The sequence below is a fragment of the Mycobacterium montefiorense genome, assembly GCF_003112775.1.
Taxonomy (GTDB): Bacteria; Actinomycetota; Actinomycetes; order Mycobacteriales; family Mycobacteriaceae; genus Mycobacterium; species Mycobacterium montefiorense.
This window is the reverse complement of sequence record NZ_BFCH01000007.1, coordinates 62571-109302: the sequence shown is the minus strand read 5'-3', so window position 1 is coordinate 109302 and position 46732 is coordinate 62571. Positions and strand designations below refer to the sequence as shown.

Sequence of the window (46732 nt, the reverse complement as noted above, 5' to 3'; positions counted from 1 at the left end):
AGCTGATCGCGGACAAGCTGGGCGCACGACCGTCCGAGGTGATTTTCACCGCGGGTGGCACCGAGAGCGACAACCTGGCCGTCAAGGGGATCTACCGCGCCCGGCGCGACGCCGATCCGCGCCACCGCCGCATCATCACCAGTCAGGTGGAACACCACGCGGTGCTGGACTCGGTGGACTGGCTCGTCGAGCACGAGGGCGCCCAGGTGACCTGGCTGCCCACCGCCGCCGACGGATCGGTGTTGGCCGCCGGGCTGCGCGAGGCGCTGCAGAGCCAGGACGACGTCGCACTCGTGTCGGTGATGTGGGCCAACAACGAGGTCGGCACCGTCATGCCCATCGCTGAACTCGCCGCCATCGCCCTCGAATTCGGCGTCCCGATGCATAGCGACGCCGTTCAGGCGGTCGGGCAGCTGCCCGTCGACTTCGCCGCCAGCGGGCTGTCCGCGATGAGCGTCGCGGCGCACAAGTTCGGCGGCCCTCCGGCGGTGGGTGCCCTGCTGCTGCGCCGTGACGTGACCTGTGTTCCGCTGCTGCACGGCGGCGGCCAGGAGCGCGATATCCGTTCCGGCACTCCCGATGTCGCGGGCGCGGTCGCAATGGCCGCGGCGCTTCGGCTCGCCGTGGACGGGCTGGAGGTCAACGGCGCACGGCTGCGTGCATTGCGCGATCGTCTGGTCGAGGGCGTGTTGGCCGGGGTCGACGACGTCCGATTCAACGGGTCTGCTGAATCGCGGCTTCCGGGCAATGCCCACTTCACTTTTCGCGGCTGCGAAGGCGACGCGCTGTTGATGCTGCTGGATGCCAACGGAATCGAATGCTCGACCGGGTCGGCGTGCACCGCCGGTGTCCCGCAGGCCTCGCACGTGCTTATCGCGATGGGCGACGATGCCGCCACCGCCCGCGGGTCGCTGCGGCTGTCGCTGGGGCACACCAGTGTTGACGCCGACATCGACGAGGTGCTGCGGGTGCTTCCCGCGGCGGTGGACCGGGCCAGGCGAGCGGCTCTGGCCGCGGCGGGGGCGTCCGGGTGAAAGTTCTTGCCGCAATGAGCGGCGGCGTCGATTCGTCGGTCGCCGCCGCTCGGATGGTCGATGCCGGCCACGATGTGGTCGGCGTGCATCTGGCGCTGTCGTCGGCACCCGGCACGCTGCGCACCGGTTCGCGGGGGTGTTGTTCGAAAGAAGATGCCTCTGACGCGCGACGCGTTGCCGATGTGCTCGGAATACCGTTCTACATTTGGGATTTCGCGGAGAAGTTCGCCGAAGATGTGATCGACGATTTCGTGTCGTCGTATGCACGCGGCGAAACACCGAATCCGTGCGTGCGCTGCAATCAGCGCATCAAGTTCGCGGCGCTGTCCACGCGTGCCGTGGCACTGGGTTTCGACACGGTGGTCACCGGCCACTATGCCCGGCTGTCGCAGGGGCGGCTGCGCCGCGCCGTCGACCGCGACAAGGATCAGTCCTACGTGCTGGCGGTGCTGACCGCAGAGCAGTTGCGCCACGCCGCTTTTCCGGTCGGGGACACTCCCAAGCCGCAAATTCGTGCGGAGGCGGCTCGTCGCGGCCTGGCCGTCGCAGACAAGCCCGACAGCTATGACATCTGCTTCATTCCATCGGGGGATACCCGGGCATTTCTGGGGGAGCGCATCGCCGTTCGCCAGAGCAACGTGGTCAACGACGACGGCGCGGTGTTGGCCACCCACGACGGCGTGCACGGTTTCACGATCGGTCAGCGCAAGGGTCTGGGCATCGCCGGTCCCGGACCGGACGGTAGCCCGCGGTACGTGACGGCCATCGATGCTGATACGGCGACGGTGCACGTGGGCAGCGCCGCGGACCTCGAAGTGCGTTCGCTGACGGGACGGGAGCCGGTGTTCACCGCCGGCGCCGCGCCGGAAGGCCCAATTGAGTGCGTTGTTCAGGTGCGAGCCCACGGTGAAACCGAGAGTGCGGTGGTCGAATTGATCGGCGACCAGCTTTGCGTGCGATTGCGTGCCCCGCTGCGCGGTGTGGCCTGCGGCCAGACAGTCGTGCTGTATCGCCCGGATTCGGCCGGCGACGAAGTGCTCGGCAGCGCCACCATCGCCAATACGTCGCGCTAGTTTTCCCAGCTCGGCGCCGATCGCCGTCGCATTCCAAGAATTTTCCAAGCGTTCTCGGAGACTATTCGTGTCGACAGTCGGGTGGTCCCAGAGTGAGAAGGAACGAAAGACGATGAGCGAAAACCAGGTCGCGGCACCGGCAATGCAGACCAACGGCCTTGCCGTTGCGGCATTCGTGCTGAGCATCATGGGCATGTACGCCAGCCCGATCCTGAGCAGCGTTCTCGCGCTGGCCGGAATGCGGCAGGTCAAACAGCGTGGCCAGCAAGGCTTCGCGTTTGCGGTCGCCGCCCTGGCGGTCTCCGCGGCCGTCACCGGCCTGCATATCGCGATGTGGATCCAATGCGGCCACCCGAACTTCGAGTTGATGACCACAGCGCACTGGTGACGACGATAGCGGTTGTGCCACAAACACTTCCGTGAGCGCCGCTATCGCGGGATGTTGGCGGTGATATTCGTCATCACGATGTCGGACACCGACTGCGGGAAGCCGCAGAAGGTGACTTCCACCAAGGCCACCGACAGCACCCGGTAGTCGCGGCCGCAGCCGCCGGGTCCCAGGTGCAGCGAATTGGCATCGGCCTTCCAGTCACCGACGATCAGCTGGCCGGCCGAGCCGTCGGCGCAGTCGGTAACGGTCGAGACCAGAGCGGCGAACGCGTGCTGCGCGGTCACGACATCGCGATAGGCCGCGGCGCCCTCGGAGATCAGCGCGCCGTCGGGCGGATCCTGAAACGTGGTCTTGTGGAACTCTTCGATGTCGGGCCCGAATGTCGCGGTCTCGGCAAAGATGAATCGGCATGCCCGCGGCGTGGTGTTGGCGAGCGTTTCGATGTCGACCGGAGCGCTGCCGTCCATCGACGGGACGATCGTCAGATGCTCGCCGGCGCCGGTGATCGCGCGCATCCGCGGCTGATCCAGCAGGATCGTGTCGACGTTGACCCCGTTGATGCCCCGGGCGCCGCCGGTGAAACCCGGCAGTGCCGTACCGTCCACCACCCGGGTGCATGCGGCAGTCAGCACCACCGCGCCACACATCAGCAGCGGCCACGCGAATCTTGCCTTGCGCCACACCGTTTTGCACCCCTCCAAACCTTCGAGAGTAGTCGCGCCGACCGGCGGCAAAACACCCCTGGCCACCGGGGCGCAATTTGACGTCGAATACGGTTGCCCGGTGAGTGTTTTCGCGACCGGCAGCGGCGTGGGTTCGTGGCCCGGCACCGCGGCACGGCCGTCGGCGGAGGTTGTCGTCGGCGAGTTGGCAGCAGCGCTGGCACACCTCGTCGAGCTGCCCGCCAGGGGAGTGGGCGCCGACCTACTGGGGCGGGCCGGCGCGCTGCTGATCGACGTGCCGATCGACACCGTGCCGCGCGGATACCGCATCGCCGCTCGTCCCGGCGCCGTGACCCGGCGGGCCGTCAGCTTCCTCGACGAGGATATGGACGCCCTCGAGGAAGCCTGGGAGACGGCGGGCCTGCGCGGCGGCGGACGGGTGGTCAAGGTCCAGGCTCCCGGCCCGATCACGCTTGCCGCCGGGCTCGAGCTGGCCAACGGCCATCGGGCGATCACTGACCCCGGGGCGGTGCGCGATCTGACGGCGTCGCTGGCTGAAGGTGTTGCCACCCACCGCGCGGCGCTGTCCCGCCGGCTCGACACCCCGGTGGTGGTGCAGTTCGACGAGCCGTCGTTGCCGGCGGCGCTGGGTGGGCGGCTGAGCGGGGTCACCTCGCTGAGTCCGGTTGCGGCGCTCGACGAGTCGGTGGCCGGGTCGCTGCTCGACACTTGCGCCGAGACGGCAGGCGCCGAGGTGGTGCTGCACAGTTGTGCCGCTGAATTGCCGTGGGACCTGTTGGTACGCAGCGCAATTAGTGCCATATCGGTCGACACGGGCACGCTCAAGGCAGCGGACCTGGACGGTATCGCGGCGTTCATCGAATCGGGTCGCGCGGTTATGCTGGGCGTCGTCGCCGCGACTGCGCCGGACAAGAGGCCCGTCGCGGAGCAGGTGGCCGCCGCGGTCGTCGCGGTGACCGATCGGCTCGGATTCGGCCGCTCGGCGCTGCGCGAGCGTATCGGCGTCACCCCGGCATGTGGTCTGGCCGCGGCGACGCCGCAGTGGGCCCGCACCGCGATCGAGCTGGCCCGTAAGGCTGCCGAGGCGTTCGCTTCGGACCCCGACGCCATCTAGGTGTCGTCGGGGTCCTTCGATAGCCTGCCAAGGTGAGTTCGCCAGAAGTCGACCCCGTCGCTCCCGAGGTTCGGCGTCTTTGGCGTGAACTCGCCGACGAGGTGCGCGAACACCAGTTCCGCTACTACGTGCGCGACGCGCCGATCGTCTCCGACGCGGATTTCGACGATCTGCTGCGGCGGCTGGGCGCGCTCGAGCAGCAGCATCCCGAGCTGCGCACCCCCGATTCGCCGACTCAGCTGGTCGGCGGTGCCGGCTTTGCCACCGACTTCACCTCGGCCGAACACCTGGAACGGATGCTGTCGCTGGACAACGTGTTCAGCGGCGAGGAATTCGACGGGTGGGCCGCACGTATCCATGCCGAGGTCGGCCCCCCTGGTTCTCAAGACGTGCCGTTTCTGTGTGAGCTCAAGATCGACGGCGTCGCGCTGGCGCTGGTCTACCGTGACGGCCGGCTGGTGCGTGCCGCGACGCGGGGGGACGGCCGCACCGGCGAGGACGTCACGCTGAACGCGCGCACGATCGACGACGTGCCCGAACGGCTGACGGCCAGTGACGGCTATCCGATCCCCAAAGTCCTCGAGGTACGCGGCGAGGTGTTCTTCCGGCTCGCCGACTTCGAAGCACTCAACGCCGCGCTTGTCGAGGACGGCAAGACGCCGTTCGCCAATCCGCGCAACAGCGCCGCGGGTTCGCTTCGGCAGAAGGATCCCGCGGTGACGGCTCGCCGCAAGCTGCGGATGATCTGCCACGGTGTGGGACACACGGAGGGATTTCGGCCGGCCTCGCTGCACGACGCCTACCTGGCGCTGGGCGCCTGGGGTCTGCCGGTTTCCGAACACACCACCCGCGTGGCCAACGCCGCCGGCGCGCTGGAGCGGATCGCCTATTGGGGCGAGCACCGCCACGACGTCGATCACGAAATCGACGGTGTCGTCGTCAAAATCGACGATGTATCGCTGCAGCGCAGGCTGGGGTCGACCTCTCGGGCGCCGCGCTGGGCGATCGCCTACAAGTACCCGCCTCAAGAGGTGCAGACCAAGCTGCTCGACATCAACGTCAACGTCGGCCGGACCGGACGCGTCACGCCGTTCGCGGTCATGACCCCGGTCAAGGTGACCGGGTCGACAGTCGAAATGGCGACCTTGCACAACGCCGCCGAGGTCAAGCGCAAGGGCGTGCTGATCGGTGACACCGTGGTGATCCGCAAGGCCGGCGACGTGATTCCCGAAGTACTGGGTCCGGTGGCCGATCTGCGTGACGGCACCGAACGCGAATTCGTCATGCCCACCCACTGTCCCGAGTGCGGCACCCGGCTGGCTCCGGCCAAGGAGGGCGACGCCGACATCCGTTGCCCAAACTCCCGGTCGTGCCCAGCGCAGTTGCGGGAGAGGGTGTTTCACGTCGCCGGCCGCGGCGCGTTCGACATCGAAGGTCTGGGCTACGAGGCCGCCACCGCACTGCTGGCGGCCGCGGTGATCACCGACGAGGGAGACCTGTTCACCCCCACCGAAGACGACCTGCTGCGCACCGAGCTGTTCACCACCAAGGCCGGGACCCTGTCGGCCAACGGTAAACGGTTGCTGGCCAACCTGGATAAGGCCAAGGCGCAGCCGCTGTGGCGGGTGCTGGTCGCGCTGTCGATCCGGCACGTCGGGCCGACGGCCGCGCGTGCCCTGGCAACCGAGTTCGGCAGTCTCGACGCGATCACGTCGGCGTCGACCGAGGAGCTGGCCGCGGTCGAGGGCGTCGGGCCCACCATCGCCGCGGCGGTCACCGAATGGTTCACCGTCGACTGGCACCGCGCGATCGTCGACAAGTGGCAAGCGGCCGGCGTGCGGATGGCCGACGAGCGGGACGCCAGCGTGCCGCGCACACTGGCCGGGCTCAGCATTGTCGTCACCGGTTCGCTGACCGTGTTTTCCCGCGACGACGCCAAGGAAGCCATCGTGTCCCGCGGCGGCAAGGCCGCCGGTTCGGTGTCGAAGAACACCGCCTACGTTGTCGCCGGTGATTCGCCGGGTTCCAAGTACGACAAAGCGGTGGAACTGGGCGTGCCGATCCTCGACGAGGACGGGTTTCGCAAGCTGCTCGACGAGGGGCCTGCCACCGACACCACAGCCGATTAACAGCGCAGTACTGGTCCGTACTGCCGTTGCGGCTCTATCGTGGGCGCTATGACCCAGACGGCAGATCAGTGCATCCCGGCATCGCCGTGGTCTGCGCGTGAAGCCGAACTGCTGGCGGTCACCCTGCGGTTGCTGCAAGTACACGGCTACGACCAGTTGACGGTGGACGCGGTCGCCAGTGCCGCCCACGCCAGCAAGGCCACGGTGTACCGGCGCTGGCCCTCCAAAGCCGAACTGGTGCTGGCTGCCTTCATCGAAGGCGTTCGCCTGGTCGCGGTCGCGCCCAACACCGGCACGCTACGCGGCGATTTGATCAGTCTCGGCGAAGTCTGCGGCGAACACGGACGCCAGCACGCCAGCACCATCCGCGCGGTGATGGTCGAGGTGTCCCGGCATCCCGCTCTCAATGACGCCCTGCAGGAGCAATTCCTCAAGCAACGCAAAGCCTTGATTCAGCACGTCCTGCAACAGGCCGTCGACCGTGGCGAGATCAGCCAAGATGCCCTCGCCGACGAACTTTGGGACCTGCTACCCGGTTACCTGATCTTCCGGTCCATCATCCCCGACCGGCCGCCCACTCGTCACACCGTGCAGCTTCTCGTCGACCAATTCCTGATCCCGGGCCTGACCCGATCCGGCAACTAAAGCCAAAGCCCGCGCCACGACAAATGTGTACGGTCGCGTCTCTTGTACAGTACGGTCCAGTACCGTACTGTGAAGTCTGTCGAGCGCGCTGGCGTGAGACAACCGCGATAGTCATAGAGTGATCGAAACCGCCCAACCATCGAAAGGCCGACGGGTGAAGGCGATTTCAATGTCCACCGTGCTGAGACAAGGGTGGATGGTGTTGGTCGCGGTACTCGTCGTCGCCGTCGCGGGGTTCGGTATCTACCGGTTGCACGGAATTTTCGGCTCGCACGACACCACCAGGGCCAATAGCGGTCTGGCGGCAGAAATCGTGCCGTTCAACCCCAAGCAGGTAGTGCTCGAGGTCTTCGGCGCACCGGGCGCGACGGCCACCATCAACTACCTGGACGTCAACGCACAGCCGCAGCAAGTCAAAGACGCGCCGCTGTCCTGGTCGTTCACGATCACCACCACCGAGCCCGCGGTCGTCGCCAATGTCGTGGCCCAAGGCAACGGGGACACCCTCGGGTGCCGCATCACCATCAACGGCGAGGTCAAAGACCAACGCACCGTCAACAAAGTCGACGCCTACACCTTCTGTCTGGATAAGTCGGGATGAGCAACCAAACCAACGAACAGCAGACGCGGCCCTTTGTGCCGCGGAACATCCGCCGGCTCGCACTGCCGATCCTGCTCTTCTGGGTGGCGCTGGCCGCCGTTACCAACATTGCGGTGCCGCAGCTCGAGGAGGTAGGCAAGACCCACAACGTGGCGCTGAACTCGCCAGATGCGCCGTCGCTCAAGGCGATCAAGCGCATCGGCCAAGCGTTTCACGAGTTCGACACCGACAGTTCGGCGATGATCGTGCTGGAAGGCGACAAGCCGCTCGGCGCGGACGCGCACCGCTTCTACGACGAGATGATCCGCAAGCTCGAGCAGGACAAGAAGCACGTCGAACACGTCCAGGACTACTGGGGCGACACCCTGACCGCGGCGGGATCGCAAAGCAGCGACGGCAAGGCCGCCTATGTTCAGGTCAACCTGACCGGTAATCAAGGCTCGGCGTTGGCCAACGAGGGTGTCGGCGCAATCCGCGACATCATCGAGCGGATGAAGCCGCCACCGGGTGTCAAGGCCTACGTGACCGGTGCGGCGCCGCTGATCTCCGACCAGTTCGACGTCGGCAGCAAGGGCACCGCGAAGGTCACCGCGATCACCATCGGGATGATCGCGTTGATGCTCTTTTTCGTTTACCGCTCGGTGCTCACCACACTGCTGGTGCTGGCCACTGTCCTCATCGAAATGTCGGCCGCCCGAGGTCTTGTCGCCGTTCTCGGAAACGCCGGTATCATCGGGCTGTCGACCTACGCGACGAACATCCTGACGCTGTTGGTGATCGCCGCCGGAACGGACTACGCGATATTTTTCGTCGGCCGCTATCAAGAAGCGCGCGGCACCGGTGAGAGCCGCGAAAAAGCCTTCTACACCATGTATCACGGCACCACTCATATCGTGTTGGGTTCGGGTCTCACGGTGGCGGGCGCGGTGGCCTGTCTGAGCTTCACCCGATTGCCTTACTTCCAAAGTCTCGGCATTCCAGCCGCTTTGGGCGTCCTGATCGCACTGTTCGCCGCACTGACGCTGGGGCCCGCGATCCTCACCCTGGGCGCCAAGGCGGGCATCTTCGACCCCAAACGGGCGTTGAGAACCCGCGGCTGGCGGCGGATCGGCACCGCCATCGTCCGTTGGCCCGGCGCCGTTCTCGCGGCCGCGTGCGCGCTGGCGCTGGTCGGCATCATCGCCTTGCCCGGCTACCGGACCAGTTACGACACTCGCCCCTACATGCCCGCCAGCGCGCCGGCCAATATCGGCTACACCGAAGCCGAAAAGCACTTCTCCCGGGCCCGGCTGGAGCCCGAATTGCTGATGGTCGAAACCGATCACGACATGCGTAACCCCGAAAGCATGCTCATCCTGGACAAGGTAGCCAAGGCGGTATTCCACGTTCCCGGGGTCGCGCAGGTACAGACCATCACTCGGCCGTTGGGAACCCCGCTGGTCCACAGCTCGCTTGCGTTCGTGGTCAGCAATCAGGCCGCGGCGCAGCAGCAAAACCTGACCTATCAACGAGATCGGGCCGACGATGCCCTCAAGCAGGCCAATGAACTGAACAAGACCATCAACATCTTGAAGCAGCAGTATGTATTGCAGCAGCAGCTTGCCGGCACCACCCACGACGAGACCGAAAGCTTTCACGACACGCTCGCCACGATCCAGGATCTGCGCGACAAGATCGCGAATTTCGACGATTTCTTCCGGCCGGTTCGCAGCTATTTCTATTGGGAGAAGCATTGTTACGACATTCCCGCCTGCTTCGCGTTCAGGTCGCTCTTCGACGCGCTCGACGGCATTGACCAGCTAACCGAGAAATTCGAAAACCTGACGGCTTCGCTGGACAAGCTTGACGCGCTGCAGCCGAAACTGGTTGCGCTGATCCCGCCGCAGATCGACAGTCAGCAGACCAATCACGATCTGACTTTGGCGAATTACGCGACGCTGTCCGGTATTTATGCGCAGACCGCGGCCGCGATCGACAACGCCACGGCGTTGGGGCGGGCCTTCGACGCGGCCAAAAACGACGACACGTTCTACCTGCCGCCCGAGGTTTTCGACAACCCTGACTTCAAACGCGGGCTGAAACTGTTCCTCTCGCCGGATGGCAAGGCCGCTCGCATGATCGTCACGCATGAGGGCGATCCCGCTACCACAGAGGGTATTTCGCATATCGATCCGATCGCCAAGGCCGCGCACGAGGCGTTGAAAGGCACGCCGATGGCGGCCGCGGGGATCTATCTCGGCGGCACGGCCGCGACGTACAAGGACATCCAGGACGGCGCCAAGTACGACCTGATGATCGTGGCATTCGCGGCGCTGAGCCTCATCCTGCTGATCATGATGATCATCACCCGCAGCCTGATCGCCGCGCTCGTCATCGTGGGCACGGTGGCCCTCTCGCTGGGTGCTTCGTTCGGGCTGTCAGTTCTGGTGTGGCAGTATATGTTCGGCATTCAGCTGTACTGGGTGGTGCTGGCGCTGGCCGTGATCCTGCTGCTGGCGGTCGGATCCGACTACAACCTGCTGTTGATCTCCAGATTCAAGGAAGAAATCCATGCCGGGTTGAATACCGGCATCATCCGGGCGATGGCCGGCTCCGGCTCGGTCGTCACGTCGGCCGGCATCGTTTTCGCCGTCACCATGTGCGCGTTTGTTTTCAGCGGTTTTCAGGTTCTCGGTCAGATCGGGACGACGATCGGCCTTGGGCTGTTGTTCGACACGCTGATTGTGCGCTCATTCATGACGCCTTCTATCGCAAGGCTTCTCGGGCGCTGGTTCTGGTGGCCGCAACGGGTGCGTCCGCGTCCGGCCAGCACCATGCTTCGGCCGTATGGCCCGCGTCCGGCGGTGCGTCAACTGCTGCTGTGGGATGACGACGACGCGGTGCTGGCCGGATCGAAGTCCGGGTCGCACTAGGCGTGGCGGGTCAGCGCAGCATCGTGGCCACGATCCCGGCCAGGTAACCCAGGCGGGCCACCTCCGACGGCCGGAATTCGGGACCGGGACGGCCCAGCACCACCGCGGTGTGCGGGTCACCCAGCGGGGCGGCGACCAGCGTGATGTCCATGTCGCGCCAGGCTTCCGGCACCCACTCGGCGGCGCCGTCCAGCGTCGCGGCCTCCCGGATCGGCAGCCACGGCGCCGAGACCGCGCGGGTCTCCGGTGCACCCGTGCTGGCGGCCAGGCGGTGCAGTTCACCGTCCGAACCGTGCAACACCGTGCACCAGCTCACCCGCAGCACTCGGGGCGCTTCGTCGGCCAGCACCTGCAGCCGCGCCGCTTTGTTTTTGGCGGCGGCAACGTGGTCGAGAAGTTCGAGCTCGCGGTGCGCTTCCAGCAGGCCGGTGTGCGGGCGCACGCTGTCTACTCGTACGCCGTTGAGCGACTCGGCCGCGGTGATCAGCGTGTCGGGCATCGCACCGGCCGGCAGCTCGATCACCAGGTCGTCGGTCGCGTACCCGGAGATGCGCTCGACGACGTCGAGCGACAGGATGTCGGCGCCCACCGAACCGAGCGCCACCGCCAGCGCGCCCAGGCTTCCTGGGCGGTCGACGAGCTCGATGCGCAACAGATAGGACGGCACGCGCCCACTGTTGCACAGAGCGGAGCACGCGGCATTTCCGCAGGGCGGGGCGTCGGCAACCGCCCGAGGGCTGTCGCGTTAGGCTTTTCGCTCGTGTCCCAGATCTCCCGCGACGAGGTAGCGCACCTGGCCAAGCTGGCCAGGCTGGCGTTGACCGATACCGAGTTGGATGGCTTCGCCGGCCAACTCGACGCCATCCTGACCCACGTCAGCCAGATCCAGGCGGTCGATGTCACCGGCGTCGAGCCGACCGACAACCCGCTCAAGGACGTCAACGTCACCCGCCCGGACGAGACCAGGCCGTGTCTGACGCAGCAGGAGGCGCTGGCCGGGGCGCCGGAAGTCGTTGACGGCCGCTTCGCCGTGCCGCAGATCCTCGGGGACAGCGAGTGAACGAGATCATCCGATCCGACGCGGCGACGCTGGCCGCCAAGGTCGCCGCCAAAGAGCTGTCATCGGTCGAGATCACCCAGGCCTGCCTGGATCAGATCGCGGCGACCGACGACCGGTACGGCGCGTTTCTGCACGTCGCAGCCGACGAGGCGCTGGCGGCGGCGGCCGCTGTCGACGCGGCGGTGGCCGCCGGAGAGCAGCTGCCCTCGGCCCTGGCCGGTGTTCCGTTGGCGCTCAAAGACGTGTTCACGACCGTCGACATGCCCACCACCTGCGGATCCAAAATCCTGCAGGGCTGGCGTTCGCCGTACGACGCCACCGTCACTGCCCGGCTGCGCGCCGCCGGCATCCCGATCCTGGGCAAGACCAACATGGACGAGTTCGCGATGGGCAGCTCGACAGAGAACTCGGCCTACGGCCCCACCCGTAACCCGTGGGACCTCGAGCGGGTGCCCGGCGGCTCGGGCGGTGGCAGCGCTGCGGCGCTGGCCTCCTTCCAGGCCCCGCTGGCCATCGGCACCGACACCGGGGGCTCGATTCGCCAGCCCGCGGCGCTGACCGCGACCGTCGGGGTCAAACCCACCTACGGCACGGTCTCCCGCTACGGCCTGGTGGCCTGCGCATCGTCGCTGGATCAGGGCGGCCCGTGCGCGCGCAGCGTGCTGGACACCGCGCTGCTGCATCAAGTGATCGCCGGGCACGACCCAGTGGACTCCACCTCCATCGATGCCGCGGTGCCCGACGTGCTGGGCGCCGCCAGGGCGGGCGCGCAAGGCGATCTGAGCGGCGTGCGGATCGGTGTGGTCTCCCAGCTGCGGGGCGAGGGCTACCAGCCCGGGGTGCTGGCGTCGTTCGAGGCCGCGGTGGAGCAGTTGACCGCGCTGGGTGCCGAGGTGAGCGAAGTCGACTGCCCGCACTTCGATTACGCGCTGCCGGCCTACTACCTGATCCTGCCGTCGGAGGTGTCCAGCAACCTGGCGCGTTTCGATGCGATGCGCTACGGGCTGCGGGTCGGTGACGACGGCAGCCACAGCGCCGAGGAAGTGATGGCGCTGACGCGGGCCGCGGGCTTCGGGCCGGAAGTCAAGCGCCGCATCATGATTGGCGCCTACGCGCTCTCCGCGGGCTACTACGATGCCTATTACAACCAAGCGCAGAAAGTGCGCACCCTGATCGCCCGGGATCTGGACCGGGCCTACCAATCCGTCGACGTTCTGGTGTCGCCGGCGACCCCGACCACCGCGTTCCGGCTGGGGGAGAAGGTCGACGATCCGCTGGCCATGTACCTGTTCGACCTGTGCACGCTGCCGCTGAACCTGGCCGGGCATTGCGGGATGTCGGTGCCGTCGGGGCTGTCTCCGGACGACCAGCTGCCGGTGGGGCTGCAGATCATGGCGCCCGCGCTGGCCGACGACCGTCTTTATCGCGTCGGTGCCGCCTACGAGGCCGCGCGCGGACCGCTGCCGGTGGCGCCGACCGTCTAGCCGCGCGGTGCCCCAGCTTGCCCTGCCGCCGGTCGGCACGGGCAAGATAAGGGAATGCGGATCGGAATTCTCACTGGAGGCGGCGACTGTCCGGGGCTCAACGCTGTTATCCGGGCGGTGGTACGCACCTGCGACGCCCGCTACGGCTCGTCGGTGGTCGGCTTCGAAGACGGGTGGCGCGGGTTGCTGGAAAACCGGCGCATCCAGCTGCAGAACGACGACCGCAATGACCGGCTGCTGGCCAAGGGTGGAACGGTGCTGGGCACCGCCCGCGTACACCCCGACAAGCTGCGGGCCGGGCTGGATCAGATCAAGCAGACCCTGGACGACAACGGCATCGATGTGCTGATCCCGATCGGCGGTGAAGGCACGCTGACGGCCGCGCACTGGTTGTCGGACGAGAACGTTCCCGTTGTCGGCGTGCCGAAGACGATCGACAACGACATCGACTGCACCGATGTGACTTTCGGTCACGACACGGCTCTGACCGTCGCGACCGACGCGATCGACCGCTTACACAGCACCGCGGAGTCCCACCAGCGGGTGATGCTGGTGGAGGTGATGGGCCGCCACGCGGGCTGGATCGCGCTGAACGCGGGGCTGGCTTCCGGTGCGCACATGACGCTGATCCCCGAACAGCCCTTCGACATCGAGGATGTGTGCCGGCTGGTCAAACGCCGCTTCCAGCGCGGTGATTCGCACTTCATCTGCGTGGTGGCCGAGGGGGCCAAGCCGATCCCCGGCTCGATCCCGTTGCGCGAGGGCGGGATTGACGAGTTCGGCCACGAGAAGTTCACCGGCGTGGCACAGCAGTTGGGTATCGCGGTGGAGAGGCGGATCAACAAGGAGGTCCGGGTGACCGTGTTGGGCCACGTCCAGCGCGGCGGTATCCCGACGGCGTACGACCGGGTGCTGGCCACCCGGTTCGGGGTCAACGCGGCCGACGCCGCGCATGCGGGCGAGTACGGCCAGATGGTGTCGCTGCGCGGACAAGACATCGGCCGCGTTCCACTGGCCGACGCCGTGCGCCAGCTCAAGCTGGTGCCCGACGCCCGCCACGACGAGGCCGCCGCCTTCTTCGGCTGACACCGCAGCGGTGCGCAGACAGCCGGTGCCACGAGCCTGACGACCATCCGCATTTGCCGCCCGACCGGGGCCGCGCCCATTTTCCTGGTTTAACCACCAGGTCAAAACGGCTACACCAGCGGGTATGAGTAACCGCGAGGGGGTTCGCGGAGTCAATGCCCTATCTGCTGCTCCGGTGCATCCGTCGAATTCGGCGAAACCAGCACCTTTGGTGCCACGCTGGCGCGCCGACGCCGACCCGAGCGCGGCCACGGTGCCGGAGCCGCGCTACCCACCGCCAGGTCGTCCGTCGCGGCTGGCCGGCCCGCCGACCCCGTCCCGGCTGATCCGGGCACGGCGGGCCGCAGCGCCGTATCGCCGCGATCTGACCCTGGGCGGGACGGCTCTCGACGGACTGAGCCACCGGGAAAACGCGGAGTCGGGCCGGCGCGGCTGGCGAGAGGTGCTGCACCGGGTGACCGGGATCGATCTCGGTCCGGGCAAGTCCGCCGCATACGAACAGGCACTGCGCGAACGGATCGGCACCGGCATCGGCGGCACATTCCCGATCGCCGTGCTCAACTTCAAGGGCGGCGTCGGCAAGACCGCGGTTGTCGAGGCGCTCGGCTCGACCCTCGCCGAGGCACGCGGCGACCGGGTCATCGCCGTCGACATCGACGCCGGCGACCTGGCGCATCGACACGGCCGCCGCAACCCGCTGAGCCTGGCCGACCTGCTCGCACGCGACTCGGTCACTCACTATGCCGAGATCCGGGCGCACACCCACATGAACAGCTTCGGCCTGGAAGTGCTTGGGCTGCCCGACTACGGCCGCACCGACTGGCGGTTGGAGCGCCCGGACATCGCCAAGGCATTCTCGATTCTGCGCAAACACTATTCGGTGGTGCTGGTGGATTGCGTCAAGGCGATCAACTCTCATGTGATGGACGCGGTCTTGCCCGAGGCGCGAGCCCTGGTGGTGGTCAGCGGCACCTCCATCGATGCGGTACGAAAGACCAGAACAACGCTGGAGTGGTTGTCCAACAACGGGTATCGGCGACTGATGGCATCGACGGTACTGGCCATGAACTACACCGAACCGGCCAAGCTGGACGGCGTGGTCAGCAAGGAATTCGAGGAGCTGTCGGCTCGCGTCGGCGCCACTGTGGTCTTGCCGTTCGATCGCCACGTGCACGAGGGCAAGGAACTCGGGCTGGACCGGTTGAGTAAGGAGAGCCGGCGCGGCTATCTCGAGATCGCGGCGGCGCTGGGCGACATCGCTGCCGGCCGGGCCGTAGGCCACGATGCCCCGCTGGGGTCCTGGCGGGAACCCCGGTTGTCCTGATCGCCGGCTGTTGTGCCGGGCCCCGCGGACCGCTGCGCCACCACTAGGATCGATCCCATGACTGTGACTTCCGGGGCGGCTGAGCTGCTGGATTACGACGACGTCCTGGCGCGTTTCGACCCGGTGCTCGGGCTGGAAGTACACGTCGAGCTGTCGACCGCGACCAAGATGTTCTGCGGCTGCTCCACCACATTCGGTGCCGAACCCAACACCCAGGTGTGCCCGGTGTGCCTGGGGTTGCCGGGCTCACTGCCGGTGCTCAACCGAACCGCCGTCGAGTCGGCGATCCGCATCGGGCTGGCCCTGAATTGCGAGATCGTGCCGTGGTGCCGCTTCGCCCGGAAGAACTACTTCTACCCGGACATGCCGAAGAACTACCAGATTTCGCAGTACGACGAGCCGATAGCGATCAACGGTTACCTGGAAGCGCCGCTGGAAGACAGCACCACCTGGCGGGTCGAGATCGAGCGTGCTCACATGGAAGAGGACACCGGCAAGCTCACTCACCTGGGTAGCGAGACGGGCCGCATTCACGGCGCGACGACGTCGCTGATCGACTACAACCGTGCCGGCGTGCCCCTGATCGAAATCGTCACCAAGCCCATCGAGGGAGCCGGAGCCCGGGCGCCGCAGATCGCTCGCGCTTACGTGACGGCACTGCGAGACCTGCTGCGCGCGTTGGAAGTATCCGACGTACGCATGGACCAAGGTTCGATGCGTTGTGATTCCAACGTGTCACTGAAGCCGACCGGTGCCACCGAGTTCGGCACCCGCACCGAGACCAAGAACGTCAACTCGCTGAAAAGCGTTGAAGTCGCGGTGCGTTACGAAATGCAGCGCCAGGCTGCCGTTCTGGTGTCCGGCGGTTCAATTCGGCAGGAAACCAGGCATTTTCAGGAGGCGGGTGGTACCACCAGCGCGGGCCGCGCGAAGGAAACTGCGCAGGATTACCGCTATTTTCCCGAGCCCGACCTGGAACCCGTCGCACCCAGCCGCGAGCAGGTCGAGCAATTGCGCCAGACTATTCCAGAGCTTCCGTGGTTGAGCCGCAAGCGGATTCAGGACGAGTGGGGTGTTTCCGACGAGGTGATGCGTGACCTTGTCAACGCCGGCGCGGTCGAATTGGTCACCGCGACAATCAAGCACGGCGCCTCCAGCAAGGACGCGCGTTCCTGGTGGGGAAATTTCCTGGTGCAGAAGGCCAACGAGGCGAACATCGAGTTGGACGAGCTGGCCATCACGCCCGCCCAGGTCGCCGCGGTGATCGCACTGGTCGACGAGGGCAAGCTGTCCAACAAGCTGGCCCGCCAGGTCGTCGAAGGTGTGCTGGCCGGAGAGGGTGAACCCGAGCAGGTGATGACCGCCCGTGGTCTGGTGCTGGTCCGTGACGACTCGGTCACCCAAGCCGCGGTCGACGAGGCCCTGGCCGCCAATCCCGATGTGGCGGAAAAGATCCGTGGCGGCAAGGTGGCCGCGGCCGGCGCGATCGTGGGTGCGGTCATGAAGGCCACCCGCGGGCAAGCCGACGCGGCTCGGGTGCGTGAGTTGGTGCTGGCCGCCTGCGGGCAGGCCTAGCGCAAGTCGGCGCGCGAGGCGCGGGCCGGCCTCAGGCCTTGTCGTCGTTGTTGCGCGGGAAGCCGCCACCCTGTGGGAACAACGGGAAGACCACGTCGTCAAGCTTTTCGGCGTCACCGGCGGTCTTGTTGATGGTGGCGCCCCAGACGTTTCCGTCCGGCGACATCCGCAGCGCCCACGCGTGGGCGTGGGTGTCTTTGCGGACCACGTCGGGTTCACCGGTGACCGCGCCCGTTTTCGGCGCAAGTCGCACGGCCACCGTCGATTTGGTGTTGACCAGGTTGACCATTACGGTCCCGTCCATCGCCGCGCATCCGGCAACGCCCGGCTTGTCCGGCCACGTCCACACCGTCGAAACCTCAGACGCCTTGGTGATGCGCTGCAACCGATCCGCGGTCGGGGTGCGATCGGCGACATACAGTGAGCCGTCGACCGGATCGACGCACAGGCCGCCGCCCGAGCCGACGCCGGACAGCGCCGTCGTCGGCGGTGCCTGGCCGACGGTGGTCGGCTGCTCGATGCGCAGCACCTTGCCCGCCAACGATTTAGGGTCGGCGGCCATCGCCGGGTTACCCGCATCGCCGGTCAGCACCAGCAGCGTGGTCGGGCTGGTGAACAGCAGCGCTCCGGTGTTTCCCATGGCGCCCTTGGGAATACCGATCAGGATGTCCTTGGGGATATCGCCGTCGGCGATGCGGATGACCCGGTTATCGGTGGGCGTGCTGATATAGGCGTACATCAGGCGGTCCTGCGAGTAGGTCGGCGACAGCACGATATCCATCAAGCCGCCATCCCCGGACGGGTCGACCGGGATGACCAGTTTCACCTTCGGCTCGGCGCTTACCGAGATGTCCTTGACCGCTCCGGTGGTGCGTTCGGCTACCAACGCGGTTTTGCTGTCGGGGCCCATGATCAGGCCGCTGGTGCTCTCCAGGCATCCCTGCATCACGCCGGGAGCGGGGCAGGCCTTCGGGAAAGGCGTGGGAGGCAGCGGCGGCGGCGGGGGAGGCGTCGAGCTGGGCTGCGGCTTGAGTTCCGGGGCGGTGGTGAAGGGCGCGGACGCGGCGTCGTTGAACCGCGCGCAGCCCGTCGCGACCAGCATGGCCGCGCAGAGCGCAGCGAGCCCGCATCGAACCGGCCACCCCAGACGCATGACCGACAGGCTACGGATAGTGCGACCACCGGCGCCACAGGCGTCCCTGTGTGCGCGCCCGAAGCCGGTGCTGCCGGTCGGGACGGCGGGCGGACGGTTTTCGCCATCCGTTCACCGTTTCGGAACGACGAAAAGCGCAACTGGCGCCAATCCAGACCGGTTTAGCGGTCTAGGCATCGATTGCCTGGCGAAAGCGCCGCTCAAATCCCCGATTCACGCCTAAATGCCCTTACCCTGACACCCGTGACCGGTCAATCGAATGACGCACCATGGCAGCGGCCCGGCGAAGCGCCGGAGCCCGGCCCGGCCCGTCCCGCCGCAGCGCGCTTGGTCGACCCCGAAGATGACCTGACCCCCGTGGGGTATCCGGGCGACTTCGGACCTACCTCCGTCATCCCGTACCAAGACCCCAACCAGGTGGCCAGCCCGGCCCCACCGCCGTACAACGTCCTCGACCAGCACGAGCCGCTGCCGTACGTGCAGCCGCAGCAGCCGCAGCAGGCGCCGCGGCATTTAGCGGCCGAGCCCGCCGAGATCGACGCGAGCGAGGACTTCGAACGGGAACGCGCCATCGGCCGGCGCGGCACCCAGAATCTCGGTTTGCTGGTCTTGCGGGTCGGCCTCGGGGTGGTGCTCGGTGCGCACGGCCTGCAGAAGCTTTTCGGCTGGTGGGGCGGTCAGGGCATCGGCAGCTTCAAGAACTCGCTGTCCGATGTCGGCTACCAGCACGCCGACATCCTGTCCTACGTGAGCGCGGGCGGTGAGATCGTCTCGGGCGCGCTGCTGGTCCTGGGGTTGTTCACCCCGGTGGCCGCGGCAGGTGCGCTGGCGTTCCTGATCAACGGTCTGCTGGCCAGCATCTCGGCGCGGCCGCACACCTTCGCGTTTTTCCTGCCACAGGGGCACGAATACCAGATCATGCTGATCGTGATTGCTGTCGCGGTCGTCCTGGCCGGACCCGGCCGTTATGGTCTGGACGCCAACAGGGGATGGGCGCATCGGCCCTTCATCGGGTCGTTCGTGGGGCTGCTCGCCGGCATCGCCGCCGGTATCGCCGTGTGGGTGCTGCTCAACGGCGTTAATCCGGTCGCCTGAACTGCCTGCGCTGGGCCGGCCGTCAGCGGTAGGGATTGGGTACGCGCCCGGAACTGACCGCCGTCAGCTGCGGGAGGGTCGCGAAAGTCACCGCCGGCAAACGCAGCTCCGCTCCGCTTTTCAGCTTGGCCCGCCCCCACGAACCCCGGTGGAAGCGCAGTCCGTCGATGTCGTCCCAGCCCGCCGTCTGGCTCCCCAGCAGGTTTCGCACCGTCACACCCTTGTCGTCGGCAACCGTGCGCAGCCGGATGATCAAAGCCGACAACAGCACCGGGAGTGCGAGCAGCGGCGTCGATAACGGCCACGCCAGCACGGGAATCAGCAAGCCAAGAGCCAAAAATCCCACGGCGAGGTGCGCGATCGGTGAGATCTTGATCACTACGGGCGCGGGTGTCGGTGCGGTAGAACCAGAAGCCACCCGAGCATCATTTCACCCTGGTTTGCATCACGATTACGCGCCGAGGCCGGTGCGGAGGATATTGGTCAACGCCGCAGCGGATTTGACGGTTGAGCAGTGCGAAGGCTACCGTCGAACGTTATGAATACCACCGGAAAGCCCGGGATGCTCGTAGTAATTAGTCGGCGCGTTGGCGGCTGACTAGCTCCTTGCAGCATGTGAAGCTATCCGGCACCGACGCGCAACCCTCGATCAGCGGCAGCTGACGGGGGTTTTTTCTTGCGTATCAACGAAACTTCCACAGCCAGATCAGGACTAAGAGGACAATCACCAGAGTGAGCGCACCCACCAGGTCACAGACACCCGAGTCGCAGAATGGCGACGACTGGGCGCCGGACGCCGCCGAAGCCGCCGCAAAAGTTCCGGCCAAGCAATCCAGACACGTTGCACCGCATCAACTTACCGGCGCTCAGTCGGTAATCCGATCGTTGGAGGAACTCGACGTCGAGGTCATCTTCGGGATCCCGGGCGGCGCGGTGCTGCCGGTCTACGACCCGCTGTTCGACTCGAAAAAGCTGCGGCACGTGCTGGTTCGCCACGAACAGGGCGCAGGCCACGCGGCCAGCGGCTACGCGCACGTCACCGGCAAGGTCGGCGTCATGATGGCTACCTCGGGTCCCGGAGCCACCAATCTGGTGACCCCACTGGCAGATGCGCAGATGGACTCGATACCCGTGGTCGCCGTCACCGGCCAGGTGGGGCGGTCGCTGATCGGGACCGATGCCTTCCAAGAGGCCGACATCTCGGGCATCACCATGCCGATCACCAAGCACAACTTCCTCGTTCGCAACGGCGACGACATTCCCCGGGTGCTGGCCGAGGCTTTCCACATCGCCTCGTCGGGGCGTCCCGGCGCGGTGCTGGTCGACATCCCCAAGGATGTGCTGCAGGGCCAGTGCACGTTCAGCTGGCCGCCGGGGATGGACCTGCCCGGCTACAAGCCGAACCTCAAGCCGCACAACCGGCAGATCCGCGAGGCCGCCAAGCTGATTGCGCGTGCGCGCAAACCAGTGCTCTACGTCGGTGGCGGCGTCATCCGTGGCGAGGCGACCGAGCAGCTGCGGGATTTGGCTGAGCTGACCGGGATCCCGGTGGTCACCACGCTGATGGCACGGGGCGCGTTCCCGGACAGCCACCGGCAGAACCTGGGCATGCCGGGCATGCACGGCACCGTTGCCGCGGTGGCGGCGCTGCAGCGCAGTGATCTGCTGATCGCGCTGGGCACCCGTTTCGACGACCGGGTGACCGGACAGCTCGATTCCTTTGCGCCCGAAGCCAAGGTCATCCACGCCGATATCGACCCGGCCGAGATCGGCAAGAACCGGGTGGCCGATGTGCCGATCGTCGGCGACGTCAAAGCCGTCATCACCGACCTCATCGCGATGCTGCGCCAGTACGAAACACCGGGCAAGATCGACACGACGGCCTGGTGGACATATCTGGACGAGGTTCAGTCGACCTATCCGCTGAGCTACGGCCCGCAGAGCGACGGCAGCCTGAGCCCGGAGTATGTGATCGAGCAGCTCGGCAAGATCGCTGGGCCCGATGCCGTCTACGTCGCCGGCGTGGGTCAGCACCAGATGTGGGCTGCACAGTTCATCTCGTACGAGAATCCACGCACCTGGCTTAACTCCGGCGGGCTGGGCACCATGGGGTTCGCCATCCCGGCGGCCATGGGCGCCAAGGTCGCTCGCCCCGATGCGGAGGTCTGGGCGATCGATGGCGATGGCTGCTTCCAGATGACCAACCAGGAGTTGGCCACCTGCGCGATCGAGGGTGTGCCGATCAAGGTGGCGCTGATCAACAACGGCAACTTGGGCATGGTGCGGCAATGGCAGAGCCTGTTCTACGAGGAGCGTTACTCGCAGACCGATCTGGCCACGCATTCCCACCGTATCCCGGACTTCGTGAAGCTGGCCGAGGCGCTGGGCTGTGTCGGAATACGTTGCGAGCGTGAAGAAGACGTCATCGACGTGATCAATCAGGCGCGCGCGATCAACGACCGCCCGGTCGTGATCGACTTCATCGTCGGCGCCGATGCGCAGGTGTGGCCGATGGTGGCCGCCGGGACAAGCAATGACGAGATTCAGCATGCCCGCGGAATTCGTCCGTTGTTCGACGACGAAACCGAAGGACATGCCTGATGTACGCGAAGACGCACACGCTTTCGGTGTTGGTCGAGGACAAGCCGGGTGTGCTTGCGCGCATCGCGGCGCTGTTCTCGCGGCGCGGCTTCAACATCGAGTCGCTAGCGGTGGGTGCCACCGAGCAGAAGGACATGTCGCGGATGACAATCGTCGTTTCCGCCGAGGAAACTCCGCTCGAACAGGTCACCAAGCAGCTCAACAAGTTGATCAATGTCATTAAGATTGTCGAGCAGGACGAGGACAACTCGGTGGCTCGCGAGTTGGCATTGGTCAAGGTGCGGGCCGATGCCGGTACCCGCGCTCAGGTAATCGAAGCGGCAAACCTGTTCCGCGCCAAGGTCGTCGACGTTTCCCTGGATTCGCTGACCGTCGAGGCGACGGGTACTCGTGGCAAGCTTGAGGCGCTGCTGCGAGTGCTGGAACCGTTCGGTATCCGCGAAATCGTCCAATCGGGAGTCGTATCGCTGTCCCGCGGGCCGCGTGGTATCGGCACCGCCAAGTAGCGTCACGAACTCGCAAAATTACAACGAGAAAGAGAGATTCACCGTGCCTGAGGCATTAGAGATGTTCTACGACGACGACGCAGACCTGTCGATCATTCAGGGCCGCAAGGTCGGCGTCATCGGCTACGGCAGTCAAGGGCACGCGCACTCGCTGAGCCTGCGCGACTCCGGCGTCGAGGTTCGGGTCGGCTTGAAGGAGGGTTCGAAGTCGCGAGCCAAGGTCTCCGAGCAGGGCCTGACTGTCGACACGCCTGCCGAGGTGGCCAAGTGGGCCGATGTGATCATGTTGCTGGCGCCCGACACCGCCCAGGCCGAAATTTTCAAGAACGACATCGAGCCGAACCTCAACGAGGGTGACGCGCTGTTCTTCGGCCACGGCCTCAACATCCACTTCGACTTGATCAAGCCGCCCGGCAACGTCACGATCGCGATGGTCGCCCCGAAGGGGCCCGGGCACCTGGTGCGCCGGCAGTTCGTCGACGGCAAGGGCGTTCCCGCGCTGATCGCCGTCGACCAGGACCCGACTGGCAAGGGCGAGGCGCTCGCGCTGTCTTACGCCAAGGCCATCGGCGGTACCCGGGCCGGCGTCATCAAGACCACCTTCAAGGACGAGACCGAAACCGACTTGTTCGGTGAGCAGGCCGTGTTGTGTGGTGGCACAGAGGAATTGGTGAAGGTCGGCTTCGACGTGATGGTCGAGGCGGGCTACCCGCCGGAGATGGCCTACTTCGAGGTGCTGCACGAGCTCAAGCTGATCGTCGACCTGATGTATGAGGGTGGCATCGCCCGGATGAACTACTCGGTGTCCGACACCGCGGAGTTCGGCGGATACCTGTCGGGCCCGCGGGTCATCGATGCCGGCACCAAGGACCGGATGCGGGAGATCCTGCGCGACATCCAAAACGGCGACTTCACCAAGAAGCTGGTCGCCAACGTCGAGGGTGGCAACAAGCAGCTCGAGGCGCTGCGCAAGGAGAACGCCGAGCACCCGATCGAGATCACCGGCAAGAAGCTGCGCGACCTGATGAGCTGGGTGGACCGCCCGATCACCGAGACGGCCTAGCCGCTCTCGTCGAACGTGCACTCAGGGCGACTTTTCGGCGATTTTCCCGCCATGAGTGCACGTTCGGTGGCGGAGGAAGGCAGGTGGCCGGGTGAACCTTGATGCGGTCGCCTTCGGCAAACAGTGGGTCGACGCGTGGAACGCGCACGACGTGGAGGCAGTCCTCGAGCACTTTCACGACGAGGTGGTGTTCACATCGCCAGTGGCCGCCAAGGTCGTGCCGGAAACCGCTGGAGTCGTTCGCGGTAAGTCGGAGCTGCGACGCTACTGGGCCCTGGCGTTACACCATGTCCCCAACCTGCACTTCGAAGTCGAGGACCTTTATCTCGGCGTCGACACCATCGTCATTGCCTACCGCAACCAAGATGGCGGCCGGGTCAGTGAAGTGCTCCGGTTCAGCGGCGGCCTGGTAATCGAAGGCCACGGAACGTATTTGGTGAGATAGCTACGAAGTCAGCCGGTCGGCGACCGTGACGACCCGGCGGGCCAGGTGTTCCAGCGCATTGCCGGTGACGTCGCCGATGTCCTCGACGTTGTCGTGCGTGGTGACCAGGCTGGCGCCGTAGGGGTTGCCGTCGACGAACTTGGACGGATCGGTGTACCCGGGCGGCACCAGGATGCCGCCGAAGTGCATCAGCGTGAAGTAGAGCGCGACGAGCGTGGTCTCCTGGCCGCCGTGCACGGTGTTCGAGGACGTGAAGCCCGCGTACACCTTGTCGGCCAGCTTGCCGTCGGCCCACAATCCGCCGAGCGAGTCGAGGAAGTCGCGCAATTGCGCCGCCGGTGAGCCGAACCGGGTGGGCGAGCCGAAGATCACGGCGTCGGCCCACACGATGTCGTCCCCGGTGGCCGCGGGCAGATCCTTGGTGGCGTTGTAGTTCGCCGTCCACGCCGGGTTCTGCGCGAAGGATTCCGGGTCGCGCGTCTCCGCGACGTGGCGAACCCGGACCTCGGCGCCGGCGGCTTCGGCCGCCGCGGCGACGCGGTTGGCCATCGTGGTGCCGTGGCCGGTGGCCGAGTAATAGATGATCGCGAGTTTGGTCACGCAGCTAGCTTGGGCCCAGCGCGGGGAGTTTGTCGATGCCGAATTCCCGGAGCAACAGGGTGCGCGCGGCGAAGTAGCCGGCCATGCCGTGCACGCCGCCGCCGGGCGGGGTGGCCGCCGAACACAGATACGCCTTGGGAATCGGTGTGCGCCAAGGGTTTAGCCGCGGCGTGGGCCCGGCGATCGCGCGCCACGCGGAGTTTCCGCCCATCCCGATGTCGCCGCCGACGTAGTTGGCGTTGTGGTCGCTCAGGTGGGCTGCGGGTATCGCGCGGGCCGCGAGCACGACGTCGCGGAAGCCCGGGGCGAACCGCTCGATCGTCGCGGTGACGGCCTCGGTCGCATCGAGGGTCGATCCCGACGGCACGTGGGCATACGTCCAGAACGGACGGCGGCCCGCGGCATCGATGCGCCCAGGATCGGCGACGTGCGAGGCGGCGGCCAGCACCATCGGCCACTGCGCGTGACGTCCGGCCGCGATCTCCTTCTCGGCGAGCGCCATCTGTTCCCGGCTGCCGCCGAGGTGCAGGGTGGGAGCGTGGCTCAGGCGCGGATCCGACCAGGGAATCTCGTCGCTGAGCACGAAGTCCACTTTGGCGACGCCCGGGCCGAAGCGGTAGCGGCGCAACGCCTTTGCGTAGCGATCCGGCAATGCGTCGCCGTAGATGCGCAGCAGCGCGGTCGGTGCCGTGTCGAACACGACGACTGAGGCCGGCGGCCCAGGAGGGGAAGTGATTTCGACGCCGGCGGTCACCTCGCCGCCGTGCGCGCGCAGGTCGGCGATCAGTGCCTCGGTGATCGCCTGGCTGCCGCCGACCGGAATCGGCCAGCCGACCGAATGGGCCAGGGTCGCCAGCATCAAGCCGGCGCCGGCGGCCGTCAACGACGGCATGCGTGAAAGCACATGGGCGGCAACGCCGGTGAACAGGGCGCGGCCGTCCTCGCCCGCGAGCGTTCCCCACGCCGGCGTGCCCTGCGCCAGCATCCGCAGTCCCAGGCGCAGCGCCGACGGCAACGAACCGGGCACCGACCGTTTGTCGCCGAGCAGCAATTCCACGACGGCCTGCCAGTCCGTCACCAGTGGGCCCAGCAGCCGCCGCCAGGATGCGCCGTCGGACAGCTCGGCGCAGGTGCGCTCGAGGTCGCGGTAGGCGATCGCGGCGGGCCGGCCCGGCAGCGGGTTGCCGTAGGCGATGTCCGGGACCGCCAGCCGCACGCCGCGGGCGGGCAGATCAAACTCCGCGAAGAACGGCGACGCCAGCGCCAGCGGGTGCACCGCCGAGCAGATGTCGTGTTGGACTCCGGGAAATTCTGGGTCGGCCGCGGTGCGGGCACCGCCGCCCAACGTGGGTTGCGCCTCGACGACCTGCACTTTGAGGCCCGCGCGGGCGCAGATCACGGCTGTGGAGAGTCCGTTGGGTCCGCTGCCGACGACGGTGACGTCCATCGGTCAATTACAGCCGATAGGCTGGCCGCGTGAACTTGCCTGTTGTGTTAATCGCCGACAAACTCGCCGAATCAACTGTCGCCGCCCTGGGCGACCAGGTCGAGGTGCGCTGGGTAGACGGTCCGGACCGGGAGAAGCTGCTGGCCGCGGTGCCCGAGGCCGACGCGCTGCTGGTGCGTTCGGCCACCACGGTCGACGCCGAGGTGCTGGCCGCCGCCCCCAAGCTCAAGATCGTCGCCCGCGCCGGAGTCGGCCTGGACAACGTCGACGTCGATGCCGCCACCGAACGCGGCGTGCTGGTCGTCAACGCGCCCACGTCGAACATCCACAGCGCCGCCGAGCACGCGCTGGCGCTGCTGCTGTCCGCGGCGCGCCAGGTCCCCGCGGCCGACGCCACCCTGCGCGACCACACCTGGAAGCGGTCAAAGTTCAACGGCACCGAAATCTTCGGCAAGACGGTCGGCATCGTCGGGCTGGGCCGCATCGGCCAGCTGGTCGCCGCGCGCATCGAGGCCTTCGGCACGCACGTCGTCGCCTACGACCCGTACGTGTCGCCGGCTCGCGCCGCCCAGCTCGGCATCGAACTGCTGGCGCTGGACGACCTGCTGGCTCGCGCCGACTTCATCTCGGTGCACCTGCCCAAGACGCCCGAGACGGCCGGTTTGATCGACAAGGAAGCGCTGGCCAAGACCAAGCCCGGCGTCATCATCGTCAACGCCGCCCGCGGCGGCCTGGTGGACGAGGCGGCGCTGGCCGAGGCGATCGGCAGTGGCCACGTGCGCGCGGCCGGCCTGGACGTCTTCTCCGCCGAACCCTGCACGGACAGCCCGCTTTTCGAGCTGCCGGAAGTGGTGGTGACGCCGCACTTGGGGGCGTCCACCTCCGAGGCGCAGGATCGGGCCGGCACCGACGTCGCCGAGAGCGTGCGACTCGCGCTGGCCGGGGAATTCGTGCCCGACGCGGTCAACGTCGGCGGCGGCGTGGTCAACGAAGAGGTGGCGCCCTGGCTGGACCTGGCGCGCAAGCTCGGGCTGCTGGCGGCGGCGCTCACCGATGGCGCTCCCACCTCGCTGTCGGTGCAGGCGCGCGGCGAGCTGGCCTCCGAAGATGTTGAGGTGCTGAAGCTTTCGGCGCTGCGCGGTTTGTTCTCGGCGGTCGTCGAGGATCCGGTTACGTTCGTCAACGCGCCGGCGCTGGCCGCCGAGCGCGGTGTGACGGCCGAAATCAGCACGGCCTCGGAAAGCCCCAACCACCGCAGCGTCCTCGACGTGCGGGTGGCCGGTCACGACGGGTCGCGGGTCAACGTCGCGGGCACCTTGTCGGGTCCGCAGTTGGTCGAGAAGATCGTGCAAATCAACGGCCGAAACTTCGATCTGCGGGCCCAGGGCGCCAACCTGGTGATCAACTACGCCGACCAGCCCGGGGCGCTGGGCAAGATCGGCACCCTGTTGGGTGCGGCCGGGGTGAACATCCAAGCCGCGCAGCTCTCCGAGGACGCCGAAGGCTCCAGCGCGACGATTCTGCTGCGGCTCGACCGCGACGTGCCCGCCGACGTGCGGACCGAGATCGCGACGGCGGTCGGCGCCAACAAGCTGGAAGTGGTTGACCTGTCATGAGATTGGCGATCATCGGCGGCGACGGGATCGGGCCGGAGGTAGTCGCTGAGGCCGTCAAGGTTCTCGACGCGGTCAAGCCGGGTGTGCAGAAGACCGAATACGACCTGGGCGCACGGCGTTTCCACGCCACCGGCGAGTTGCTACCGGAGTCGGCGCTGGCCGAGCTGCGCGAGCACGACGCGATCCTGCTCGGGGCGATCGGCGACCCATCGGTGCCCAGCGGCGTGCTGGAGCGAGGGCTGTTGCTGCGCCTGCGTTTTGAGCTCGACCACCACGTGAATCTGCGACCGGCCAAGCTGTACAAGGGCGTCAGCAGCCCGCTGGCTGGAGATCCCGCCATCGATTTCGTGGTGGTCCGCGAGGGGACCGAAGGCCCCTACACCGGCAACGGTGGCGCGATCCGGACGGGAACCGTCCACGAGGTGGCCACCGAGGTCAGCGTCAACACCGCGTTCGGGGTACGTCGCGTCGTGGTCGACGCATTCGAGCGGGCCCGGCAGCGGCGCAAGCATCTGACGTTGGTGCACAAGAACAACGTGCTGGCCTTCGCCGGGAAGCTGTGGACGCGAGTCTTCGCCGAGGTCGGTGCGGAGTATCCCGACGTCGAGGTGGCCTATCAGCACGTCGACGCCGCCACCATCTTCCTGGTCACCGACCCCGGACGGTTCGACGTGATCGTCACCGACAACCTGTTCGGCGACATCATCACCGACATCGCCGCCGCGGTATCGGGCGGAATTGGCTTGGCCGCGAGTGGAAATATCGATGCCACCCGGACCAATCCGTCGATGTTCGAGCCGGTACATGGCAGCGCCCCCGACATCGCCGGCAAGGGCATCGCCGATCCGACCGCGGCCATCCTGTCGGTGGGGCTGCTGCTTGCCCACCTCGGCGACACCGCGGCCGCTAGCCGGGTGGACCGGGCCGTCGAGACGTATCTGGCCTCTCGCGGGGACGAACGGCTTTCCACCACCGAAGTCGGCGAACGGATTGCAGCCGGGCTGTAGCTTCCAGACCCGGTGGCAGCAGCTTGGCCGGCACGAACGGGATCGCCGCCAGCGGGAACAGCCCGCACAATGCCCACGCCGGCGGATATTTCGCGGCGGTGATCAACGCACCGAACAACGGCGGTCCGGCGGCCGCCATCACTCGCTGAGCGGTGTTCTGGATGCCCAGTGCGCGTCCGCTCCAAAACGGTCCGGCGACCTCGGTGATGGCCGTGGCCTGAAGTCCGTTGTCGAGCACCGCGATCACCGAGATAGCAGCCATCAGAGGCGCCTGATACTGCGAGTCCAGATGGTCGGCCCACGCGAGTAAGAAGAGGGTCGCAGCGGCGCAGGCCGCGATGATGCGAACAGGCCGCATGCGCGAGCCGATTCGGTCGGACCAGCGGCCGACTGCGACGCGCCCGAGCGCGCCGAGCAATTGGGAGAGGGTGACCAGACTGCCCGCTGCCGCCACCGACCAGTGCAGATTCTTGATCAGCCACACCAGCATGAATGTCACGGTTACAGTCTGCGGCATCATCATCAGGCCCGATGTCGTGTGAATTCGCCACAGCGCCAGCGAGCTTCGGTAAGGACTGGCCAGTTCTTGATCGCTCGCCTTCTCCCGGGATTTCCGCGGCGGGTCAACGATCCCCACCGCGCTTGCCGCCGCCCCCAACGTGCAGACCACCGCCGGGAACAGCAGCCCCGCGGTCGGCCCGTGCTCCGCAATCTCGGGAATTACCAAGGCGCCCAACGCGATTCCCAGGGGTTGCGCGGTCTGGCGGATACCCATGGCCAGGCCGCGCTGGTGCGGTGGAAACCAGGCCGAAACCAGCCGGCCGCCGGCGGCGTTGCAACCCGCGGCGGCCATGCCACCCAGAAACAGATAGACGCCGACCGACAACATGGAATGCACCGAGGCCGCCCCGTATGCCGCCGCCGCGGTGAGCGCCGAGCCCAGCGTCAGCACGACCCGCTCGCCGACGCGATCGAGCAGATAGCCCCAGAGGACCAGGGTTACGACCATGCCCCAGCTGGGCATCGACGACAGCAGGGCGGCTTCGTCGAGCGGGATCCCGCGTGCGGCTTGCAATGAGGGGATCAGGAACGCGATGCCGTTGATGAAAAGGAACGAACCGGCCGTGGCCACCAGGGAAACGGCCAAGACCGACCAGCGTGCGCCGGTGCTCAGTTGGCCCGTAACCTCCGGGTCCGTGGGCATTCGCTCATGCTTGCACACGCCTGCGCGAATTGTCGGTAGCTCGCTGGACAGGCAGCCAGCGCCCGGCTGCCGCCGGGCTCGCGACCTTCACTAGGCTCGACGAAATGCGCCTAGGTCGAATCGCCAGTCCGGATGGTGTCTCGTTCGTCAGCATCGAGGGTCCGCTGGAGGATCCCAGCGCGATGACTGCCCGTGAGATCGCCGAGCACCCGTTCGGCACGCCGACCTTCACCGGTCGCTCGTGGCCGGTCGCCGACGTCCGGCTGTTGGCCCCGATGCTGGCCGGCAAGGTGGTCTGCATCGGCAAGAACTACAGCGACCACATCGCCGAGATGGCAAGCTTCGGAACAGGGCCGGTCGCAGCGGATCCCATCATCTTCCTCAAACCCAACACCGCCATCATCGGCCCGAACGTGCCGATTCGGTTGCCCGCCAACGCATCACCCGTGCATTTCGAGGGTGAGCTGGCGGCGGTGATCGGCCGCCCCTGCAAGGACGTCTCCGCCGCCCAGGCCGCCGATAACATCCTGGGCTACACCATCGCCAACGACGTGTCGGCGCGCGATCAACAAAAGGCCGACGGCCAGTGGACTCGCGCCAAGGGGCACGACACCTTCTGCCCGGTCGGACCGTGGGTCGTCACCGATACCGACCCGGCCGACATCGCGTTGCGCACCGAGGTCAACGGTCAAGTCAAACAAGACAGCCGCACCTCGCTGATGATCCACGACGTAGCCGCCATCGTGGAATGGATCTCGGCGGTGATGACCCTGCTGCCGGGCGATCTGATTCTGACCGGGACCCCGGCGGGCGTCGGCCCCATCGAGGACGGCGATGTCGTCTCCATCTCGATCGAGGGCATCGGCACTCTCTCCAATCCCGTGGTCCGCAAAGGGAAGTCGTGACCGCCCCCGGGGATGTTCGGGTCCGGTTCTGCCCTTCGCCGACCGGCACCCCGCACGTCGGGATGGTCCGCACCGCGCTGTTCAACTGGGCCTACGCCCGGCACACCGGGGGCACCTTCGTCTTTCGCATCGAGGACACCGACGCCGAGCGCGACAGCGAGGAAAGCTATCTGGCCCTACTCGACGCGTTGCGCTGGCTCGGGCTGGATTGGGACGAGGGGCCCGAAGTCGGGGGACCCTATGGCCCGTACCGGCAATCGGAGCGCGGCGACATCTACCGCGAGGTGGTCGACAAGCTACTCGCCGCGGGTGAGGCCTACCATGCGTTTTCGACGCCGGAGGAGGTCGAGGCCCGCCACGTCGCCGCCGGCCGCAATCCCAAATTGGGCTACGACAACTTCGACCGCGAGCTGACCGAGGAGCAGCGCGCGGTGTTCCTGGCGCAGGGCCGTAAGCCGGTGGTGCGGTTGCGGATGCCCGACGAAGACCTCGCGTGGGACGACCTGGTGCGCGGGAGGACTACCTTCGCGGCGGGCTCGGTGCCCGATTTCGCGCTGACCCGCGCCAGCGGAGATCCCTTGTATACCTTGGTCAACCCGTGCGACGACGCGCTGATGAAGATCACCCACGTGCTGCGCGGCGAGGACCTGCTGCCCTCGACGCCACGTCAGCTGGCGTTGTACCAGGCGTTGATCCGGATCGAGGTGGCCGAGCGTATTCCGGAATTCGCTCACCTGCCAACGGTATTGGGGGAGGGCACCAAAAAGCTGTCCAAGCGAGACCCGCAGTCCAATTTGTTCGCCCACCGCGACCGGGGCTTCATCCCCGAGGGGCTGCTGAATTACCTTGCGTTGCTGGGCTGGGCGATCGCCGACGATCACGATCTATTCAGTCTCGACGAAATGGTGGCCGCGTTCGACGTGGTCGACGTCAACTCCAACCCGGCCCGATTCGATCAGAAGAAGGCCGACGCTCTCAACGCCGAACACATCCGGATGCTCGACGTGCACGATTTCACCGATCGGCTGCGCGACTACTTCAACGTGCACGGTTATCGCTTGGGGGTTCAGGACGCGGCTTTCGCCATCGCCGCCGAGCTGGTGCAGACCCGCATCGTGGTGCTCGGCGATGCCTGGGAGCTGCTGAAGTTCCTCAACGACGACGAGTACGTGATCGATCCCAAGGCCGCCGCCAAGGAACTCGGTCCCGACGGGGCGGGGGTGCTGGACGCCGCCCTGACGGCGCTGGACGGCGTGACGGACTGGACCGTGGCCCAGATCGAGGAGGCGCTCAAAGCCGCACTGATCGACGGTCTGGCGCTTAAACCACGCAAAGCCTTTGGCCCGATCCGGGTGGCCGCAACCGGGACGACAATCAGCCCGCCGCTGTTCGAGTCTCTCGAGCTGCTCGGCCGCGACCGCAGCGTGGGGCGGTTGCGGGCTGCGCGCGACGGGGCGGTCTAAATCTTTGGTAATCTGCACAGCGGTTTGCAAAGGCCGACGACGGCTGGCAGCGGCGGTCTTCGAGGTTGGTAACAGCCAGCGAAACCCGCTCTGAGCAGCGGTTTTAGGCAGCCAATGGGGTATGGTGTAACTGGCAACACAGCTGATTCTGGTTCAGCCATTCTAGGTTCGAGTCCTGGTACCCCAGCAAAATCCGTCAAGCTGCAAGCGATTAGGCGGCCCCCGTCGGGTGAGCTATGCTGGCAGCTCGGATCGGTTCTGGCCCCGTCGTCTAGCGGCCTAGGACGCCGCCCTCTCACGGCGGTAGCGTGGGTTCGAATCCCATCGGGGCTACAAATATTTACTGGCCGGTCCCCTGCACGGCCGGTGCGGTGGATCCACCCACCGGCATCGGCGGCATCCCAAGTTTGCGGTGATCCCACGAGCGCGAGCGCCGGGCGACGATGCGCACGCACACCCTCTTATTCATCATCTGCTCGACGAAGGGCAACATGTCGTCGGTGTAGGGACCGGTGTAGCGCTCCCACACGCTGACCCCGACGCGGTGCGAGACCTCGGGGTCGTCGACGATCTCGGCAACGCCCTCAAAGGACACCCCACGCAGCGTGTCGTAGGTGTCGCCGTCCTCGATCAAAAAAGTCACTCGCGGATCGCGGGTCAGATTGACGGCTTTCTGAGACTTGGCTTTGGTCTCTATCCAGATTTCGCCATCGACGACGGCGTACCACATGGCGGTCAGGTGCGGCTGGCCGTCGCGCCCAATGGTGGCCATTGTTCCGGTGCGGCTCTTGACGACGAAATCGGCGATCTCATCGTCGGACATGACGATGCTCGCGCGCTGATTGGTTCCCATCGCGTCAGTTTGTCAGGCGGTCTGCGGCGAGTGTGCACTGGTGGCGTTGAGTTTGCGCCGACGGCGAGAGATCCGGGATCTCGCCGCCCCGGACGCACACTCGACTCGAATTACAGACGCCGAGCCATTGCGTCGGCCGCCGACAAGAGGTCGGCGGCCCAGCGCGATCCCGGACGCCGACCGATCCGGTCAATGGGTCCCGACACAGAGATGGCGGCAACGACCACACCACGGCCGTCGCGCACCGGCGCGGACACACTCGCCACCCCCGGCTCGCGCTCGGCAACGCTTTGCGCCCAACCGCGCCGGCGTACTTCGGCCAGCGTCCGGTCGGTGAACTTCGCGGTCGGGAGCACGGCGTTTTGCGTGGCGGCATCGCTGTGGGCGAGCAGAACTTTGGCCCCCGAGCCCGCCGTCATCGGCAACCGTGCGCCGATCGGGACCGTATCGCGAAGGCCCGCAGACGGTTCCAGGGCGGCCACACACACCCGCGACGTGCCCTCGCGGCGGTACAGCTGCACGCTTTCGCCGGTGGTCTCGCGCAACTGGGGGAGCACGGCTGCTCCGGCCGCCAGCAATGGGTCGTTGACGTGCGCGGCGAGTTCGGTCATCGCGGGCCCCAGCTGCCAACGTCCTTCGTCGTCGCGCGCGAGCAGGCGATGTACTTCAAGCGCGGCCGCCAGCCGGTACGTGGTGGCCCGCGGCAAGCCGGTCCGTTCGCACAGTTCGGCCAACCCGCAGGAGGATTCCGCGATCGTGTGCAGCACATCCACGGCTTTATCCAGGACGCCGATGCCGCTATGCTGTCTCATAGAGAGATACTAGCGTCTCGCATTCTGAGATCACAGCCCAGATTGATCAGCGAGCCGCGAATGAGGCGAATCGAGGCGAGTTTCACGATGGCATCCGAAACACCTGGTGCAAAGCCGCGCACCCTGGCCGAAAAGGTCTGGGACGACCACGTTGTGGTGTCCGGCTCGTCGGGCGAGGGGGCCGGCGCGCCCGACTTGATTTACATCGACCTGCATTTGGTGCACGAGGTCACCAGCCCGCAGGCGTTCGACGGTTTGCGGCTGGCCGGCCGCCCGGTGCGCCGGACCGATCTGACGCTGGCCACCGAGGACCACAACGTGCCCACCGTCGACATCGACAAGCCGATCGCTGACCCGGTATCGCGCACTCAGGTCGAGACATTGCGGCATAACTGCGCCGAATTCGGTGTCCGGCTACATCCGATGGGCGATATCGAACAGGGCATCGTGCATGTCGTCGGACCGCAATTGGGGCTGACCCAACCGGGAATGACAATCGTTTGTGGGGACAGTCACACCTCCACCCACGGGGCATTCGGTGCGCTGGCAATAGGAATCGGAACCTCGGAGGTCGAGCATGTGTTGGCCACCCAGACATTGCCGTTGCGGCCCTTCAAGACAATGGCGGTCAATGTCGACGGCCAATTGGCGCCCGGAGTCTCGGCCAAGGACATAATCCTCGCGCTGATCGCAAAGATCGGCACGGGTGGCGGACAGGGCCACGTCATCGAATATCGGGGCAGCGCGATCGAATCGCTGTCGATGGAAGGCCGGATGACGGTCTGCAACATGAGTATCGAGGCCGGTGCCCGGGCCGGAATGGTGGCCCCAGACGAGACCACCTATGAATTCCTGCGTGGCCGTTCGCACGCGCCGACCGGCGCGCAGTGGGATGCCGCGCTGCAGTATTGGCAACAGCTACGCACTGACGACGGCGCAGTTTTCGACACCGATGTCTATCTCGATGCCCAGGCGTTGACCCCGTTCGTCACCTGGGGGACCAATCCCGGCCAGGGAGTGGCATTGGGTGCGACGGTGCCCGATCCCGATCTGATGACCGACGACGGCGAACGGCAGGCCGCGGAGAAAGCCTTGGCCTATATGGACCTTCGGCCGGGTATGCCGATGCGCGAGATCGCCGTCGACGCGGTGTTCGTCGGGTCTTGTACCAACGGTCGTATCGAGGATCTGCGGGTGGTGGCCGACATCTTGCGCCGTCGCAAGGTAGCTCAAGGTGTGCGAATGCTGGTCGTTCCGGGCTCGATGCGGGTGCGTGCGCAGGCCGAAGCCGAAGGCCTCGGTGAGGTATTCACCGCCGCCGGTGCCGAATGGCGGCAGGCCGGCTGCTCGATGTGCCTGGGCATGAACCCCGATCAGCTTGCGCCAGGTGAGCGCTGTGCCGCGACGTCCAACCGCAACTTCGAAGGGCGGCAGGGCAAAGGCGGCCGTACACATTTGGTATCACCGGCCGTCGCCGCGGCAACCGCGGTCCGCGGCACATTGTCCGCTCCGGCCGACTTGAACTGAAAACGAAATCGAGGACGAAGATGGAAGCCTTTCACACTCACACCGGGATTGGCGTGCCGCTGCGGCGCTCCAATGTCGATACCGATCAGATCATTCCTGCGGTGTATTTGAAGCGCGTCACCCGAACTGGGTTCGAGGACGGCTTGTTCGCGACGTGGCGCTCAGATCCGTCATTCGTGCTCAATCTCAGTCCATTTGACCGAGGCTCGGTCTTGGTCGCCGGACCCGACTTCGGGATCGGTTCGTCGCGTGAGCATGCGGTGTGGTCACTGATGGACTACGGGTTCCGGGTCGTCATCTCGTCTCGATTCGGTGACATTTTTCGGGGCAACGCGGGCAAGGCGGGGCTGCTGGCCGCCGAAGTCGGCCAGGACGGAGTGGAACTGCTTTGGAAGCTCATCGAGCAGAGTCCGGGACTGGAAATCACTGCCAATCTTCAAGATCGAAATATCACCGCGGGAACGACGGTGCTGCCGTTCACGATTGACGACCACACCGCATGGCGACTGCTCGAAGGTCTTGACGATATAGCCCTTACGCTGCGGAAACTCGACGAGATTGAATCTTTCGAGACGGCTCGTCCGGACTGGAAACCGCGCACTCTGCCCGCCCCTTGATCGGTCGATCGGGATGACATTTTGCCCGGATCCTCTTAGATAGCAAGGCTTATTTTTCGCCTGCGTCACTAGCCAAGGGCGGCAAGCAGATTGCGGAAATTCTTGTCGCTTGGCCGTGAAATTGCGCGTGGCGCTTGGAAATTTGCTAGGTAAGGGTTTACCGTGTTCGCTAGTCGGTTCCCAAAAAAGGAACCACTGGCTTCGGAGGGTTTGGATGAACAAAGCAGAGCTCATAGATGTGCTCACACAGAAATTGGGCTCGGACCGTCGGCAGGCGACCGCCGCCGTCGAGAATGTTGTCGACACCATTGTGCGTGCGGTGCACAAGGGCGACAGCGTAACCATCACTGGGTTCGGTGTGTTCGAACAACGGCGCCGCGCAGCGCGTGTGGCCCGTAACCCGCGTACCGGTGAGACGGTGAAGGTAAAGCCGACGTCCGTCCCCGCGTTTCGTCCGGGTGCTCAATTCAAAGCGGTTGTCGCTGGCGCACAGCGCCTCCCGTCGGAAGGACCGGCCGTGAAACGTGGAGTTGTAGCAGGCGCAGCCAAGAAGGTTGCGAAGAAGGCGCCCGCCAAAAAGGCTGCCGCCAAGAAGGCGCCCGCCAAGAAGGCGCCCGCCAAGAAGGCTCCGGCCAAGAAGGCCGCAGTGAAGAAGGCGCCCGCTAAGAAGGCGCCAGTGCGCAAGGCCGCAACCAAGGCTCCTGCCAAAAAAGTTGTGAAGAGGGCTCCGGCCAAGAAGGCGCCCGCTAAGAAGGCGCCAGTGCGCAAGGCCGCAACCAAGGCTCCTGCCAAGAAGGCTGTGAAGAAGGCTCCGGCCAAGAAGGCCGCAGTCAAGCGCGGCCGCAAGTAAGGCAGTAACCGAGTTCAGACGCGAATACCCTTCGGGCGGCAAGTCTGCCCCCGGAGGGTATTTCGTGTGTCAGGCTCGGACGTTGGCGGCCAGCGCGCCGCCGATGTGATCGGCTCCCACCAGTCGGCCGTCGGACAGCGACAGCACCCAGGTGCTGCCTTTGTGGTTGCGGGATTTGTCGGGGTCCACCCCGTCGCGCTGGCACCACCATTCGATCAGATCCGGAATCACCTTGCCCTGCGAGCAGATCACCGGTGTGCCCTTGTGTTCGGCGATGCGCAGCATCCGGTGTCGGCCGCGTTTGGGGCTCTTGGCGTATGACTCCTCGGTGAGGGTGGGCTCGTTCTCGATCGGCACACCCAGCTCCTCGGCGAGCGGTTCGACCGTCTGGTGGCAACGCACCCGATCGGCGGCGAACACGTCGGTGGCACCGAACGCCATCAGCTGTGCGACCAACGCCTCGGCCTGTGCGCGCCCTCGTTTGTCCAATGGCCGCTTGGTGTCGTCTCCCACAAAGCGTGACTTCCGGCCGGCGGTGCCGTGCCGGACCACCAATACCGTTCGGGTATCTGCTGGTTGTTTAGTGAAGCGCTGCAACACGTTTCGGTCTTGGGCGTAGTCGAGTTTCTTCATCGCGTCGGCGACGGGCAACCAGATCAACTCGTCGACCTCTTTGCCCGGTTCGAATTCGCCACCGGTGCTGCGGGCCGCCCAGTAGTACACCTTTTTGACGCCCTGATCGATCGGATAGCTCACCTTGTTCAGGCGCCTGCCGAGCACACAGTGTTGTCCGGTCTCCTCGAGCACTTCGCGCACGGCGGCCACCGGTGCTGTTTCGCCGGGGTCCACTTTGCCTTTGGGCAGTGACCAGTCGTCGTAGCGGGGGCGATGGATGACGGCGATCTCGAGCTCGGGGTTGGCCGAATCGGCGCAGGCTTGCCGCCACAGCACCGCGCCTGCGGCGTAGACGATGCGCTTCCCGGAGCGCCGACCGCCTGACGAGTTCTGGTCCGACACCTCACTCCTGCAGGTCAATTCGGCCAGCGCCACGCCGGCCTGGGGTGGCCTGGAAAACTACCACACCGCGTCAGGCGCTGCGGTGCCGCTCCATCAATGACTCCTGGTGGTCGCGCACAGAATGACCTTCGCGCGGCGACGCGATCCACTGCCCGTCCGACTCGAGCTCCCAGCACCGGGTGGACGGATCCAGCGCGGACTCGAACAAGTCGTTCAGATATGCGGTCAGCTTCGAATCCTTGACCTGAACCAGCGCCTCGACCCGCCGGTCGAGGTTGCGGTGCATCATGTCGGCGCTGCCGATCCAGAACTCGTTGATGCAATTGAAATGCATGATCCGCGAGTGCTCCAGGAACCGGCCGAGGATGGAACGGACCGAAATGTTCTCCGAGAAACCTTCGGTGCCCGGGCGCAGCGCGCAGATACCCCGCACCACCACCTCGACCCGCACGCCGGCCCGCGACGCGCGATACAGCGCGTCGATCACCTGCTCGTCGACCAGAGCGTTCATCTTCATCCGGATCCGGCCGCCGCCACGTTCGCGGTGGGCGGCAATCTCGCGCTCGACGCGCTCGACGATGCCGGTGCGAATGCTGTGTGGAGCAACCAGCAGGTTGCGGTAGGAGACCTTGCGCGAGTAGCCGGTCAGCGAATTGAATAAGTCCGTCAGGTCGGCCCCGATCTCCGGGGAGGCCGTGAGCAGACCGACATCCTCGTACAGTCGCGCGGTCTTCCCGTTGTAATTGCCGGTCCCGATGTGGCAGTAGCGCCGGATGGTTGAGCCTTCGCGGCGCACCACCAGGCAGGTCTTGCAGTGCGTCTTGAGTCCGACGTACCCGTAGACTACGTGCACGCCCGATTGCTCAAGGGTGCGCGCCCAGCGGATGTTGGCCTGCTCGTCGAAGCGAGCCTTGATCTCCACCATTGCCACGACTTGTTTTCCGGCCTCGGCGGCTTGGATCAGTGCCCGAACGATCGGCGAGTCACCGGAGGTGCGGTAGAGCGTCTGCTTGATCGCCAGCACGTTGGGGTCGGCGGCGGCCTGCTCGATGAATCGTTGCACGCTCGTGGAGAACGACTCGTACGGATGGTGAAGCAGCACATCGCCTTCGCGCAGCGTCGCGAAGATGCTCTTGGGTGTCTCCCGGTCGGCGAAGGCGGGACTGGTGGCCGGAATCCAGGTGCGGTCTTTCAGTGCGGGCCGATCCACTCCGTAGATCTGCCACAGCCTGGAGAGGTCGAGAAGTCCGGGGACTTCAATGACGTCACCGGGATTCACGTCGAGTTCGCGCAGCAGCAGCTCCAACATGCTCTCGGTCATGTCGTCGGCGACCTCGAGCCGCACCGGCGAACCGAACCGCCGGCGCGCCAATTCCCGCTCCAGTGCCTGCAGCAGGTCCTCGTCGCGGTCCTCTTCGACCTCGTAGTCGGCGTTGCGGGTAATGCGGAACGCGTGGTGCTCGACGATCTCCATGCCCGGGAACAGCATCGGAAGGAACGCCGCGATCAGCTCTTCGGTTGGCAGGTAGCGGACGACGGCTTGGCCCTCGTCCCCGTCGCCGCGGCCTTGCAGCTCGACGAAGCGATTGACGTTGTCGGGCACCTTGACTCGGGCGAAGTGCTGACCGCCGTCATCCTTGACCGTGACAGCCAGGTTCAGGCTCAGGCCGCTCACGAACGGGAACGGGTGCGCCGGGTCGACGGCGAGCGGGGTCAGGACCGGGAAGACCTGCTCGTTGAAATAGGTCTGCAGTTGGTCGCGCTCGGACTGATCCAGATCGGCCCACGCGACGATATAGATGCCTTCTTGCGCGAGCGCCGGTCGCACCGAGTCGAGGAACTCCCGGGCGTGCCGGGTGGCGATCCGCTGTGTCTGCTCGCCGATGCGGGCCAGTTGCTCACGCGGTGTCAGGCCGTCGGCCGAGCGGACAGACAGTCCCATCTCGTCGCGGCGCTTGAGGCCGGCCACCCGGACCATGTAGAACTCGTCGAGGTTGGACGCGAAGATCGCCAGGAACTTGGCTCGCTCCAGCAACGGCAAAGAGGTGTCGGCGGCCAAGGCCAGCACACGGGCGTTGAAGTCCAGCCAGCTCAGTTCCCGGTTGAGGTACCGGTCCTCGGGCAGCGCATCGTCGATCGCGGCGGGGGTGGTGGCCGGCGGTGCTCCCACGGAGCTCTCTGCGGATTGCCACGCGGTTTCGTCGAGACGTGCTTGCGCTTCGATATCGGTCACGATGGAATCATTGCTCATCACCCGCTGGTGCTGCTAGCGCTCGGTAGAGATCCACATGTCGTTGGCGAGTCGTTCATCCGCCAGACAGGTTTGCCAGGCGCCTTTTCTCAGTGCTGAGCGATCGCGCGGGCGGTTGCCGGTCCGACACCGAGACGGCGGGCGGCCACCAGGTCAGCGGGAGTGTCGACATCGCAGCGCAAGCCGGGCCACGCGCCCGTCAGCTCGATCGCGCCCGAACGACGGTGCCGCGCGGCCGAATCCGAACCAAAGTGTGGATCCAATGTGGCACCGAATGCGCATAGTGCCGCGGTCCCGGTTGCCAGCCGGTCGGCAACGAAGGAGCGTCGATGCTGGCGTGCGGCCGCGATCGCGTCGGCCAGCTCTTGTGTCTGCAAGGCAGGCAAATCACCTTGCAGAGCAATAACATTGGAGAAGGATTGGGCGACTGAGCTTTCGGCGGCGGCGATGGCGTGATTCAGGGGATCTTCATGGTCTTCGGGTGTCGGGTCGGCGAGCACCTGTGCTCCGAGCCCCACTGCCGTGGCCGCCGCGGCCTCGTCGGGTGTGATGACGGTGATCGAGCCCACCGATCCGACCCCCGCCGCGGCTGTCACGGTATCCACCAACATCGCCAGCACCACGGTCTCCCGGGTCCGCGCCGAGAACACCGGAGCCAGCCTGGTCTTGGCGGCGGCCAGCCGCTTGACGGCGATGATCAACGCGATATCGCCGGCACCATCACGCCGTGTGCCGCTCATGGCTCAATCCTGCCAGCGCGGCGTTTCGCCCCGGTCGCGAGCATCATGGTGACGGTCGCTCATCCTGTTCTAGGGTGTATCGGCTGCAGATGCCGCGTTGATGACAGATCGGGATGAGAAATGGCGAGCACATCGGGCGCCGTCGCGGTAATGGGCGCCGGAGCATGGGGAACCGCGCTGGCCAAGGTGCTGGCCGAGGCCTCCGAAGGAGCCGGCGCGCCGGATGCCGAGATCGCCCTGTGGGCCCGGCGATCCGATGTCGCCGAGCAGATCAACGCCACCCGATACAACCCCGCCTACCTGCCCGGCACCGCGCTGCCGCCGGGCATCCGGGCCACCGCCGATGCGGCCGACGCGCTGCGCGGCGCGACGACGGTGTTGCTGGGCGTGCCGGCGCAGAACCTGCGGAGCAACCTCGAGCAATGGGCTCCGCTGATCGCCGACGGTGCGACGCTGGTCAGCCTGGCCAAAGGTATCGAGTTGGGCACCCTGATGCGGATGAGCCAGGTCATCGTTTCGGTGACCGGCGTCGACCCGTCGCAGGTCGCGGTGATTTCCGGGCCGAACCTGGCCAGTGAAATCGCCGAATGTCAACCCACCGCCACCGTCGTCGCGTGCAGTGACTCCGGCCGGGCGGTCGCCTTGCAGCGCATGCTGAACACCGGGTACTTCCGCCCGTATACCAACAGCGACGTGGTCGGCACCGAAATCGGCGGGGCCTGCAAGAACGTCATCGCGCTCGCGTGCGGGATGGCGGCCGGCGTCGGCCTGGGCGAAAACACCGCCGCGGCGATCATCACCCGCGGTCTGGCCGAGATCATGCGGCTGGGCATCGCGCTGGGCGCCAAGGGTGCGACGCTGGCCGGCCTGGCGGGTGTGGGTGACCTGGTGGCCACCTGCACGTCGCCGCATTCGCGCAACCGCTCAATGGGTGAGCGCCTGGGGCGGGGCGCGACGATGCAGTTAGCGCTGGAAGGAAAGGAAGGGCACGTTGTCGAGGGCGTGACCTCCAGCGAATCCGTGCTCGCGCTGGCGTCCAGCTACGACGTCGAGATGCCGCTGACCGACGCGGTGCACCGGGTCTGTCACAAGGGACTGTCGGTCGACGAGGCGATGGCGCTGCTGTTGGGCCGCACCACCAAGCCGGAGTGACGCCGTCGAGGCGGTGGCCAGCAAAAACTCAGTCAAGGACCGGCCACCCGACCCGTTGGCGGCCCAGGCGGTAGCCTCTCCAGGTTGTGAACGCCAGCGACGGGACGGGCCGGGCACCCGGGTCACGGGGTAGCCGGGTGCGGGTAGCCGTCATCTTCGGTGGGCGCAGCAACGAGCACGCCATTTCGTGTGTGTCCGCGGGCAGCATCCTGCGCAACCTCGACCCGCAGCGATTCGATGTGGTCGCGATCGGGATCACCCCGGCAGGGTCGTGGGTGCTGACCGACGGCGACCCGGACGCGCTGGCGATCTCAAACCGGCAGTTGCCCGAGGTGACCACCGAGTCGGGCACCGAGCTGGCGCTGCCGGCGGATCCGCAGCGCGGTGGCCAGTTGGTATCACTACCGCCCGGCGCCGGTGAAGTTCTCGGCTCGGTGGACGTGGTGTTCCCGGTGCTGCACGGCCCCTACGGCGAGGACGGCACGATCCAGGGTCTGCTCGAACTCGCTGGGGTGCCGTACGTCGGAGCCGGTGTGCTGTCCAGCGCCGTCGGGATGGACAAGGAATTCACCAAGAAGCTGCTTGTCGCCGAGGGTCTTCCGGTCGGCGCGTACGCGGTGCTGCGCCCATCGCAGCAGACGCTGCCCCGCCAGGAACAGGAGCGGCTGGGGTTGCCGGTGTTCGTCAAGCCCGCACGCGGCGGTTCGTCGATCGGTGTCACCCGGGTGGCACGCACCGACGAGCTGGCGGCCGCGGTGGCCGAAGCTCGCCGGCACGATCCGAAGGTGATCGTCGAGGCTGCGATCAACGGTCGCGAGCTGGAATGCGGCGTCCTCGAAATGCCAGACGGCGCAATAGAAGCCAGCACGGTAGGGGAGATCCGGGTGGCCGGCGTGCGCGGCCGCGAGGACAGCTTCTATGACTTCGCGACCAAATACCTTGACGACGCAGCCGAATTGGATGTGCCCGCCAAGGTCGACGACGACATCGCCGATGTCGTGCGCCAATTGGCGATCCGGGCGTTCAAAGCCATTGACTGCCAGGGCCTGGCCCGGGTCGACTTCTTCCTCACCGACGACGGACCGGTGATCAACGAGGTCAACACGATGCCGGGGTTCACCACGATCTCGATGTACCCGAGGATGTGGGCGGCCAGCGGCGTCGACTATCAGACTCTGCTGTCGACCATGGTCGAGACGGCCTTGGCCCGGGGTACGGGTCTGCGCTAACGCTCGCCGGGCCGAGCGGGATCGATCGGCACCGCGGTGATGATGCGATCGATGACCTCGGACAGCTGCTGGATCGGTGTCGGCCCTGATCCCGACGGCAGGGTCAGTGCGAGATACACCGGCCGATCGACCGTGTACCAGGTGGATCTGCCTGCGTCACCGGCGGATTGCTGTTCGGCGGCCACTTCGAACCACTGCACCCGGTCGACGATCTGGATCGCAGATCCCACCACGAAGCCGGTCGGGCGGTCCAGCCCGCAGCGCAATACCACCGGCTCGCTGCCGGTTCCGGCGCGCCAGGCGGTCGCACCCTGCGGCGCGGGCTGCGCCAGCGCCGCGCGCTGGTAGTCCCCGAGCCGCTGCGGCAGCGCCGCCGACAGTGCGTGGCATGCGGAACTGTCGGCCTGGGGCGCCGGCACCGAGGGAAGGGCGACAGGCTGCGGCGGTGCTTGACGGGTTGCCGCGATGACAAGGACGATTCCGATCGCGACGACCGCCACCGCAACCGCGGCGATCAGCAGGGCCCGTGGCGGTCCGCCTGGGTCGTCTGTGTCCGAACTTGCCATCACCGCCCGGACATCGACGCAACAGCATCGACCACCCGGGCACCTCCCATCTCATACACTGGCGCCGTCCGCTTGCGCGGGCAGGGACCAAACTTACCGCAGGTCGGACCATGGTACGAGGGCCTTAGGTCCCCGAGCCGCCCGAGGAGGTGACATGCGCGAAGAAGTAGCCGGGGAGTCGCCCACCTTAGGGCAGCTCGGTGAATTCGCCGTCATCGACCGGCTGGTCCGCGGGCGCGCGCAGCCCGATGCCGTGCTGCTGGGGCCCGGCGACGACGCGGCGGTGGTGTCGTTCGACGACGGCCGCACCGTGGTGTCGACCGACATGCTGGTGGCCGGCCGGCATTTCCGGTTGGACTGGTCGGCGCCCCGCGACGTCGGCCGCAAGGCGATTGCGCAGAACGCCGCGGACATCGAGGCGATGGGCGCACAGGCCACCGCATTCGTGGTCGGCTTCGGCGCACCGGCCGATACGCCGACGGCGGACGCGGACGCTTTGGTCGACGGAATGTGGTATGAGGCAGCGCGACTCGGCGCCGGCATCGTCGGCGGCGACCTGGTCAGCTCCCCGCTATGGGTGTTGTCGGTGGCGGTGCTGGGCGACTTGGGCGGTAGGGCGCCGGTGTTGCGTTCCGGCGCGAAAGCCGGCGCAGTGCTTGCCGTCGCCGGCGAACTGGGCCGCTCTGCTGCCGGATACTCGCTGTGGGACAAGGGGATTGGCGGGTTCGACGAACTGCGCGCCCGCCATCTGGTGCCCGAGCCGCCCTACGGTCAGGGTGCGGTGGCCGCGGGGGCGGGTGCTCAGGCGATGATCGACATCTCCGACGGTCTGGTCGCCGACCTGCGGCACGTCGCCGAGGCGTCCGGTGTCGGTATCGACCTGTCCACCGCGGCGCTGGCTCCCGATCGCGACGCGCTGGGCGCGGCCGCGGCGGCGGTCGGTGCCGATCCGTGGTCGTGGGTGCTGGGCGGTGGTGAAGACCACGCGCTGGTGGCCTGTTTCACCGGCCCGGTGCCATCCGGGTGGCGCGTCATAGGTCAAGTGCTCGACGGGCCGGCCCGGGTGCTCGTCGACGGCGCCGACTGGCAGGGGTACGCGGGCTGGCAGTCGTTCGAGGGTTAGGGTTGCGCGGTGACCGCACGTCCGTTGGGTGAACTCGTCGAGCAGGGCTGGGCGGCTGCGCTGGAGCCGGTGGCCGAACAGGTGACCCAGATGGGGGAGTTTCTGCGAGCCGAGATCGCGGCGGGCCGCAAATACCTACCGGCCGGGCAGAACGTGTTGCGCGCCTTCACTTTTCCATTCGACCAGGTGCGGGTGCTGATCGTCGGGCAAGACCCCTACCCGACACCGGGGCATGCTGTGGGCCTGAGCTTCTCGGTGGCTCCCGAGGTGCGTCCGCTGCCGCGCAGTCTGTCCAATATCTTCGACGAATACTCCGCCGACCTGGGGCACCCGCAGCCGTCGTGCGGCGATCTGACGCCCTGGGCGCAACGCGGCGTGCTGCTGTTGAACAGGGTCCTGACGGTTCGTCCGAGCAACCCGGCGTCGCATCGCGGCAAGGGCTGGGAAGCGATCACCGAGTGTGCCATCCGTGCGCTGGTGGGGCGGTCGCGGCCGATGGTGGCGATCCTGTGGGGTCGCGACGCGTCGACGCTCAAACCGGTGCTGGCGGAGGGCAACTGCGTGGCGATCGAGTCGCCGCACCCCTCGCCGCTGTCTGCGTCGCGGGGATTCTTCGGCTCGCGCCCGTTCAGCCGCGCCAACGAACTACTCGCCGGGATGGGAGCCGACCCGGTCGACTGGCAGCTGCCGTAGGCCGGCGCTCACGACTCCGGGAAGTTCACGTCCTTGGTGACGGCCTTCCACTCCTCGATCGAGGCCGACATCGCTGTGATCTTGTCGCGCATGGCCTTCAGCACGTCGCGGCCCAGCAGTAGCCGCAGCGGTGGGTCGTGGAGCGTGGTCACCATCAGCACCGCCTCGGCCACCTTGCGTGGGTCGCCCGGCAGGTGATCGGCGAATTGCTTGATCAGGTCCTTGCGTGCTGCCACGTCGGCGTAGGCGGCAATCGGGCTGCCCGATTCCTTCATCGACCGGGTTGCCCAATCGGTACGAAAGGCTCCCGGCTCGATGGCGGTCACCTTGATGCCCAGGGGTCGCACCTCGGTGGCCAGCGCCTCGGTCACCGCTTCGAGCGCGAACTTGGTCGACGAGTAATAGGCGTTGGGCGGGTTTGCCACCAGACCGGTCATCGAGGAGATATTGATGATGTGCCCCGATCCGCGCGCCCGCATCGCGGGCAGCACCGCCTTGATCATGTCGACGGACCCGAAGTAGTTGACGTCGAACAACTTTCGAACCTCGGCGTCCTCGCCCTCTTCCACCGAAGACAGGTAACCGTGACCGGCGTTGTTGACCAGGACGTCGATACCGCCGAACGCCTGGTCAGCCACCGTCACCGCCGCCGCGATCTGGTCGGCATCGGTCACGTCGAGGGCCACGGCCACGGCTCGTTCCCCGAATTCGTCGGTGAGATCGGTCACCGCTTCGGCCCGCCGCGCGGTCACCACCACGCTGTGGCCGGCTGTTAAGGCGACGCGGGCGATTTCGCGGCCGAAGCCGGTGGAACAGCCGGTGATCAGCCAGCGCGACATCAACAGATCGTCCCTTCCGGTAGCCGGCGCAGATAGGCTTTGCGCCGGTCGGCCAGTTGTGCGGCGCGCTCCTGGGCGCTCACCCGCGGCAGGTGCGGCACCTCGGCGTCGAGCCGGTCGAGTTTGATCACCCGGCCGCGCGCGCCAAGGTCTGCACGCGGACCGGTCTCGCCGAACTCCGCCATGCGCAGGGTCAAGATGGCCTCCCGCAGGCCATCGGAGTCGATCCAGTTCGCCACGCCGGGAT

Annotated in this window: 44 protein-coding genes and 2 tRNA genes (1 of these 46 running past the window's edge); 31 read left to right on the top strand and 15 right to left on the bottom strand. The window is 66.6% G+C overall.

Going from position 1 to position 46732, the window contains the following annotated elements:
• From DB708_RS04130 to DB708_RS04120, 3 genes are all read left to right on the top strand, one after another.
• Nucleotides 1-1034 (top strand): cysteine desulfurase family protein (locus DB708_RS04130; RefSeq protein WP_108920694.1); only part of this gene is annotated, 1034 nt, incomplete at its 5' end.
• Nucleotides 1031-2107: a tRNA 2-thiouridine(34) synthase MnmA gene (gene mnmA / locus DB708_RS04125; RefSeq protein ID WP_108920693.1), complete on the top strand. Its 1077-nt coding sequence runs from the start codon at nt 1031-1033 to the stop codon at nt 2105-2107. The genes DB708_RS04130 and mnmA, both read left to right, overlap by 4 nt.
• A 112-nt stretch (nt 2108-2219) precedes the next feature.
• The gene (locus tag DB708_RS04120; RefSeq protein ID WP_108920692.1) at nt 2220-2495 is read left to right on the top strand and encodes a hypothetical protein; all 276 of its coding nucleotides are present in this window, start codon (nt 2220-2222) and stop codon (nt 2493-2495) included.
• 41 nt (nt 2496-2536) lie between these two features.
• On the opposite strand, the gene DB708_RS04115 is transcribed toward DB708_RS04120, so the two are convergent.
• Nucleotides 2537-3145: a sensor domain-containing protein gene (locus DB708_RS04115; RefSeq protein WP_108920976.1), complete on the bottom strand. Its 609-nt coding sequence runs from the start codon at nt 3143-3145 to the stop codon at nt 2537-2539.
• A gap of 136 nt (nt 3146-3281) precedes the next feature.
• Between DB708_RS04115 and DB708_RS04110 the strand changes: the two genes are divergently transcribed.
• The 5 genes from DB708_RS04110 (at nt 3282) to DB708_RS04090 (ending at nt 10582) form a co-directional block, all read left to right on the top strand.
• Nucleotides 3282-4295, top strand: coding sequence for a uroporphyrinogen decarboxylase/cobalamine-independent methonine synthase family protein (locus DB708_RS04110; RefSeq protein WP_108920691.1), 1014 nt, complete (start codon nt 3282-3284; stop codon nt 4293-4295).
• A gap of 32 nt (nt 4296-4327) precedes the next feature.
• Nucleotides 4328-6424 carry an NAD-dependent DNA ligase LigA gene (gene ligA, locus DB708_RS04105; protein WP_108920690.1) on the top strand — a complete coding sequence of 699 codons (2097 nt, stop codon included), beginning with the start codon at nt 4328-4330 and terminating at the stop codon, nt 6422-6424.
• A gap of 36 nt (nt 6425-6460) precedes the next feature.
• Complete coding sequence (locus tag DB708_RS04100; protein WP_108920689.1) at nt 6461-7069, top strand: TetR/AcrR family transcriptional regulator; 609 nt, start codon at nt 6461-6463, stop codon at nt 7067-7069.
• A gap of 169 nt (nt 7070-7238) precedes the next feature.
• The gene (locus tag DB708_RS04095) at nt 7239-7670 is read left to right on the top strand and encodes an MmpS family transport accessory protein (RefSeq protein ID WP_201263415.1); all 432 of its coding nucleotides are present in this window, start codon (nt 7239-7241) and stop codon (nt 7668-7670) included.
• Nucleotides 7667-10582, top strand: coding sequence for an MMPL/RND family transporter (locus DB708_RS04090; protein ID WP_108920688.1), 2916 nt, complete (start codon nt 7667-7669; stop codon nt 10580-10582). Before DB708_RS04095 ends, DB708_RS04090 begins: the two co-directional genes overlap by 4 nt.
• Nucleotides 10583-10592: 10 nt before the next feature.
• Here the strand turns inward: DB708_RS04090 and DB708_RS04085 are convergent, their stop codons facing one another.
• A complete protein-coding gene (locus DB708_RS04085; RefSeq protein WP_108920687.1) occupies nt 10593-11249 on the bottom strand; it encodes an ACT domain-containing protein in 657 nt (218 codons plus the stop codon).
• Nucleotides 11250-11342: 93 nt separating this feature from the next.
• Here DB708_RS04085 and gatC point away from each other — a divergent pair, with 93 nt between their 5' ends.
• The 5 genes from gatC to gatB all read left to right on the top strand — a co-directional run bounded on the left by gatC (nt 11343) and on the right by gatB (nt 17111).
• A complete protein-coding gene (gatC, locus tag DB708_RS04080; RefSeq protein WP_108920686.1) occupies nt 11343-11642 on the top strand; it encodes an Asp-tRNA(Asn)/Glu-tRNA(Gln) amidotransferase subunit GatC in 300 nt (99 codons plus the stop codon).
• A complete protein-coding gene (gene gatA, locus DB708_RS04075) occupies nt 11639-13126 on the top strand; it encodes an Asp-tRNA(Asn)/Glu-tRNA(Gln) amidotransferase subunit GatA (RefSeq protein WP_108920685.1) in 1488 nt (495 codons plus the stop codon). Before gatC ends, gatA begins: the two co-directional genes overlap by 4 nt.
• A 54-nt stretch (nt 13127-13180) precedes the next feature.
• Entirely contained in the window at nt 13181-14212 is a 1032-nt protein-coding gene (locus DB708_RS04070; protein ID WP_108920684.1) for an ATP-dependent 6-phosphofructokinase, read from the top strand.
• 124 nt (nt 14213-14336) lie between these two features.
• Entirely contained in the window at nt 14337-15536 is a 1200-nt protein-coding gene (locus DB708_RS04065; RefSeq protein WP_108920683.1) for a MinD/ParA family ATP-binding protein, read from the top strand.
• Nucleotides 15537-15593: 57 nt separating this feature from the next.
• The gene (gene gatB, locus DB708_RS04060) at nt 15594-17111 is read left to right on the top strand and encodes an Asp-tRNA(Asn)/Glu-tRNA(Gln) amidotransferase subunit GatB (protein WP_108920682.1); all 1518 of its coding nucleotides are present in this window, start codon (nt 15594-15596) and stop codon (nt 17109-17111) included.
• Nucleotides 17112-17142: 31 nt separating this feature from the next.
• Here the strand turns inward: gatB and DB708_RS04055 are convergent, their stop codons facing one another.
• Nucleotides 17143-18264, bottom strand: coding sequence for a PQQ-dependent sugar dehydrogenase (locus DB708_RS04055; RefSeq protein WP_108920681.1), 1122 nt, complete (start codon nt 18262-18264; stop codon nt 17143-17145).
• Between the two features lie 243 nt (nt 18265-18507).
• Between DB708_RS04055 and DB708_RS04050 the strand changes: the two genes are divergently transcribed.
• Nucleotides 18508-19359 (top strand): DoxX family protein, encoded by an 852-nt coding sequence (locus DB708_RS04050; protein WP_108920680.1) that lies wholly within the window; start codon nt 18508-18510, stop codon nt 19357-19359.
• Between the two features lie 22 nt (nt 19360-19381).
• On the opposite strand, the gene DB708_RS04045 is transcribed toward DB708_RS04050, so the two are convergent.
• Nucleotides 19382-19738 (bottom strand): PH domain-containing protein, encoded by a 357-nt coding sequence (locus DB708_RS04045; protein ID WP_108920679.1) that lies wholly within the window; start codon nt 19736-19738, stop codon nt 19382-19384.
• Between the two features lie 353 nt (nt 19739-20091).
• Between DB708_RS04045 and DB708_RS04040 the strand changes: the two genes are divergently transcribed.
• The 4 genes from DB708_RS04040 to DB708_RS04025 all read left to right on the top strand — a co-directional run bounded on the left by DB708_RS04040 (nt 20092) and on the right by DB708_RS04025 (nt 23974).
• Nucleotides 20092-21960, top strand: a complete 1869-nt coding sequence (locus tag DB708_RS04040) for an acetolactate synthase large subunit (RefSeq protein WP_108920678.1) — start codon at nt 20092-20094, stop codon at nt 21958-21960.
• Nucleotides 21960-22466 carry an acetolactate synthase small subunit gene (gene ilvN, locus DB708_RS04035; protein WP_108920677.1) on the top strand — a complete coding sequence of 169 codons (507 nt, stop codon included), beginning with the start codon at nt 21960-21962 and terminating at the stop codon, nt 22464-22466. Before DB708_RS04040 ends, ilvN begins: the two co-directional genes overlap by 1 nt.
• Before the next feature lie 61 nt (nt 22467-22527).
• Complete coding sequence (gene ilvC, locus DB708_RS04030; protein ID WP_108920676.1) at nt 22528-23529, top strand: ketol-acid reductoisomerase; 1002 nt, start codon at nt 22528-22530, stop codon at nt 23527-23529.
• A gap of 91 nt (nt 23530-23620) precedes the next feature.
• Complete coding sequence (locus DB708_RS04025) at nt 23621-23974, top strand: nuclear transport factor 2 family protein (protein ID WP_108920675.1); 354 nt, start codon at nt 23621-23623, stop codon at nt 23972-23974.
• Here DB708_RS04025 and wrbA read toward each other — a convergent pair whose 3' ends face one another.
• Nucleotides 23975-24574, bottom strand: coding sequence for an NAD(P)H:quinone oxidoreductase (gene wrbA / locus DB708_RS04020; RefSeq protein WP_108920674.1), 600 nt, complete (start codon nt 24572-24574; stop codon nt 23975-23977).
• Between the two features lie 4 nt (nt 24575-24578).
• Nucleotides 24579-26021 (bottom strand): phytoene desaturase family protein, encoded by a 1443-nt coding sequence (locus DB708_RS04015; RefSeq protein WP_108920673.1) that lies wholly within the window; start codon nt 26019-26021, stop codon nt 24579-24581.
• Between the two features lie 29 nt (nt 26022-26050).
• Here DB708_RS04015 and serA point away from each other — a divergent pair, with 29 nt between their 5' ends.
• Complete coding sequence (gene serA, locus DB708_RS04010; RefSeq protein ID WP_108920672.1) at nt 26051-27637, top strand: phosphoglycerate dehydrogenase; 1587 nt, start codon at nt 26051-26053, stop codon at nt 27635-27637.
• Nucleotides 27634-28644, top strand: a complete 1011-nt coding sequence (locus tag DB708_RS04005) for a 3-isopropylmalate dehydrogenase (protein WP_108920671.1) — start codon at nt 27634-27636, stop codon at nt 28642-28644. The genes serA and DB708_RS04005 overlap by 4 nt, the downstream gene beginning before the upstream one ends.
• On the opposite strand, the gene DB708_RS04000 is transcribed toward DB708_RS04005, so the two are convergent.
• The gene (locus DB708_RS04000; protein WP_108920670.1) at nt 28544-29848 is read right to left on the bottom strand and encodes an MFS transporter; all 1305 of its coding nucleotides are present in this window, start codon (nt 29846-29848) and stop codon (nt 28544-28546) included. The genes DB708_RS04005 and DB708_RS04000 overlap by 101 nt on opposite strands.
• Before the next feature lie 104 nt (nt 29849-29952).
• Between DB708_RS04000 and DB708_RS03995 the strand changes: the two genes are divergently transcribed.
• From DB708_RS03995 to DB708_RS03980, 4 genes are all read left to right on the top strand, one after another.
• Entirely contained in the window at nt 29953-30753 is an 801-nt protein-coding gene (locus DB708_RS03995) for a fumarylacetoacetate hydrolase family protein (RefSeq protein ID WP_108920669.1), read from the top strand.
• On the top strand, nt 30750-32216 hold the full coding sequence (gene gltX, locus DB708_RS03990; RefSeq protein ID WP_108920668.1) for a glutamate--tRNA ligase: 1467 nt from the start codon (nt 30750-30752) through the stop codon (nt 32214-32216). The genes DB708_RS03995 and gltX overlap by 4 nt, the downstream gene beginning before the upstream one ends.
• 115 nt (nt 32217-32331) lie before the next feature.
• Nucleotides 32332-32403: transfer RNA gene (locus DB708_RS03985), tRNA-Gln, on the top strand.
• A 73-nt stretch (nt 32404-32476) separates the two neighbouring features.
• A tRNA-Glu gene (locus tag DB708_RS03980) sits at nt 32477-32549 on the top strand.
• Nucleotides 32550-32556: 7 nt separating this feature from the next.
• On the opposite strand, the gene DB708_RS03975 is transcribed toward DB708_RS03980, so the two are convergent.
• Nucleotides 32557-33069: a pyridoxamine 5'-phosphate oxidase family protein gene (locus tag DB708_RS03975; RefSeq protein WP_108920667.1), complete on the bottom strand. Its 513-nt coding sequence runs from the start codon at nt 33067-33069 to the stop codon at nt 32557-32559.
• 110 nt (nt 33070-33179) lie between these two features.
• Nucleotides 33180-33881, bottom strand: a complete 702-nt coding sequence (locus DB708_RS03970) for an IclR family transcriptional regulator (protein WP_108920666.1) — start codon at nt 33879-33881, stop codon at nt 33180-33182.
• Nucleotides 33882-33968: 87 nt separating this feature from the next.
• Between DB708_RS03970 and leuC the strand changes: the two genes are divergently transcribed.
• The 3 genes from leuC (at nt 33969) to DB708_RS03955 (ending at nt 36875) form a co-directional block, all read left to right on the top strand.
• Nucleotides 33969-35408, top strand: a complete 1440-nt coding sequence (gene leuC, locus DB708_RS03965) for a 3-isopropylmalate dehydratase large subunit (RefSeq protein ID WP_108920974.1) — start codon at nt 33969-33971, stop codon at nt 35406-35408.
• Between the two features lie 20 nt (nt 35409-35428).
• Nucleotides 35429-36025, top strand: a complete 597-nt coding sequence (leuD, locus tag DB708_RS03960) for a 3-isopropylmalate dehydratase small subunit (RefSeq protein ID WP_108920665.1) — start codon at nt 35429-35431, stop codon at nt 36023-36025.
• Between the two features lie 214 nt (nt 36026-36239).
• Nucleotides 36240-36875 carry an HU family DNA-binding protein gene (locus DB708_RS03955; protein WP_108920664.1) on the top strand — a complete coding sequence of 212 codons (636 nt, stop codon included), beginning with the start codon at nt 36240-36242 and terminating at the stop codon, nt 36873-36875.
• Between the two features lie 69 nt (nt 36876-36944).
• Here DB708_RS03955 and mutT1 read toward each other — a convergent pair whose 3' ends face one another.
• The 3 genes from mutT1 to cofC all read right to left on the bottom strand — a co-directional run bounded on the left by mutT1 (nt 36945) and on the right by cofC (nt 40883).
• Nucleotides 36945-37892 (bottom strand): 8-oxo-(d)GTP phosphatase MutT1, encoded by a 948-nt coding sequence (gene mutT1 / locus DB708_RS03950; RefSeq protein ID WP_108920663.1) that lies wholly within the window; start codon nt 37890-37892, stop codon nt 36945-36947.
• A 70-nt stretch (nt 37893-37962) separates the two neighbouring features.
• The gene (locus DB708_RS03945) at nt 37963-40146 is read right to left on the bottom strand and encodes an RNA degradosome polyphosphate kinase (RefSeq protein ID WP_108920662.1); all 2184 of its coding nucleotides are present in this window, start codon (nt 40144-40146) and stop codon (nt 37963-37965) included.
• Between the two features lie 86 nt (nt 40147-40232).
• Complete coding sequence (gene cofC / locus DB708_RS03940; RefSeq protein WP_108920661.1) at nt 40233-40883, bottom strand: 2-phospho-L-lactate guanylyltransferase; 651 nt, start codon at nt 40881-40883, stop codon at nt 40233-40235.
• A gap of 120 nt (nt 40884-41003) precedes the next feature.
• Here cofC and DB708_RS03935 point away from each other — a divergent pair, with 120 nt between their 5' ends.
• Together DB708_RS03935 and DB708_RS03930 are read left to right on the top strand one after the other, a co-directional pair.
• Nucleotides 41004-42035: an NAD(P)H-dependent glycerol-3-phosphate dehydrogenase gene (locus DB708_RS03935; protein ID WP_108920660.1), complete on the top strand. Its 1032-nt coding sequence runs from the start codon at nt 41004-41006 to the stop codon at nt 42033-42035.
• An 86-nt stretch (nt 42036-42121) separates the two neighbouring features.
• Nucleotides 42122-43264: a D-alanine--D-alanine ligase family protein gene (locus DB708_RS03930; RefSeq protein ID WP_108920659.1), complete on the top strand. Its 1143-nt coding sequence runs from the start codon at nt 42122-42124 to the stop codon at nt 43262-43264.
• On the opposite strand, the gene DB708_RS03925 is transcribed toward DB708_RS03930, so the two are convergent.
• Nucleotides 43261-43830, bottom strand: a complete 570-nt coding sequence (locus DB708_RS03925; protein ID WP_108920658.1) for a DUF3515 domain-containing protein — start codon at nt 43828-43830, stop codon at nt 43261-43263. The two genes, DB708_RS03930 and DB708_RS03925, sit on opposite strands and share 4 nt — an antisense overlap.
• 154 nt (nt 43831-43984) lie before the next feature.
• Here DB708_RS03925 and DB708_RS03920 point away from each other — a divergent pair, with 154 nt between their 5' ends.
• Nucleotides 43985-44953 carry a thiamine-phosphate kinase gene (locus tag DB708_RS03920; RefSeq protein WP_108920657.1) on the top strand — a complete coding sequence of 323 codons (969 nt, stop codon included), beginning with the start codon at nt 43985-43987 and terminating at the stop codon, nt 44951-44953.
• A gap of 9 nt (nt 44954-44962) precedes the next feature.
• Nucleotides 44963-45646, top strand: coding sequence for a uracil-DNA glycosylase (locus tag DB708_RS03915; protein ID WP_108920656.1), 684 nt, complete (start codon nt 44963-44965; stop codon nt 45644-45646).
• 8 nt (nt 45647-45654) lie between these two features.
• On the opposite strand, the gene DB708_RS03910 is transcribed toward DB708_RS03915, so the two are convergent.
• Both DB708_RS03910 and DB708_RS03905 read right to left on the bottom strand, forming a co-directional pair.
• Nucleotides 45655-46485: an oxidoreductase gene (locus tag DB708_RS03910; protein WP_108920655.1), complete on the bottom strand. Its 831-nt coding sequence runs from the start codon at nt 46483-46485 to the stop codon at nt 45655-45657.
• Nucleotides 46485-46732, bottom strand: the 3' end of a protein-coding gene (locus tag DB708_RS03905; RefSeq protein ID WP_108920654.1) for a hypothetical protein. 1000 nt of this gene lie beyond the right edge of the window; 248 of the gene's 1248 nt are visible here — the last part of the coding sequence; its start codon lies beyond the right edge, outside the window; it ends in the stop codon at nt 46485-46487. The genes DB708_RS03910 and DB708_RS03905 overlap by 1 nt, the downstream gene beginning before the upstream one ends.

Bases quoted from the DNA above. Each gene is read 5' to 3' on its own strand.
- leuD (WP_108920665.1), top strand. From the start codon at position 35,429: ATGGAAGCCTTTCACACTCACACCGGGATTGGCGTGCCGCTGCGGCGC.
- DB708_RS04115 (WP_108920976.1), bottom strand. From the start codon at position 3,145: ATGTGTGGCGCGGTGGTGCTGACTGCCGCATGCACCCGGGTGGTGGAC.
- DB708_RS03920 (WP_108920657.1), top strand. From the start codon at position 43,985: ATGCGCGAAGAAGTAGCCGGGGAGTCGCCCACCTTAGGGCAGCTCGGT.
- DB708_RS04005 (WP_108920671.1), top strand. From the start codon at position 27,634: ATGAGATTGGCGATCATCGGCGGCGACGGGATCGGGCCGGAGGTAGTC.
- leuC (WP_108920974.1), top strand. From the start codon at position 33,969: ATGGCATCCGAAACACCTGGTGCAAAGCCGCGCACCCTGGCCGAAAAG.
- DB708_RS04055 (WP_108920681.1), bottom strand. From the start codon at position 18,264: ATGCGTCTGGGGTGGCCGGTTCGATGCGGGCTCGCTGCGCTCTGCGCG.
- DB708_RS03975 (WP_108920667.1), bottom strand. From the start codon at position 33,069: ATGGGAACCAATCAGCGCGCGAGCATCGTCATGTCCGACGATGAGATC.
- DB708_RS04120 (WP_108920692.1), top strand. From the start codon at position 2,220: ATGAGCGAAAACCAGGTCGCGGCACCGGCAATGCAGACCAACGGCCTT.
- DB708_RS03955 (WP_108920664.1), top strand. From the start codon at position 36,240: ATGAACAAAGCAGAGCTCATAGATGTGCTCACACAGAAATTGGGCTCG.
- DB708_RS04065 (WP_108920683.1), top strand. From the start codon at position 14,337: ATGAGTAACCGCGAGGGGGTTCGCGGAGTCAATGCCCTATCTGCTGCT.
- DB708_RS03910 (WP_108920655.1), bottom strand. From the start codon at position 46,485: ATGTCGCGCTGGCTGATCACCGGCTGTTCCACCGGCTTCGGCCGCGAA.
- ilvN (WP_108920677.1), top strand. From the start codon at position 21,960: ATGTACGCGAAGACGCACACGCTTTCGGTGTTGGTCGAGGACAAGCCG.
- ilvC (WP_108920676.1), top strand. From the start codon at position 22,528: ATGTTCTACGACGACGACGCAGACCTGTCGATCATTCAGGGCCGCAAG.
- DB708_RS04095 (WP_201263415.1), top strand. From the start codon at position 7,239: ATGTCCACCGTGCTGAGACAAGGGTGGATGGTGTTGGTCGCGGTACTC.
- DB708_RS04015 (WP_108920673.1), bottom strand. From the start codon at position 26,021: ATGGACGTCACCGTCGTCGGCAGCGGACCCAACGGACTCTCCACAGCC.
- DB708_RS03995 (WP_108920669.1), top strand. From the start codon at position 29,953: ATGCGCCTAGGTCGAATCGCCAGTCCGGATGGTGTCTCGTTCGTCAGC.
- gatB (WP_108920682.1), top strand. From the start codon at position 15,594: ATGACTGTGACTTCCGGGGCGGCTGAGCTGCTGGATTACGACGACGTC.
- DB708_RS04070 (WP_108920684.1), top strand. From the start codon at position 13,181: ATGCGGATCGGAATTCTCACTGGAGGCGGCGACTGTCCGGGGCTCAAC.
- cofC (WP_108920661.1), bottom strand. From the start codon at position 40,883: ATGAGCGGCACACGGCGTGATGGTGCCGGCGATATCGCGTTGATCATC.
- DB708_RS04000 (WP_108920670.1), bottom strand. From the start codon at position 29,848: ATGCCCACGGACCCGGAGGTTACGGGCCAACTGAGCACCGGCGCACGC.
- DB708_RS03970 (WP_108920666.1), bottom strand. From the start codon at position 33,881: ATGAGACAGCATAGCGGCATCGGCGTCCTGGATAAAGCCGTGGATGTG.
- DB708_RS04090 (WP_108920688.1), top strand. From the start codon at position 7,667: ATGAGCAACCAAACCAACGAACAGCAGACGCGGCCCTTTGTGCCGCGG.
- DB708_RS03925 (WP_108920658.1), bottom strand. From the start codon at position 43,830: ATGGCAAGTTCGGACACAGACGACCCAGGCGGACCGCCACGGGCCCTG.
- DB708_RS03935 (WP_108920660.1), top strand. From the start codon at position 41,004: ATGGCGAGCACATCGGGCGCCGTCGCGGTAATGGGCGCCGGAGCATGG.